This window comes from Sphingomonas pituitosa NBRC 102491 (genome assembly GCF_001598435.1).
Classification (GTDB): domain Bacteria; phylum Pseudomonadota; class Alphaproteobacteria; order Sphingomonadales; family Sphingomonadaceae; genus Sphingomonas; species Sphingomonas pituitosa.
On record NZ_BCYY01000018.1, the window covers coordinates 56,842 to 109,900 of the forward strand.

At 67.8% G+C, this 53,059-nt stretch carries 54 protein-coding genes and 1 tRNA gene (1 of these 55 cut by a window edge); 23 read left to right on the forward strand and 32 right to left on the reverse strand.

The annotated features are described in order from the left end of the window. From SPI01S_RS14880 to SPI01S_RS14920, 9 genes are all read right to left on the reverse strand, one after another. Window positions 1-360: the beginning of an Rne/Rng family ribonuclease gene (locus SPI01S_RS14880; RefSeq protein WP_066724094.1), read on the reverse strand. It extends 591 nt beyond the left edge of the window; only the first 360 of its 951 coding nucleotides appear in the window; its start codon is at window positions 358-360; the stop codon falls past the left edge of the window. Next, on the reverse strand, window positions 353-922 hold the full coding sequence (locus SPI01S_RS14885) for a Maf family protein (protein ID WP_066724097.1): 570 nt from the start codon (window positions 920-922) through the stop codon (window positions 353-355). The genes SPI01S_RS14880 and SPI01S_RS14885 overlap by 8 nt, the downstream gene beginning before the upstream one ends. Before the next feature lie 13 nt (window positions 923-935). After that, window positions 936-1,154 carry a translation initiation factor IF-1 gene (gene infA, locus SPI01S_RS14890; RefSeq protein ID WP_003049127.1) on the reverse strand — a complete coding sequence of 73 codons (219 nt, stop codon included), beginning with the start codon at window positions 1,152-1,154 and terminating at the stop codon, window positions 936-938. A gap of 322 nt (window positions 1,155-1,476) precedes the next feature. Continuing rightward, a complete protein-coding gene (locus tag SPI01S_RS14895; RefSeq protein WP_066724100.1) occupies window positions 1,477-3,666 on the reverse strand; it encodes a sodium-translocating pyrophosphatase in 2,190 nt (729 codons plus the stop codon). A 198-nt stretch (window positions 3,667-3,864) separates the two neighbouring features. Beyond that, window positions 3,865-4,350 (reverse strand): hypothetical protein, encoded by a 486-nt coding sequence (locus SPI01S_RS14900; RefSeq protein WP_066724103.1) that lies wholly within the window; start codon window positions 4,348-4,350, stop codon window positions 3,865-3,867. Window positions 4,351-4,418: 68 nt separating this feature from the next. Continuing rightward, entirely contained in the window at window positions 4,419-5,339 is a 921-nt protein-coding gene (locus tag SPI01S_RS14905; RefSeq protein WP_066724105.1) for a TraB/GumN family protein, read from the reverse strand. Between the two features lie 63 nt (window positions 5,340-5,402). Beyond that, a complete protein-coding gene (gene fghA / locus SPI01S_RS14910; RefSeq protein ID WP_066724114.1) occupies window positions 5,403-6,239 on the reverse strand; it encodes an S-formylglutathione hydrolase in 837 nt (278 codons plus the stop codon). Next, window positions 6,239-6,625, reverse strand: coding sequence for a VOC family protein (locus SPI01S_RS14915; protein ID WP_066724116.1), 387 nt, complete (start codon window positions 6,623-6,625; stop codon window positions 6,239-6,241). The genes fghA and SPI01S_RS14915 overlap by 1 nt, the downstream gene beginning before the upstream one ends. 12 nt (window positions 6,626-6,637) lie before the next feature. Continuing rightward, window positions 6,638-7,750 (reverse strand): S-(hydroxymethyl)glutathione dehydrogenase/class III alcohol dehydrogenase, encoded by a 1,113-nt coding sequence (locus SPI01S_RS14920; RefSeq protein WP_066724118.1) that lies wholly within the window; start codon window positions 7,748-7,750, stop codon window positions 6,638-6,640. A gap of 137 nt (window positions 7,751-7,887) precedes the next feature. On the opposite strand from SPI01S_RS14920, the gene SPI01S_RS14925 reads away from it, so the two are divergent. From SPI01S_RS14925 to SPI01S_RS14955, 7 genes are all read left to right on the forward strand, one after another. Continuing rightward, window positions 7,888-8,376 carry a DUF4126 domain-containing protein gene (locus tag SPI01S_RS14925; RefSeq protein WP_084253498.1) on the forward strand — a complete coding sequence of 163 codons (489 nt, stop codon included), beginning with the start codon at window positions 7,888-7,890 and terminating at the stop codon, window positions 8,374-8,376. Further along, a complete protein-coding gene (locus SPI01S_RS14930) occupies window positions 8,373-9,749 on the forward strand; it encodes an FAD-containing oxidoreductase (RefSeq protein ID WP_066724121.1) in 1,377 nt (458 codons plus the stop codon). The genes SPI01S_RS14925 and SPI01S_RS14930 overlap by 4 nt, the downstream gene beginning before the upstream one ends. Window positions 9,750-9,763: 14 nt before the next feature. Next, complete coding sequence (locus SPI01S_RS14935; protein ID WP_066724123.1) at window positions 9,764-10,408, forward strand: sulfite oxidase-like oxidoreductase; 645 nt, start codon at window positions 9,764-9,766, stop codon at window positions 10,406-10,408. A gap of 134 nt (window positions 10,409-10,542) precedes the next feature. Next, window positions 10,543-10,905 (forward strand): response regulator, encoded by a 363-nt coding sequence (locus SPI01S_RS14940; RefSeq protein WP_066724126.1) that lies wholly within the window; start codon window positions 10,543-10,545, stop codon window positions 10,903-10,905. Next, window positions 10,902-12,671: a PAS domain-containing sensor histidine kinase gene (locus SPI01S_RS14945; protein WP_066724128.1), complete on the forward strand. Its 1,770-nt coding sequence runs from the start codon at window positions 10,902-10,904 to the stop codon at window positions 12,669-12,671. The genes SPI01S_RS14940 and SPI01S_RS14945 overlap by 4 nt, the downstream gene beginning before the upstream one ends. After that, complete coding sequence (locus SPI01S_RS14950) at window positions 12,668-13,285, forward strand: response regulator transcription factor (protein WP_066724131.1); 618 nt, start codon at window positions 12,668-12,670, stop codon at window positions 13,283-13,285. Before SPI01S_RS14945 ends, SPI01S_RS14950 begins: the two co-directional genes overlap by 4 nt. Before the next feature lie 97 nt (window positions 13,286-13,382). Further along, complete coding sequence (locus SPI01S_RS14955; RefSeq protein ID WP_066724133.1) at window positions 13,383-13,598, forward strand: hypothetical protein; 216 nt, start codon at window positions 13,383-13,385, stop codon at window positions 13,596-13,598. Window positions 13,599-13,630: 32 nt separating this feature from the next. Here the strand turns inward: SPI01S_RS14955 and SPI01S_RS14960 are convergent, their stop codons facing one another. Genes SPI01S_RS14960 through SPI01S_RS14985 form a run of 6 tightly spaced genes read right to left on the reverse strand, consistent with a single transcriptional unit; the run spans window position 13,631 to window position 17,270 of the window. Continuing rightward, window positions 13,631-14,158: a P-loop NTPase family protein gene (locus SPI01S_RS14960; protein ID WP_066724258.1), complete on the reverse strand. Its 528-nt coding sequence runs from the start codon at window positions 14,156-14,158 to the stop codon at window positions 13,631-13,633. A 56-nt stretch (window positions 14,159-14,214) separates the two neighbouring features. After that, window positions 14,215-14,721 (reverse strand): hypothetical protein, encoded by a 507-nt coding sequence (locus SPI01S_RS14965; RefSeq protein ID WP_066724136.1) that lies wholly within the window; start codon window positions 14,719-14,721, stop codon window positions 14,215-14,217. A 23-nt stretch (window positions 14,722-14,744) separates the two neighbouring features. After that, window positions 14,745-15,029, reverse strand: a complete 285-nt coding sequence (locus SPI01S_RS14970) for a hypothetical protein (protein ID WP_157084729.1) — start codon at window positions 15,027-15,029, stop codon at window positions 14,745-14,747. A gap of 53 nt (window positions 15,030-15,082) precedes the next feature. Further along, complete coding sequence (locus tag SPI01S_RS14975; protein ID WP_066724144.1) at window positions 15,083-15,541, reverse strand: GNAT family N-acetyltransferase; 459 nt, start codon at window positions 15,539-15,541, stop codon at window positions 15,083-15,085. Further along, window positions 15,538-16,656 (reverse strand): M14 family metallopeptidase, encoded by a 1,119-nt coding sequence (locus tag SPI01S_RS14980; RefSeq protein WP_066724148.1) that lies wholly within the window; start codon window positions 16,654-16,656, stop codon window positions 15,538-15,540. The genes SPI01S_RS14975 and SPI01S_RS14980 overlap by 4 nt, the downstream gene beginning before the upstream one ends. Further along, window positions 16,653-17,270, reverse strand: a complete 618-nt coding sequence (locus tag SPI01S_RS14985) for a DUF4136 domain-containing protein (RefSeq protein ID WP_066724157.1) — start codon at window positions 17,268-17,270, stop codon at window positions 16,653-16,655. Before SPI01S_RS14985 ends, SPI01S_RS14980 begins: the two co-directional genes overlap by 4 nt. A gap of 214 nt (window positions 17,271-17,484) precedes the next feature. On the opposite strand from SPI01S_RS14985, the gene ykgO reads away from it, so the two are divergent. The 3 genes from ykgO to SPI01S_RS15000 all read left to right on the forward strand — a co-directional run bounded on the left by ykgO (window position 17,485) and on the right by SPI01S_RS15000 (window position 18,785). Continuing rightward, window positions 17,485-17,610 (forward strand): type B 50S ribosomal protein L36, encoded by a 126-nt coding sequence (gene ykgO, locus SPI01S_RS14990; RefSeq protein ID WP_010543750.1) that lies wholly within the window; start codon window positions 17,485-17,487, stop codon window positions 17,608-17,610. Window positions 17,611-17,618: 8 nt separating this feature from the next. Next, window positions 17,619-18,239 carry an HAD family hydrolase gene (locus SPI01S_RS14995; RefSeq protein ID WP_066724159.1) on the forward strand — a complete coding sequence of 207 codons (621 nt, stop codon included), beginning with the start codon at window positions 17,619-17,621 and terminating at the stop codon, window positions 18,237-18,239. A 234-nt stretch (window positions 18,240-18,473) separates the two neighbouring features. After that, the gene (locus SPI01S_RS15000; protein WP_066724161.1) at window positions 18,474-18,785 is read left to right on the forward strand and encodes a hypothetical protein; all 312 of its coding nucleotides are present in this window, start codon (window positions 18,474-18,476) and stop codon (window positions 18,783-18,785) included. A 347-nt stretch (window positions 18,786-19,132) separates the two neighbouring features. Here SPI01S_RS15000 and SPI01S_RS15010 read toward each other — a convergent pair whose 3' ends face one another. After that, window positions 19,133-20,002, reverse strand: coding sequence for a class I SAM-dependent methyltransferase (locus SPI01S_RS15010; protein ID WP_066724166.1), 870 nt, complete (start codon window positions 20,000-20,002; stop codon window positions 19,133-19,135). After that, on the reverse strand, window positions 19,999-21,390 hold the full coding sequence (gene thrC, locus SPI01S_RS15015; protein WP_066724168.1) for a threonine synthase: 1,392 nt from the start codon (window positions 21,388-21,390) through the stop codon (window positions 19,999-20,001). Before thrC ends, SPI01S_RS15010 begins: the two co-directional genes overlap by 4 nt. 149 nt (window positions 21,391-21,539) lie before the next feature. Between thrC and mgrA the strand changes: the two genes are divergently transcribed. Together mgrA and SPI01S_RS15025 are read left to right on the forward strand one after the other, a co-directional pair. Then, the gene (gene mgrA / locus SPI01S_RS15020; protein WP_066724170.1) at window positions 21,540-22,601 is read left to right on the forward strand and encodes an L-glyceraldehyde 3-phosphate reductase; all 1,062 of its coding nucleotides are present in this window, start codon (window positions 21,540-21,542) and stop codon (window positions 22,599-22,601) included. After that, window positions 22,598-23,059, forward strand: a complete 462-nt coding sequence (locus tag SPI01S_RS15025) for a GreA/GreB family elongation factor (RefSeq protein ID WP_066724172.1) — start codon at window positions 22,598-22,600, stop codon at window positions 23,057-23,059. Before mgrA ends, SPI01S_RS15025 begins: the two co-directional genes overlap by 4 nt. 159 nt (window positions 23,060-23,218) lie before the next feature. On the opposite strand, the gene SPI01S_RS15030 is transcribed toward SPI01S_RS15025, so the two are convergent. The 5 genes from SPI01S_RS15030 to SPI01S_RS15050 all read right to left on the reverse strand — a co-directional run bounded on the left by SPI01S_RS15030 (window position 23,219) and on the right by SPI01S_RS15050 (window position 30,350). Next, the gene (locus SPI01S_RS15030) at window positions 23,219-24,070 is read right to left on the reverse strand and encodes a 2,4-didehydro-3-deoxy-L-rhamnonate hydrolase (RefSeq protein WP_066724182.1); all 852 of its coding nucleotides are present in this window, start codon (window positions 24,068-24,070) and stop codon (window positions 23,219-23,221) included. Window positions 24,071-24,167: 97 nt separating this feature from the next. Beyond that, on the reverse strand, window positions 24,168-24,470 hold the full coding sequence (locus SPI01S_RS15035) for a hypothetical protein (protein WP_245653614.1): 303 nt from the start codon (window positions 24,468-24,470) through the stop codon (window positions 24,168-24,170). 61 nt (window positions 24,471-24,531) lie between these two features. Then, window positions 24,532-25,962: an efflux transporter outer membrane subunit gene (locus SPI01S_RS15040; protein WP_066724187.1), complete on the reverse strand. Its 1,431-nt coding sequence runs from the start codon at window positions 25,960-25,962 to the stop codon at window positions 24,532-24,534. Window positions 25,963-25,967: 5 nt separating this feature from the next. Beyond that, window positions 25,968-29,144 (reverse strand): efflux RND transporter permease subunit, encoded by a 3,177-nt coding sequence (locus tag SPI01S_RS15045; RefSeq protein WP_066724190.1) that lies wholly within the window; start codon window positions 29,142-29,144, stop codon window positions 25,968-25,970. Window positions 29,145-29,150: 6 nt separating this feature from the next. Then, window positions 29,151-30,350 carry an efflux RND transporter periplasmic adaptor subunit gene (locus tag SPI01S_RS15050; protein WP_066724193.1) on the reverse strand — a complete coding sequence of 400 codons (1,200 nt, stop codon included), beginning with the start codon at window positions 30,348-30,350 and terminating at the stop codon, window positions 29,151-29,153. 102 nt (window positions 30,351-30,452) lie between these two features. On the opposite strand from SPI01S_RS15050, the gene SPI01S_RS15055 reads away from it, so the two are divergent. Genes SPI01S_RS15055 through SPI01S_RS15070 form a run of 4 tightly spaced genes read left to right on the forward strand, consistent with a single transcriptional unit; the run spans window position 30,453 to window position 33,909 of the window. Further along, a complete protein-coding gene (locus tag SPI01S_RS15055) occupies window positions 30,453-31,085 on the forward strand; it encodes a TetR/AcrR family transcriptional regulator (RefSeq protein WP_245653615.1) in 633 nt (210 codons plus the stop codon). A 48-nt stretch (window positions 31,086-31,133) separates the two neighbouring features. Continuing rightward, window positions 31,134-31,898, forward strand: coding sequence for a (Fe-S)-binding protein (locus SPI01S_RS15060; protein ID WP_066724198.1), 765 nt, complete (start codon window positions 31,134-31,136; stop codon window positions 31,896-31,898). Next, window positions 31,895-33,286, forward strand: coding sequence for a lactate utilization protein B (locus SPI01S_RS15065; protein ID WP_066724200.1), 1,392 nt, complete (start codon window positions 31,895-31,897; stop codon window positions 33,284-33,286). The genes SPI01S_RS15060 and SPI01S_RS15065 overlap by 4 nt, the downstream gene beginning before the upstream one ends. Further along, window positions 33,283-33,909: a LutC/YkgG family protein gene (locus tag SPI01S_RS15070; RefSeq protein WP_066724202.1), complete on the forward strand. Its 627-nt coding sequence runs from the start codon at window positions 33,283-33,285 to the stop codon at window positions 33,907-33,909. The genes SPI01S_RS15065 and SPI01S_RS15070 overlap by 4 nt, the downstream gene beginning before the upstream one ends. 169 nt (window positions 33,910-34,078) lie before the next feature. Here SPI01S_RS15070 and SPI01S_RS22375 read toward each other — a convergent pair whose 3' ends face one another. The 5 genes from SPI01S_RS22375 to SPI01S_RS15090 form a co-directional block, all read right to left on the reverse strand. Next, on the reverse strand, window positions 34,079-34,813 hold the full coding sequence (locus SPI01S_RS22375; RefSeq protein ID WP_157084730.1) for a hypothetical protein: 735 nt from the start codon (window positions 34,811-34,813) through the stop codon (window positions 34,079-34,081). A gap of 97 nt (window positions 34,814-34,910) precedes the next feature. Further along, window positions 34,911-36,191: an L-fucose:H+ symporter permease gene (gene fucP / locus SPI01S_RS15075; RefSeq protein WP_066724204.1), complete on the reverse strand. Its 1,281-nt coding sequence runs from the start codon at window positions 36,189-36,191 to the stop codon at window positions 34,911-34,913. 34 nt (window positions 36,192-36,225) lie between these two features. Beyond that, window positions 36,226-36,993, reverse strand: coding sequence for an L-fucose dehydrogenase (locus tag SPI01S_RS15080; protein ID WP_066724207.1), 768 nt, complete (start codon window positions 36,991-36,993; stop codon window positions 36,226-36,228). After that, window positions 36,990-38,276, reverse strand: coding sequence for an L-fuconate dehydratase (locus SPI01S_RS15085; RefSeq protein ID WP_066724261.1), 1,287 nt, complete (start codon window positions 38,274-38,276; stop codon window positions 36,990-36,992). The genes SPI01S_RS15080 and SPI01S_RS15085 overlap by 4 nt, the downstream gene beginning before the upstream one ends. Further along, window positions 38,276-39,016 (reverse strand): SDR family oxidoreductase, encoded by a 741-nt coding sequence (locus SPI01S_RS15090; RefSeq protein ID WP_066724210.1) that lies wholly within the window; start codon window positions 39,014-39,016, stop codon window positions 38,276-38,278. Before SPI01S_RS15090 ends, SPI01S_RS15085 begins: the two co-directional genes overlap by 1 nt. 119 nt (window positions 39,017-39,135) lie before the next feature. On the opposite strand from SPI01S_RS15090, the gene SPI01S_RS15095 reads away from it, so the two are divergent. Beyond that, window positions 39,136-39,987: an IclR family transcriptional regulator gene (locus SPI01S_RS15095; protein ID WP_066724215.1), complete on the forward strand. Its 852-nt coding sequence runs from the start codon at window positions 39,136-39,138 to the stop codon at window positions 39,985-39,987. Between the two features lie 21 nt (window positions 39,988-40,008). Here the strand turns inward: SPI01S_RS15095 and SPI01S_RS23260 are convergent, their stop codons facing one another. Continuing rightward, on the reverse strand, window positions 40,009-40,140 hold the full coding sequence (locus tag SPI01S_RS23260) for a hypothetical protein (RefSeq protein ID WP_281179444.1): 132 nt from the start codon (window positions 40,138-40,140) through the stop codon (window positions 40,009-40,011). 60 nt (window positions 40,141-40,200) lie between these two features. Further along, window positions 40,201-41,178 (reverse strand): alpha/beta hydrolase, encoded by a 978-nt coding sequence (locus SPI01S_RS15100; RefSeq protein WP_245653616.1) that lies wholly within the window; start codon window positions 41,176-41,178, stop codon window positions 40,201-40,203. Window positions 41,179-41,349: 171 nt separating this feature from the next. Between SPI01S_RS15100 and SPI01S_RS15105 the strand changes: the two genes are divergently transcribed. Genes SPI01S_RS15105 through SPI01S_RS15120 form a run of 4 tightly spaced genes read left to right on the forward strand, consistent with a single transcriptional unit; the run spans window position 41,350 to window position 49,695 of the window. After that, a complete protein-coding gene (locus SPI01S_RS15105; RefSeq protein WP_245653617.1) occupies window positions 41,350-43,557 on the forward strand; it encodes a WD40/YVTN/BNR-like repeat-containing protein in 2,208 nt (735 codons plus the stop codon). Further along, window positions 43,554-45,176 (forward strand): DUF5597 domain-containing protein, encoded by a 1,623-nt coding sequence (locus SPI01S_RS15110; protein ID WP_066724221.1) that lies wholly within the window; start codon window positions 43,554-43,556, stop codon window positions 45,174-45,176. The genes SPI01S_RS15105 and SPI01S_RS15110 overlap by 4 nt, the downstream gene beginning before the upstream one ends. 35 nt (window positions 45,177-45,211) lie before the next feature. Next, the gene (locus SPI01S_RS15115; RefSeq protein ID WP_066724222.1) at window positions 45,212-48,082 is read left to right on the forward strand and encodes a TIM-barrel domain-containing protein; all 2,871 of its coding nucleotides are present in this window, start codon (window positions 45,212-45,214) and stop codon (window positions 48,080-48,082) included. 2 nt (window positions 48,083-48,084) lie between these two features. Next, complete coding sequence (locus SPI01S_RS15120) at window positions 48,085-49,695, forward strand: alpha-L-fucosidase (protein WP_066724224.1); 1,611 nt, start codon at window positions 48,085-48,087, stop codon at window positions 49,693-49,695. Window positions 49,696-49,900: 205 nt separating this feature from the next. Here the strand turns inward: SPI01S_RS15120 and SPI01S_RS15125 are convergent. Continuing rightward, window positions 49,901-49,975, reverse strand: a tRNA-Thr gene (locus tag SPI01S_RS15125). Window positions 49,976-50,076: 101 nt separating this feature from the next. Between SPI01S_RS15125 and SPI01S_RS22710 the strand changes: the two genes are divergently transcribed. After that, entirely contained in the window at window positions 50,077-50,214 is a 138-nt protein-coding gene (locus SPI01S_RS22710) for a hypothetical protein (protein ID WP_169804527.1), read from the forward strand. A gap of 38 nt (window positions 50,215-50,252) precedes the next feature. Here the strand turns inward: SPI01S_RS22710 and SPI01S_RS15130 are convergent, their stop codons facing one another. Continuing rightward, the gene (locus tag SPI01S_RS15130; protein ID WP_066724226.1) at window positions 50,253-52,049 is read right to left on the reverse strand and encodes an aminopeptidase P family protein; all 1,797 of its coding nucleotides are present in this window, start codon (window positions 52,047-52,049) and stop codon (window positions 50,253-50,255) included. Window positions 52,050-52,162: 113 nt separating this feature from the next. Next, window positions 52,163-52,489, reverse strand: coding sequence for a hypothetical protein (locus SPI01S_RS15135; protein ID WP_066724230.1), 327 nt, complete (start codon window positions 52,487-52,489; stop codon window positions 52,163-52,165). A 93-nt stretch (window positions 52,490-52,582) separates the two neighbouring features. Between SPI01S_RS15135 and SPI01S_RS15140 the strand changes: the two genes are divergently transcribed. Next, on the forward strand, window positions 52,583-53,059 hold a 477-nt coding region (locus SPI01S_RS15140; protein ID WP_066724265.1), incomplete at its 3' end, for an energy transducer TonB.

The window sequence follows — 53,059 nt, forward strand, 5'->3', positions numbered from 1 at the left end:
ATGATCGCTGGCAGTGATGCGGGCAAGCAGGTCCGGGCCGTCGCCCAAGGGGGCTTCGGCGGGCGCGGGGACGGCCTTGGGGAGCTTGGCGCGGCCGGGTTCGGGGATCGCCTCGCGGACGATCTTCACCTTCAGCGGCGCGCCTTGCGTGATGCTCTTGGGCAGCGGATCGCACAGCGCCTCGCCGCCCCGGTCGAGCGTCACCTTGCCGCTGGATTTATCGGCGAGTCGTGCCCCGCAGATCGCGCCGACCTGCGGGCCGGTGCCGGCGAGCTCGATCCGTGCCTTCCAGATCACCCCGCGCGCGACGAGGGCGGCGCGGTTCTCGCCGATCCCCGCCTCGTACAGCCACTCAGCCAAGGGGGTAGCCGGCGGCGGCGAGCAGCGCGCGCGCCTCGAACACCGGCAGGCCGACGACGCCCGAATGGCTGCCGGAGAGGAAGCGCACGAACGCCTCGGCCTTGCCCTGGATAGCATAGCCGCCCGCCTTGCCCATGCCTTCGCCGCTGGCGACGTACCAGTCGATATCGGCATCGCTGAGGCGCTTGAAGGCGACGACGGTGTCGGACACGCGGGTGCGGGCCTTGCCATCGGCGCCGATCACGCAGAGCGCGGAGAGGCAGTGGTGGCGACGGCCGGAGAGCAGCGCCAGCATGCGGCGCAGATCGGCCTCGTCCGCGGGCTTGCCGAGGATGCGGCGGCCGACGGCGATGGTGGTGTCGCCGGCAAGGACGATCTCGTCGGGGGCACGCGTCACCGCATGCGCCTTGGCGGTGGCGACGCGCAGCACATAGGGGCGCGGCAGTTCGCCGGGGCGGACATCCTCGTCCACATCGGGCGCAGCGACGCGATCGGGCGCGGCGCCGATCCGGGTGAGCAGATCAAGCCGTCGCGGCGAAGTGGAAGCGAGCACGAGCCGCATGGGCGGCACCCGCTTACTTGAAGCGGTAGGTGATGCGGCCCTTGGTCAGGTCGTACGGGGTCAGCTCGACGAGCACCTCGTCGCCGACCAGCACGCGGATGCGGTTCTTGCGCATCTTGCCGGCGGTGTGGCCGAGAATCTCATGATCGTTCTCAAGCCGGACGCGGAACATGGCGTTGGGGAGAAGCTCCACAACCTGTCCACGCATTTCAAGCAGTTCTTCTTTGGCCAAAAAATGCCTCTCAGGGATTAGCGCGCGTAAAAGTGCGTCGCCCTTACAGCGCTGGAAGGAAAAAGGGAAGGCGGCGCGGAACACGCGCGTCTTCCTTCGGGATGTGGGGAGTTGGCGGTAGGAGGGCAAGGTTGATAAATCCTCCCCTGCGCAGCAGGGGAGGGGGACCGCCGCCAAAGGCGGTGGTGGAGGGGCCGCCGCGATCTGCGGCGGTTGTTCCTGCACCATCGGCGCTTTCTGCGCCTTCCGGCGCAGCCCCTCCACCATTCGCTAGCGCGAACGGTTCCCCTCCCCCAGCAAGCTGGAGGAGGATTTGACGTCCTCAGTGCGTGCCGCCGCCCGCCAGCGCCGCGAGCAGCAGCAGGGCGACGATGTTGGTGATCTTGATCATCGGGTTCACCGCCGGGCCGGCGGTATCCTTGTACGGATCGCCCACCGTGTCGCCGGTGACCGCCGCCTTGTGGGCATCGCTGCCCTTGCCGCCGTAATTGCCGTCCTCGATATATTTCTTCGCATTGTCCCAGGCGCCGCCGCCGCTGGTCATCGAGATGGCGACGAACAGGCCGGAGACGATCACACCGAGCAGCATCGCGCCCACCGTGGCGAAGCCCTGTTCCTTGCCCGCCACCGCGGCGATCAGGAAATAGACCGCGATCGGACTGAGCACCGGCAGCAGCGAGGGGATGATCATCTCGCGGATCGCCGCCTTGGTGACGATGTCGACGGTGCGGGCATAATTGGGCCGGCTGGTGCCCGCCATGATGCCCGGATTGTCGCGGAACTGGGCGCGGACGTCCTCCACCACCGATCCCGCCGCGCGGCCGACCGCGGTCATGCCGAACGCGCCGAACAGATAGGGAAGCAGCGCGCCGAGCAGCAGCCCGACGATGATGTACGGGTTGGAGAGCGAGAAGTTGACCGGCCCGGTCAGCCCCAGCGCGTCGTGATAATGGTCGAGGTCGGTGGTGTAGGCGCCGAACAGCACCAGGGCCGCCAGCGCCGCCGAGCCGATCGCATAGCCCTTGGTCACCGCCTTGGTGGTGTTGCCCACCGCGTCGAGCGCGTCGGTCTTGTGGCGGACATCGTCGGGCAGGCCCGCCATTTCGGCGATGCCGCCGGCATTGTCGGTCACCGGGCCATAGGCGTCGAGCGCGACCACCATGCCGGCCAGCGCCAGCAGCGAGGTGGCGGCGAACGCCACGCCGAGGATGCCGGCGATCTGATAGGTGGCGATCACCGCGACGACGATCACCAGCGTCGGCAGCGCGGTCGATTCGAGGCTGATCGCGAGGCCCTGGATGACATTGGTGCCGTGGCCGGTGACCGAAGCCTTGGCGATGGATTTCACCGGGCGGAAGTTGGTGCCGGTGTAATATTCGGTGATCCACACCAGCAGGCCGGTGACGACCAGGCCGATCATCATGCACCAGAACAGGCCCATGCCGGTGACGTTCGGCATCGCGGTAGCCGCGGCCACCGCATCGGCCGAAAGCGAGCTGCCGTCGAGCAGCGCGGAAGGCTCGCCCAGGGAGGCGAGCGAATCCTGCATCCGTCCGCCCAGCACATAATAGGTGGCGCCGTAGATCGCCGGGACCGACAGGATCACGGTGGTCCAGAAACCCTTGTAGAGCGCGCCCATGATCGACTGGTTGGCGCCTAGCCGCACCATATAGGTGCCGAGGATCGAGGTGATGATGCACACGCCCCCGACCAGCAGCGGCAGGGCCATCAGCCGGGTGAGCAGCACGGTATCGATGCCGCGCAACAGCAGCGCGATCGTCACCATGGTCAGGCCCAGCGTGACGACATAGGTTTCGAACAGATCGGCGGCCATGCCGGCGCAGTCGCCGACATTGTCGCCGACATTGTCGGCGATCACGGCAGGGTTGCGGGGGTCGTCCTCCGGAATGCCGGCTTCTACCTTGCCGACCAGATCGGCGCCGACATCGGCCGCCTTGGTGAAGATGCCGCCGCCCAGCCGCGCGAAGATCGAGATCAGCGAGGCGCCGAAGGCGAGCGTCGACAAAGTGAGCACGACGATACGGTCGTTCGGGGCATGGTGCGCCACTTCGACGAGATACCAGAACAGCACCGCGATCGAGAGCAGGCCGAGACCCGCCACCAGCATGCCGGTGATCGCGCCGGAGCGGAAGGCGAGGGTGAGCCCGCCCTGCAGGCTGCCGCGCGCCGCTTCGGCCGTGCGCACGTTCGCGCGGACCGAGATGTTCATGCCGACGAAGCCGGCCACGCCGGACAGGATCGCGCCGATCAGGAAGCCGATGGTGGGGATGGGCCCCAGCGTGAGGAACAGCACGACGCCGACAACGGCACCGACCACGGCGATGGCGGTATATTGCCGCGTCAGATAGGCCTTGGCGCCTTCCTGGATGGCGGCGGCGATATCCTGCATCTTGGCATTGCCGGCCGGTGCGCGCAGCACCTGCTGACTCGTGAAAAATCCATAGGCCACGGCGATCAGGCCGCAGACGATGGCGAAATAGACGATCGTCATAGAGTGGCATCCTCCCCTGCACTTGCGGGTCGCGGCGCGCGCCGGATCAGTCCAGTCTCGTCCGCAAGGGCAAAGGGTATAGCAATAGGGGGATGGCGCAAGGCGATTGGGATGGGAGATGCAAGGACTGCGCCCTCCTTCCACCCCGTCGCCATTCCCGCGGAGGCGGGGATGACGGCTTGTGGCGGGGGAGGGGTCTTACCGCGCGCCCGCGATGATCCGCCGCACGCCCTCCAGCACCCAGCCATAGACGAGGTGCGAGGCTGCGCCATATGCATGGACCGAGGCCGGCGTGTTGGTCGGCCCGCTGCCCAGGCCGAGCGCCGGCACCGCGCCTTCGTCGAGCAGCGCGGAGGTGACGACGCCGTAGGCGCCGCCGAAGCCGGAGGCCGCTTCCGGCCGGTATTCGGTAATCAGGCCGTAGATGCCGCCCAGCACGCCGCCGACGATGTAATGCACCGCCTGTCCGGAAGCCTCGCGGTACGGCTCCGGCACCTTGTCGCCCGTGGTCGCCTCGACCACCACGTCTGCGGCCTTGACCGTCGCGGGGTCGCCGTCGCTCTGGTCTTCCTTGGGGATCAGCTTGCCCGCCTGGTTCTGGAACGCGGCCATCGCGGCCGAGGCGACCAGGCCGGCGGTGACGCCCGCGAGAAGGCCGATCAGGGGACGGGGGTTCGATGCCATGCGTGCTGCTCCAAACGGGGATGCGGCGGGGCGCCGCACCGAAGAAAAGCGTGCCCCGCCGAACGCGATCAGTAGCGGATGCGCTCCGCCTTCACCTGATCCCTGGCGAGGAACGCCTGGACACTGTCGGCACCTGCCAGATGGCCGGCGCCCACTGCCAAGAACACCGTTCCCGGCTTTTGGAGCCGTGCCTCGATCCATTTCGCCCAGCGCGCATTGCGATCGGTCAGGAGGATCTTCGCGAGTTCGGGGGTGTCGCGCATGCCTTCGTTCATCGTTGCGCCCAGCGCTTCGGGATCGCCCGCGGCCCATTGGTCGATCATCCGCCCGAGCTCGGTGCCGAGCTTGGGATAATCCTCCACTGCCGAGCCGAGAAAGGCGAGCTGGAGCTCCGGCGACATGCTCGAGAAATAGCCGAGCTGCTGTTCCGCGGTCTCCAGCCCGATCACCGGCTTGCCGGCATCCTTCGCAGCGCTGGTCAGCACCTTCTCCGCGCCGCTGGCGGGGTCATAGCCGAGCTTGGGCAGCCCGGCGACGCTGAGCGTGATGCCTGCCACCCAGGGCTGCAGCGCATCGAACGCCGCGGGCGGCGCGCCGATATCTGCCATCGCCTTCAGATAGGCGTCGCGCTTGTCGGCGGGCAGCTGTTCGGCGATCGGCTTGGAGCCCGGCGGTGCCAGCGCCGTCTTCACCAGCAGCCCCTGCATCGCGGCGGGGTCCGGCTCGATCAATTCGAGCACCAGCGTGTCGCTCTTGTCGAAGGCCGTCTTCACCGCCGAATCGAACCAGCTGAGGCCGGGCTTCAGCACATGCACGGTGCCGAACAGATAGATGGTGGTGTCGGCATCCTTGACGACCCACAGTGCCGGATCGGCCGGGCGGCTCTGCACGGCGGGCGCAGCGGCCGGGGCGGCCTGGCCCCAGGCCAGCGGGCTGAACAGCAGCGCCAGCGGCGCGGCGGCGACGGCGAACAGCGACTTCAACTTCACGCCGGAAAACTCCCCCAAATGGGCCGGCGAAGCCCCGCGCTCCGCCGGTGTACTGGTCCTATATCACGCTTTCAGCCGCGCGGCATGCCAGGCAACATGTTCCGCAAGGAAGGTCGAGACGAAATAATAGCTGTGGTCATAGCCCGGCTGCAGCCGCAGCGTCAGCGGGATGTCCGCGGCCGCGCAGGCATCCGCCAGCAGCTGCGGGCGCAGCTGTTCGGCGAGGAAGGCGTCGGCATCGCCCTGATCGACCAGCAGGTCGGGCAGGCGGGCGCCGTCCTCGATCAGGGCGACCGCATCGTGTGTGCGCCATGCCGCCGGGTTGTCGCCGAGATAGCCGCCCAGCGCCTTCTGCCCCCAGGGAACCTGCGACGGCGCGACGATCGGCGCGAAGGCGGAGACGCTGCGGAACCGCTCGGGGTTGCGCAGGGCGATGGTCAGGGCACCGTGCCCGCCCATCGAGTGGCCGGTGATCCCCTGCCGGGCCATGTCGGCCATCGGGAAGTGCTCGGCGAGCAACGCGGGCAATTCGTCCTCGACATAGCTCCGCATGTGGAAATGCTGCGACCAGGGTTCCTGGGTCGCATCGACATAGAAGCCGGCGCCCTGGCCGAAGTCGTACGCCGGCACGTCGATCACGCCCTCGCCGCGCGGGGAGGTGTCCGGCGCCACGAAGATCACGCCAGCCTCGGCACAGGCGCGGCGATACTCGCCCTTCTCGGTGACGTTGGCGTGGGTGCAGGTGAGCCCGGAGAGATACCAGAGCACCGGCAGCTTCGCGCCCTCGTCATGCGGCGGGACATAGACCGAGAAGGTCATCGGCGTGCCCGTCGCGGCGGAGGCGTGGCGGTATACGCCCTGCACCCCGCCGAACGCCTTGTTGGTCGACAGCGTTTCCATCAGGCGCGGACCGGGTGGACGGCGCAGAGCTTGTTCCCGGAGGGATCGCGCAGATAGGCGAGGTAGAGCCTGCGACCGCCGGTCGCCTCGCGGACGCCGGGCGGATCCTCGATCGCGGTGCCGCCATGCGCGAGGCCCGCGGCATGCCAGGCATCGGCCATCTCCGGGCTCTTGGCGTGGAAGCCGATCGTGCCGCCATTGGCGCAGCTTGCCGGCTCGCCGTTGATCGGTCGGGTGATCAGCAGGCGGCCGCCGTCGTGCGCGTAGATCAGGCGGCCGCGCTCGTCGACCACGCCTTCGGGAATGCCGAGGGCGCCCAGAGCGGCGTCGTAGAAGGTCTTGGCGGCGTCCATATCGTCCGCGCCGAGCATCACATGGGTGAACATGGCCTGCGCTCCTTAGTAGACGACGACGCTGCGGATGCTCTCGCCCGCATGCATCAGCTCGAAGCCCTTGTTGATCTCTTCCAGCGTCAGGATGTGGGTGATCATCGGGTCGATCGCGATCTTGCCGTTCATGTACCAGTCGACGATCTTCGGCACGTCGGTCCGGCCCTTGGCGCCGCCGAACGCGGTGCCCTTCCAGACGCGGCCGGTGACCAGCTGGAACGGGCGCGTGGCGATCTCCTTGCCCGCTTCGGCCACGCCGATGATGATCGATTCGCCCCAGCCGCGATGGCAGCATTCGAGCGCGGTGCGCATCACTTCGGTATTGCCGGTGGCGTCGAAGCTGTAGTCGGCGCCGCCATCGGTCAGCTCGACGACCTTGGCGACGACCTGTTCGCGCGACATGCCCTTGGTGTTGAGAAAGTGGGTCATGCCGAACTTGCGGCCCCATTCCTCGCGGTCCGGGTTGACGTCGATGCCGATGATCTGGCCCGCACCGGCCAGCCGTGCGCCCTGGATAACGTTGAGGCCGATGCCGCCCAGGCCGAACACCACGACGGTCTCGCCCACCTGGACCTTGGCGGTGTTGACCACCGCGCCGACGCCGGTGGTGACGCCGCAGCCGATATAGCAGCTGGTCTGGAAGGGCGCGTCCTCGCGGATCTTCGCCACCGCGATCTCGGGCAGCACGGTGAAGTTCGAGAAGGTCGAGCAGCCCATGTAATGGAAGATCGGCTGGCCCTTGTAGCTGAAGCGCGTGGTGCCGTCGGGCATCAGCCCTTTGCCCTGGGTGGCGCGGATCGCGGTGCACAGGTTGGTCTTGCCCGATAGGCACGACTTACACTGGCGGCATTCGGGCGTGTAGAGCGGGATCACATGGTCGCCGGGCTTCACGCTGGTGACGCCGGCGCCCACCTCGCGGACGATGCCGGCGCCTTCATGGCCGAGCACCGACGGGAACAGGCCCTCCGAATCGAGTCCGTCCAGCGTGTAGGCATCGGTGTGGCAAAGGCCGGTGGCCATGATCTCGACCAGCACTTCGCCGGGCTTGGGACCTTCCAGATCGAGTTCGACGATCTCCAGCGGCTTCTTCGCTTCGAAGGCGACGGCGGCGCGGGTCTTCATGGCCGGTTCTCCTGATGGGCTTGGTTGGTCCGCCTGATCGGTCAATCGGTGGCGGGTTGCAACCCGTTGGCGTTCGTTTCGTTGGCGGCGGGACCATACCCAAGTCCAGTTGCGCATCGTGTCGAAAAGGCGCTGGTATGGCAGTCCTTATGGGAGACCTGTCGATGCCGCCCCTCGTCCTCGCGCTGCTGATCGGCATCGTCGCCGGCATGCGCACCATGACCGCGCCCATGGCGATATCCTGGGCCGCCACTGCCGGCTGGCTGCCGCTGGAAGGCACCTGGCTCGGCTGGATGGGCTGGTGGGGCACGCCGTGGATCTTCACGCTGCTCGCGATCGGGGAATATGTCGCGGACAAGCTGCCGACCACGCCCAGCCGCAAGTCGCCGCCGGGCTTCATCGGAAGGCTGCTCTCGGGCGCGCTGTGCGGCGCGGCGATCGGGCTGGCGGCGAGTTCGCTGCCGTTGTGCATCGCGGCCGGCGTGCTCGGCGCGGTGATCGGCACCTTCGGCGGCTATGCGGCGCGGATGGGGCTCTGCCGCGCCTTCGGCACCGATCTTCCTGCCGCGCTGGTCGAGGATCTCGCGGCGATCGGCGTGGCGGCGTTTGCGGCGGCATCGCTGTGAGCCGGAAGTTCGACGCGATCGTCATCGGTGCCGGCCAGGCGGGCACCCCGCTTGCCGGGCGGCTGAGCGACGCCGGCATGTCGGTGGCGCTGGTCGAGCGGCACCTGCTCGGCGGCACCTGCGTCAACACCGGCTGCAAGCCGACCAAGACCTGGGTCGCCAGCGCGTACGCCGCGCACATGGCCCGCCGTGCCGCCGATTTCGGTGTGACGATCGGCGGCGACGTAAGCATCGATTTCGCAAGGGTGCGGGCGCGGGCCGACAAGATCTCCGCCGATTCGCGCGCGTCGCTGCGCCAGTGGATCGACGGCATGGCGCACTGCAGCTTGTTCTTTGGCCAGGCACGGTTCGAATCGCCGCGCCGGATCCGTGTCGGCGACGAAGTGCTGGAAGCCGACCGCATCTTCCTCAATGTCGGCGGCCGGGCGCTGGTGCCGGACATGCCCGGCGTGAATGACGTACCCTTCCTCACCAACAGCACGATCCTGAAGCTGGATGCCGTGCCGCGCCACCTGGTGGTGGTGGGCGGCAGCTATATCGGCCTTGAGTTCGGCCAGATGTTCCGCCGCTTCGGCGCCGAAGTGACGATCGTCGAGAAGGGGCCCACGCTGATCGGCCGCGAGGATCCCGAAATCTCGGACGCGGTGCGCGACATCCTCGAAGCGGAAGGCATCGCGATCCGCACCGGCGCCGAGTGCATCCGCTTCGCGCGCCAAGGCGAGGACGTGCTGGTCGGCGTCGACTGCCACGAGGGCAGCCCCGAAGTGCTCGGCAGCCATGCGCTGCTCGCGGTGGGGCGCACGCCCAATACCGACGATCTCGGGCTCGAGGCCGCGGGGGTGGCGACCGATGCGCGCGGCTATGTCCAGGTCGACGATGCGCTGCGTACCAATGTCGAGGGCATCTGGGCGATGGGCGACTGCAACGGGCGCGGCGCCTTTACCCACACGGCCTATAACGACTTCGAGATCGTTGCGGGCAATTTGCTCGACGGCGCCGACCGCAAGGTGACCGACCGCATCCCCGCCTATGCGCTCTACATCGATCCGCCGCTCGGCCGTGTCGGCATGGGCGAGGCGGAGGCGAAGAAGGCCGGTCACCGCATCGAGGTCGGCCGGCGCCCGATGACGCGGGTCGGCCGCGCGGTGGAGAAGGACGAGACGCTCGGTTTCATGAAGCTGGTGAGCGACGCCGATAGCGGACGCATCCTGGGCGGCGCGATCCTCGGCACCAGCGGCGACGAGGCGATCCACGGCGTGCTCGACCTGATGGTCAAGCAGGGGACGGCTACGGACCTGTCCCACGCCGTGCATATCCACCCGACCGTCTCCGAGCTATTGCCGACCATCGCTGGCGAGCGGACGCCGGCCTGACGAGGGAGCAGCCGATGGACGAGGACAGCAAGCTCACCCGCTCCAAGCGCGCCTGGGCCGAGTCGGGCAAGTTTCTCACCGGGCGGACCTCCCGCCCCGAGGCGGAGCGGCTGCCGCCGGGGCAGCATCTGGTGACCAACTGGCCGGTGCTCGATCTCGGCCGCCAGCCCGAGGTGCGGCCCGAGCGATGGCGGCTGACCATCGACGGCATGGTCGCCCGGCCGCTGACGCTCGACTGGGCAGGCTTCGAGGCGCTGGCCACCGACGAGCGGACGAGCGACATCCACTGCGTCACCAGCTGGTCGCGCTACGACAATCGCTGGGCGGGGGTGGCGACGGCACGGCTGCTCGAGATGGTCGAGCCGCGCGAGGAAGCGGCGGCGGTGATGCTGCACGGCCATGACGGCTATACCACCAACCTGCTCCTCGCCGATTTCGCCGCGCCCGACGCGCTGATCGCGCATCGCTGGGAAGGCAAGCCGCTCCACCGCGACCATGGCGGCCCGGCGCGGCTGGTGGTGCCGCACCTCTATTTCTGGAAGAGCGCGAAGTGGATCTCGCGCATCGAGGTGATCGGCCGCGACCGGCCCGGCTTCTGGGAAGTGAACGGCTATCACCTGCGCGGCGATCCCTGGGCCGAGGAGCGCTACTCGCGCTGAGCCGCGCGCCAATACGTACCAATCCGCATGCCGCCGGGGCGCAGGGCTCCATATTCTGGCTGCATGCGTTTTAGCGTCTGCCTTGTCTGCCCTCATGCGCCATTCCTGGTGCGCGCGTGAAGGAGGGCGTTCCCATGCCGGCCCGGGCGGTGCGCGAACGCGTGCTGCTGGTCGATTCGCAGGACGATTCGCGGCGCGCGCTCCAATTGCTGCTGCAGGGCTGCGGCATGGACGTGCGCGCCTTTGCCTCCGCGGCGGCCGCGATGGCGGAGGCGACGCTCGATCAGATCCGCACCCTGCTGATCGCGCGCGACCTGTCGGACGGCGATGCGATCCACCTGCTGCGGCAGCTTGCCCGGCGCGGCTGGCAGGGGCGGGCGATCCTGATCGGCCGCAGCCATGCCGAACTCGACGACGAAGCCCGCGCCGCCGGCTTCGTCGGCGTGGTGAAGAAGCCCGTCGGCCGGCTCGAGTTGCTCGGCGCACTGGCGCGATGAACTTTCCGTTGCCGCAGTTCGACAGCCCCGTGCGCCCGACGCTCGGCGATCGGCTGCGGCTGCGCCTTCCGGAGGCGCTGGCGACGCTGCTGCTGCTCGGCTCCGGCCTGGCGCTCGCGCCCCTGGTCTCGCGCGGCGAGCGCTATGTGCTGGTCGGTGTGCTGCTCGCCTGGGCGGCGGCGATCCTGCTGCTCGCCGCGTACAGCCGTGCACTGCGCCGCCGGCTGCGCGCCGAGCGAGCCGATGCCTGCAGGCGGGCCGATCGTGCCGACGAACTCGCCGCCGAGCTCAACCTGCTGATCGACGGCGCGGTCGGCTATGCGATTTACACCGTCGACCCGAAGGGCCGGGTATCCTTCTGGAACGAAGGCGCACGCCGGCTGAAGGGTTGGCATGAGGAAGAGGTACTCGGGCGCGACATGGCGCTGTTCTATCCGGCCTCGGCCATTGCCGCCGGCAAGCCGTGCGCCGATCTCGCGGCGGCCTTGCGCGACGGCAAGTTCGAGGAGGAGGATTGGCGTCTCCGCAAGGATGGCAGCGAGTTCCTCGCCCAGGTGCTGATCACGCCGCTGCGCGACCCTGATGGTCGGCTGCGCGGCTATGGCAAGGTGATCCGCGACATCACCGAACAGCGCGCGAGCGAGCGCCAGGCGACCGCCGCCGCCAACCATCTCCGCTCGATCCTGGCGACGGTGCTCGACGCGATGGTGATCATCGACGAGCGCGGCAACATCCTCTCGTTCAGCGCCGCCGCCGAGCGGATGTTCGGCTATGCCGAGGACGAGGTAGTCGGCGCCAACATCAGCCTGCTCATGCCGACGGGCGACGGCCAGCAGCATGACGGCTATCTCCGCCGCTATCTGGAAACCGGCGAGCGCCGGATCATCGGCACCGGCCGCACCGTAACCGCCAGGCGGCGCGACGGCTCGACCTTCCCGATCGAGCTGTCGGTGGGTGAGGCGATCACCGAGGGCGAGCGCGTGTTCACCGGCTTCATCCGCGACCTGAGCGACAAGCAGCGTGCCGAGCAGCGGATCGAGGAGCTGCGTTCCGGCCTGATCCATGCCGCGCGGGTGAGCGCAATGGGCACCATGGCCTCGACCCTCGCGCACGAACTCAACCAGCCGATCACGGCGGTGGTGAACTATGTGCAGGGCGTCTCCAACCTGATCGATTCCGACGATCCGGCAGATCGGCCGATCATCCGCGAGGCGCTGGCGGATACCGCGCAGGAGGCCCTGCGCGCGGGCACCATCGTGCGCCGCCTGCGCGAATTCGTCGCGCGCGGCGAGGTCGAGAAGAGCGTCGAGCACATTCCCGACCTGGTCGACGAGGCGTGCAAGCTCGCGCTGATCGGCGCACGGGAAAAGGGCGTGGTCGCCGAGTTCCTGTTCGATCCGATCGCGGGCCCCGTGCTGGTCGATCGCATCCAGATCCAGCAGGTGCTGATCAACCTGATGCGCAACGCCATCGAGGCGATGGCGGCATCGCCGGAGCGCCGGCTTACCGTGTTGAGCCGCGTCGAGTCGCCCGGCTTCGTGCGGGTGACGGTTGCGGATAGCGGGCCCGGTGTCGCGCCGGAGGTGGCGGAGGATCTGTTCCGCGCATTTCACAGCACCAAGGCGGACGGGATGGGCCTCGGCCTTTCGATCTGCCGCACCATCGTGGAGGCGAATGGCGGTCGCATCTGGCTGGAGCCGCGCGTCGGCGGCGGCAGCTGCTTCCACTTTACCCTCGTCCATGTAGAAGAAGGGAATACCCCGTGAACGACAAGCGCCTCGTCCATATCGTCGACGACGAGGACGGCGTCCGCCGCTCCGCCAGCTTCATGCTCAAGACCTCCGGCTTCGCGGTGCAGACCTGGCCGTCGGGCGTCGCGTTCCTCAAGGAAGCGCGGCATGTCGAGCCGGGCTGCGTGCTGCTCGACGTGCGCATGCCGGAGATGGACGGGCTGGAGGTGCAGCAGGAACTGCACGCGCGCGGCATTGCGCTGCCGGTGATCGTGCTGACCGGGCACGGCGACGTCTCGCTGGCGGTGAAGGCGATGAAGGCCGGCGCGGTCGACTTTCTCGAAAAGCCGATGGAGAGCCGCGCCTTGATCGACGCGATCAACCGCGGCTTCGAGCGGCTGGAGGCGGCCGAGGACGTGAAGGCGCGGGCGGCGGATGCAGAAACGCTGCTCGGCGCGCTGACCGTGCGCGAGCGCGAGGTGCTGGACGGACTGGCGCAGGGCTATCCGAACAAGACCATCGCCTATGACCTTGGCATCTCGGCGCGAACGGTGGAGGTGCACCGCGCGAACGTGATGGCGAAGCTGGGCGCGAAGAGCCTGTCCGAGGCGCTGCGAATCGCGTTCGCAGCGGGAATGGGCGCAGGCTAAACGATTGCAGTAGCGTGCATTCCCGTCGTTTTTGGGGTATGAAGAACGGGACTCGGGAGAGGGCCGGATCGACAACGCTGGACAGGGAGCGGGTGCGATGACGATGCAACACGAACCGACTGCGATGGGCATGCTGCCGGAAGCGGAAGAGAGCCTGCGGGCCTGGTCTTCGGGCCTGTTCACCGCCTGGTGCGACGCGGTGGTGACGCCGTGGAATCTCGTGCCGGACCCCACCACCCATGCGCACGAAGCCGGCGAGCGGCTGTCGATCCCGGAAGCGCTGGAGAGCGGGGCGCTGTCGCTGTTCGCGTGAAGGGCGGCACGGGCGGCGGCGCGATACTAGGCTTATCGGCTAAGGCCGTTCTGGCGGTAGAAGTCCGAGATGGCTTCCGGCGAGGCGAGCAGGGCCTTGGGGAGCTGGCTGTCCCCGAATATCCGCCGATAGCGCACCCGATTGGCGGGGGTGGCGAACAGGATGTGGTGAAGCATCGCCCATTTCACGCTGTCCCGCCCCCCGGCCAGCGCACCATGTCGTTGGCGTTCGAACCAGCAGCGTCGGACATAGCGATAGAGGCTGACCGACGTCGGCACGTCCAGCAGCAGCAATCCGGTCGCCCGCGCCAGGCGTTGCGGCAGCAGGCGGGTATAATTGCCCTCGATTACCCAGCTTTCTCCCAGGATCGTCGCGTCGTGGAGTGCTGCGAAATCGACGGCCGGGCGAGGGACCCAATCACTATCGGGCAGGTGGTGGAGTTGATCGAGGTGGATTGCCTCCAGCCCGCGCGCATTGGCGATGGCCACGGCGAGCGTTGACTTGCCGCTGTTGGACGGCCCGAGAATACAAAGGCGAGGACCGAGTTCATCGAGCGTCATGGCACGCTTGTCCTTGCTGAAGATGGCGCTGTGCGTCCGGAGGTGCGCGTCGTCGATCACAGCGCCTCGCGTTTCACTAGTTTTTTGACGAAGGGGCGACGACTCGGCGCGGAGACCTGGCTGGGGCAGGCCTTGGTTAGGGCGGTGGCGTGGAGGCGGCCGTGTTCCGCGCGTAGCCGCACGGTGGTCTCTTCGGCAGCGCCGTGATCGTCGCAGGGCCAGTCCATCACCTCGCCGGGCGGGGGGTTCCGTGCCAGTGCCTCCCACTGCCAGCTGTAGAGCTTCAGCGGTCGCTCGGAATGTTCGGCACTGGTGAGAGCATGCAGCCGAGGATGATCGCGCGTGGTGCCGATCGCGACCATCAAGTGCTTGCCGCACGGAAGCGTGTCGATCTGCAACAGGAATTCGCCGGCGATGCCATCATGATTATAGTCTTGCAGGCGCAGGACCGGCGCCGGGGCGCGGCCGCGGATCGTGGCCGCCGGGGTCTCGTCGCCCATGTCGTCTAACCGGGTGGGCCAGCGCTGCAGCATCGCGACCGCTCCCTTCTCGTTGAACAGCATGTCCGAACCTGCAAAAAGCGGCGTCAATGGCAAGCGCTCCCGCGGCGTGCCCGGGCGCTGCCGTTCCAGGACGAGATCGCCGACTGGGCATAGGCAGCGCCGCTGCATGGGCAGGTCATCGCCATGCTCGGGACTTTCGGCCCGCAGCTTGTGGCGTCGCGCGGCGGGCCGCGCCAGACCAGGCGCCAGACTTCCTCGGTCCCGCCGATCCTGACGCTGCGCTGCTCGCGGACAACCTCCTTCTCGAGAGCGGCGAGCAGCGGCGCGGCGGCGAGCGCCAGCAGGGCGGACAGCGGGCGGAGCAACACGGTGCCAGCTTGCCATGCCGGCGCGCTGCCAGGAAGATCGGTGTTCGCCTTTCCTACAGCGCCAGCGTCAAAAACCGGCTGTGCGGGTCCTCGCGATAGTCGCCGAAGGGTGGGCAGGGGACGAAGCCGTAGCGCGTGTAGAGCCGGATCGCAGGTTCGAACGCTGGCGCGGCGCCGGTTTCCAGGCTCAGCCGCGTCAGCTCCCGCGTTCGGGCGACGGACAGGATATGCTCCAGCATCGCTGCGCCCACGCCCTTGCCGAGATGGGCGGGCGCAGTGCGCATCGACTTTATCTCGCCGTGCCCCGCATCGAGCTGCTTGAGCGCGCCCATGCCGAGCAGTTCCACACCGGCCCAGGCGCTCCAGAAGGTGACGTCCGCCGCCTGGAGGCCCGAAAGGTCGAGGAAATGGCAGCTTTCCTCGGGCGAGTTGGCGAGCATACCCGCGGCGTGCAGGCGCAACAGCGCCTGCACCCGCCCATCGTCCAGCCCGCCTTCCCGGATCGCGATCACAGCGTGTCGATCATGCCGGCCAGCGTTTCGAGGCAGGCATGGGCGAGCAGCTTGCTGCGGATCGGCGACCAGCCGAATTCCGGGTCGGCGTTCGCGTCATGGTCCTTGAACGGCATCTCCAGCGTCATCGACACCGCGCCGAACCGCTCGGCGAGCTGGTTGGTCGACATGGCGAGGTTGGCCCGGCCCGGGGGCGCCTTGTCATAGCCGAGTTCGGTCTGGAAATCCGGCGTGTGCGCGGCGAGCCGGCGACCGAATTCGTAGAACTTCTCGCCCAGTTCATCGGTCCAGCTCGGGATGCCTTCGAAGCCGGCGAGGAAGTTGGCCGGGATCGCCTCGTCGCCGTGGACGTCCATCGCGAAGGTGACGCCGGTTTCATCCATCGCATTGCGAACGGCGAGCACTTCCGGGCTGCGCTCGGGCGTCGGCGTGTGCCATTCGCGGTTGAGGTTCACCCCCGCCGCGTTGGTACGCAGATGGCCGCGGCGCGAGCCGTCCGGGTTCATGTTCGGCACGCAGTGGAAGGTTGCTTTCTCCCGCAGCGTGCTCGCCACCGCATTGTCCTCGTCGGTGAGGAACTCGAGCGCGCCTTCCATCCACCATTCGGCCATGCTCTCGCCGGGATGCTGGCGGGCGTAGAGCCATACCTGCTTCGGCCCCTCGCCCACGGTGAGGCAATCGATCGGCTGGCCGTCCAGCGTCTCACCCAGCTGGCGGTGCGTCACGCCCTCGGCAAGCGCGATGCGGCTGACGAGATCGTGGTGCCGCTCCATCGAATAGGGCGCGAAATAGGCGAACCAGGTGAGGTCCGTCTGGAAATGGTGGGTGAAGCTGAGGACGCCGCCGGCATAGTCGGTGTCGGTCATCCGCCACGATTCGCGGTCCGCCGACCAGCGCGCCTTGTAGCCCGGCCAGCCGAACGGATAGGCCGAACTGCCCGCATTGAGGATGCGGAAGGTCAGCGTCCGGCCCTTCGCGCCGGCGACGCGGAAGTGGAACCACTGGAAGAATTCCGACTCGTGATCGAGGACGATCTCGCAGTCGACTCGGTCGCCTTCGATGGCGACGACGCGAATGTTGCCGCTGTCGAACGCGGCGCTGATCTGGATGCTCATTTGACCGTCGTAGTGATCCCGGACTCGCCGGGAAAGTCCTTGAACAGCGCGGCGGCGAGTCGCTGCGCGGTGGCGGCGGGCTGATTGTCCTTGATGCCGACGCCGGTGGTCTCGGCGCGGCCTTCCCAGATCACGCTCTCGCCGGCGCGGCGGCGGAGCTGCACCCAGAGCTGCGAGACGAGAATCTCGTTCTGCTTGCGCTTGCCGAGGCCGAAGGAAAAGCCGCCGCCCAGGCCGACCCCGCCGCCCCGGCCGCCGCCGAAGCTGCCGCCGCCCAGGCCGATCGACACCGGCGACGGTTCGCGGATGACGCCGCGCGAGGCGCGGGTGAACGAGACCGAGGCGATATAGCCTGCCGGCCGGTCGCTGGTGGCGGGAACATAGCCCTGCTTGCCCAGCTCCGCCTGCACCGCATCGGCATAGGCGCGGAACTCGGGGGTCACGTCCATCGCGCCGGACATCGGCATGATGGTCACGGTGGTCCGCTCGAACGGCTCGTTCAGGTGATAGCGGGTGACGTCGATCGGCGGACGGCCGCCGGTGGAGGTGCAGCCGGCGGCGAGCGCGGGCAGGGTGGCGAGCAGGGCAAGACGCAGATACGGATTCACGAACACGCACTCCTGTTTCGTGGGTGCAATGGATGTATCCTGCCGGCACGGGCCGGGTCGAGCGGATTTGCGTTGCCCATCGGCGGTGGAACGTTCGGGGACGGCGTTCGGCTGCATATCGGCTGCATGGGGGGCACGCCCGGCCTTGACTTCCCGCCCCCGCGCTTATAGGCGAGCCGCTCTTTCCGGCATTCCAGATAATTTGAGAAGCGAATCGGTCATGAAGATCGTCAATTCATTGAAGTCGCTCAAGGGGCGGCACCGCGACAACCGCGTGATCCGCCGCCGTGGCCGGATCTACGTGATCAACAAGACGCAGAAGCGTTTCAAGGCACGTCAGGGCTGAGCCCACAGGTGGGGACTGCGCCGCACGCCGTCATCTTCGACGTCGGCAACGTTCTTTTCCCTTGGGAACCGCGGCGTTTGTACGAGCGCCTGTTCGACACCGAGCAGGCGCTCGACGCGTTTCTGTCGCAGGTCGTCACCAAGGAATGGCATTTCCAGCATGACGCTGGCCGCCCCTTCGCCGAGACCTCGGCGGAGCTGAGCGCGCTGTACCCGGAGCATGCCGACAAGATCGCGCTCTGGGGGCCGCGCTTTGCCGAGCAGCTGGGGCCCGCCTTTCCGGACATGGTCGCGCTGATCGAGGAACTCGATTCGGCAGGCGTGCCGCTGTTCGGCATCACCAACTTCTCCGGCGAGTTCTGGCGGGCCTGGATGCCGCAGGTCGAGTGGCTGTTCGGCCGCTTCCAGGACATCGTCGTCTCGGGCGACGAGAAGCTCACCAAGCCCGATCCCGCCATCTACGCGCTGGCGCTGGAGCGATTCGGGTTGGCCGGGCCGGACGCGGTGTTCGTCGACGATCTGGCGGTGAATGTGGAAGCGGCGCGGGCGCAGGGCATCCACGGCGTGGTGTTCACCGGCGCCGAGCCGTTCCGCGCCGAGCTGGTGCGGCTGGGCGTGCTCGCCGGCTGAGGGCTGGCGGCTTTTCTTTACCTCGCTACCGTTCGACCTTCCCGCAAAGGCGAGAATCCATTCGCCTGTGCTCCGGGGCAGAGACCGCGCCGCTGACCACAATGGATCCCGGCTTGTGCCGGGAGGCCGGCGGCGGCTGCGGCGTTCGACGGTGCGGGCGATGATTGCCGCGAATGCCCGGAGTTGGTGGGAAGCGGTCGTTGCGAATGGTTAGGGTGCCGCTACAACGCTTTCATGCTCTGGAACGTGATAGACAAGCGCACGCGCCCTTATCGTTGGCGCGAGGTCAATGCGATCGTGGAAGCGGTCGAGCACGATAACAGCTGTCCTGACGCCGACCAGGCTCCGGAAAGTGATCCCCTGCTAGTGGTGGACTACGATGCGCTGGAAGCTGTTTCAGTTCAGGAAGCGATTGCGTGGGCAAACGGGCAGCGGTGCCCCGTCACGTTGTATCTCTACGATCTAGGTCGTGGCTTCGCCAGCGAACAGCACTTCGACGAAATGGGGATACGCTTCCGCGCCGCCGACGAGAACCCGCTGGATTGAATGGACACCATTGGGGCATTTCCGGAACGACAGCGTTAGCCTTCAGCGAGCAGAGCTCTGCCGGTGTCTGTCCACGTGCCGCCGCGTCCGGACGGAAAGACCAAGCCGTATTCGACGAGCAACTCGACGGCATCTTCGCCCGCGCCCATACACTCGTGGTCGAGCCCAGCTTGCTCTCCGCTGCCGATATATTGTTCGCACATCCAAGCAAGGGCCAGGAGCAAGCGCTTTTCGTTCGCCGTCATATTCGCATTATGGTCTTCGTGCTGACGGACGACAATGTCCGCAACTGGGCGAAAGCGGAAAGGCGGCTTGTTCTCGGTACGCGGCTTATTCGCTTCGAAGTGCTACCTACTCCACCGCGCAAAAATCGCCGTAGGCAGCTCCAGCCCGCGTGCTTCCTCGCGCACCGTCAACTCGCCCGCTTCGACCGTGCCGCCCTTGTCCGCCATCGCCTGGCGGACCAGCTCGCCGATCGCCAGCGCCGACATCCGCACCGCATAGACCGTCAGGAACAGGAAGCGCGACTCGGCATCGAGGAGCCTGGCCACGTCATCGATCAGGCCGGGCAGGCCTTCTTCCAGCTTCCATACCTCGCCGTTCGGCCCGCGGCCCCATTTCGGCGGATCGAGGATGATGCCGTCATAGCGCCGACCGCGCCGCACCTCGCGCGCGGTGAATTTCATCGCGTCGTCGATCATCCAGCGGATCGGTTTGTCGGCCATGCCCGAAAGCTCGGCATTGGCCTTGCCTTCCATGACCGACTTTTTCGAGGCGTCGACATGCGTTACCTTCGCGCCCGCCGCCGCCAGCGCCAGCGAGCCGACGCCGGTATAGCCGAACAGGTTCATGCACTCGGGCGCGTCCATCCCGGCGATGCGGCCGCGCATCCAGTCCCATACCGGCGCCATGTCCGGGAAGAAGCCGAGATGGCGGAACGGCGTGGTCTGGGCGGTGAAGCGCACCTCGCGCCACGCCAGCGGCCAGCCCTCGCGCGGGGTGGGCTTGAGATACTCCCAGCGGCCGCCGCCATCCTCGTCGGAGCCGGGGACGAATTCGGCATGCGCGTCCCACTCGGCCGAGGCCGGCGCCCACATCGCCTGCGGCTCGGGGCGGATGAAGCGATAGGCGCCGTAGCGCTCCAGCTTGCGGCCGTGGCCGGAATCGATCAGCCCATAGTCGCCCCAGGGTTCGCCGGTGAGGGTGACGAGCTTCACGGCCGGGGCTGCGCGCGCTCGGCGATATAGCCGGTGATCGCGTTGAAGTCGGCGGGGAGGGTATCGTAGCGCTCCTGGCGCTCGAACAGGTCGCCGATGCGGCTCGGCACCAGCGGGCGCATGCCGGTGGCGCGCTCGACCGCGTCGCGGAACTTGGCGGGATGGGCGGTGGCGAGGGTGACCACTGGCACGTCCGGGGCCAGGCCGGCGCGCTGGGCGGCGGCGAGGCCGATCGCGGTGTGCGGGTCGATCACCTGCGCCGCTTCGGCACAGGCCCAGCGCATCGCTTCGTTCATCCCGTCGGCGTCGATCGCGTCGCTGGTGAACAGCTTGGATGCGCCTTCGCGCTGGGTATTGGTGAGCTGCATCGCGCGGGTCGATTCGAAGCCGCGCATCTGATCGGCGATCGGTGCGCCGGCGAGGTCGGCGAGCAGCCGCTCGAAGTTCGAGCTGACCTGGATGTCCATCGAGGGCGCGGCGGTGGGCGTGACGGTGCCTGCCGAATAGTCGCCGGCCGAAAGCGCGCGATGCAGGATGTCGTTGACGTTGGTCGCCACCACCAGCTTGGCCACCGGCAGCCCCATCCGTGCGGCGACATAGCCGGCGAACACGTCGCCGAAATTGCCGGTGGGGACCGAGAAGGCGACCGGCCGCTCGGGCGCGCCGAGGCGGACGGCGGCGTAGAAATAATAGACCACCTGCGCCATCAGCCGGGCCCAGTTGATCGAATTGACGGCGCTCAACTGGAAGCGGCCGGAGAAATCGCGATCGTTGAACATCGCCTTCACCAGCGCCTGGGCATCGTCGAAGCTGCCGTCAATCGCGATGTTGTGGACGTTGGGGGCGAGCACCGTGGTCATCTGCCGGCGCTGGACGTCGGAGACGCGGCCCTGCGGGTGCAGCATGAAGATGTCGACGCCGATGCGGCCGGCCACTGCGTCGATCGCGGCGCTGCCGGTATCGCCCGAGGTGGCGCCGACGATCGTCAGGTGCTGGTTGGTACCTGCCAGGAACTTCTCGAAGAACAGGCCGAGCAGCTGGAGCGCCACATCCTTGAAGGCGAGGGTGGGGCCGTGGAACAGCTCGAGCAGCCAGTGCTGCTGGTCGATCTGGACCAGCGGCACCACCGCCGCGTGCGAGAAGCGGCCATAGGCCTGGGTGCAGAGCTGGCGGAGCTCGTCCTCGCTCAGATCCGGCGTCACGAAGGGCAGCATCACGCGGACGGCGGTCTCGACATAGGAGAGCCCGCGCATCGCGGCGATGTCCTCGGCCGAGAAGCGCGGCCATTCGGTCGGAATATAAAGGCCGCCGTCGCTGGCGAGACCGGTGAGGGTGACGTCGCGAAAGCCCAGCGTGGGCGCGGCGCCGCGGGTGCTGTGATACTGCATGGCCGCCCGCGTTACCCGGCAGGCGCGGGGACGACAAGATAGCTGTCCTTGGGGGCGGCTTGCCATTGTTCGGGACGAGGGGGTGTTTCGTGGCGGACCCGGCCTGCGTATAGGCGCGTTCGACCAAGCATTCCCGATGGAGAGACACGATGGCCTATCCCCAGCCCTGGCATGCCGATGCCGATCGTTATGACGGCCGCATGCCCTATCGCCGCTGTGGGCGGAGCGGGCTCGACCTGCCGGCGATCAGCCTGGGGCTGTGGCAGAATTTCGGCGGCACCGACGTGTTCGAAAATGCCCGCGCGATGCTGCGCCGGGCGTTCGACCGCGGCGTGACGCATTTCGATCTCGCGAACAATTACGGGCCGCCGTACGGCTCGGCCGAGGAAAATTTCGGCCGCGTGCTGGCGACCGACTTCGCCGGCCACCGCGACGAGCTGATCATCTCGTCCAAGGCTGGCTGGGACATGTGGCCTGGACCCTATGGCGACGTCGGCGGCAGCAAGAAGTATCTGATCGCCTCGTGCGACCAGAGCCTCAAGCGGATGGGGCTCGACTATGTCGACATCTTCTACTCGCACCGCGTCGACCCGAAGACGCCGCTGGAGGAGACGATGGGCGCGCTCGCCCAGATCCACCGCCAGGGCAAGGCGCTGTACGTGGGCATCTCCAGCTATTCGCCCGAGCTGACCCGCAAGGCGGCGGCGATCCTGGCCGAATACAAGGTGCCGCTGCTGATCCACCAGCCGAGCTATTCGATGCTCAACCGCTGGATCGAGGAGAGCCTGCTCGACACGCTGGAAGATCTCGGCACCGGCTGCATCGCCTTCTCGCCGCTCGCGCAGGGGATGCTGACGCGCAAATATCTGAACGGCGTGCCGGAGGATGCGCGCGCGGCCAAGGGCGGTTCGCTCAACACCGCGCTGCTTTCCGACGAGAACATCGCCCGCATCCGCGCGCTCAACGGGATCGCCGAGAAGCGCGGGCAGACGCTGGCGCAGATGGCGATCGCCTGGGTGCTGCGCGATCCCCGCGTCACCTCGGCGCTGGTCGGCGCGCGGACGGTGCAGCAGCTCGACGATTCGCTGGATGCCGTGAAGAATCTCGATTTCTCGGCCGAGGAGCTGGCCGAAATCGATGCGCATGCAACCGAAGGCGCGATCGATCTTTGGAAGGTATCATCCACGCTCGAGGATCTGCCCCAACGATGAGTGTCGCCTTCCGCCGCGAGAGCGACGAGGAACATAAGGAACCGAAGTTCGAGCTGCCGCTGCCGGCGGGGCCGAACCTCGTCACCGCGGCGGGGCCAGCGCTGATCGCGGCCAAGGTCGCGGCGCTGGAAGCCGCGATCGAGGCCGAGGGCGATGCCGAGGCCAGGGAGGTGCTGAAGCGCGAACTCCGCTACTGGAACACCCGCGCCGCCACCGCGCAGGTCGCACCGCCGATCGAGGACGGTGTGGCGGGGATCGGCGCGCGGGTGCGGATCCGGCTGAACGGGCGCGAGCGGGTGATCGAAATCGTCGGCCATGACGAGGCCGATCCGAGCGCCGACCGGCTCGCGTTCCAGGCACCGCTCGCCCACGCGCTGCTGGGCGCGGAGGAAGGCGAGCGGGTCGATTTCGGCGGCAAGGCCGAGGCGATCGAAGTGCTGGGGGTGGAGGCGATCTAGGGCTTTGGGGGAAGCGTCCCCCTCACCCTTCCGCGCCTTCGGCGCTCCCTCCCTCTCCCACAAAAGGAGAGGGAGCAGTGCCTCTCCCCTTGCGGGAGGGGGAAGGGGCCCGCTGCCGAAGGCAGTGGGGAGGGTGAGGGGGACTTTTCCTCCTTCAGGTCACCCCGCCAGCGCCGCCAGATCGAAGGCGATCACGTCCTGGCGCTGGGTGCCGAGGCCGGTGATCCCCAACTCCATCACGTCGCCGGGCTTGAGGAAGATCTTGTCGGGCTTCTGGCCCTCGCCGACGCCCGGGGGCGTGCCGGTGATCAGCAGGTCACCCGGATGCAGGGTGATGAAGCGGCTCATGTACGCGATGCATTCCGCGACCGGGAAGATCATCGTCGACGTGTTGCCGGTCTGCATCCGCTTGCCGTTGAGATCGAGATACATGTCGAGCGCCTGGCAATCGGCCACCTCGTCCGGCGTCACCAGCCACGGGCCGACGGGGCCGAAGGTGTCGCAGCCCTTGCCCTTGTCCCACTGGCTGCCGAGCTCCTTCTGGAAGGCGCGTTCGGACACGTCGTTGGCGAGGACATAGCCTGCCACGTGATCCAGCGCATCGGCCTGGTCGACATGGCGGCAGGTCTTGCCGATGATCACGCCCAGCTCGACTTCCCAGTCGCTCTTCTGCGATCCCTTGGGGATCATCACCGGATCATTGGGGCCGGCGAGGCACGAGATCGCCTTGGTGAAGAAGATCGGCTCGGGCGGCGGCTCGAGGCCGGCTTCGCGGGCGTGGTCGGCATAGTTGAGGCCGATCGCGAGGAACTTGCCGATGTTCGCCACCGGCACCCCCAGGCGAACGTCGCCCTCGACCAGCGGCAGCGTGGTGGGATCGACCGCGCGGATCCGTTCGATCACGTCCACGGTAAGATCGGGCACCAGGCCGGTCAGGTCGCGGATCCGGCCGTCGGCGTCCAGCAGGCCGGGCTTTTCGGCACCGCGCGGGCCGTAGCGAAGCAACTTCATGCAAGCGTCCTCATTCAGGAAAGACAGACGATTGCGCAGTAGCGCGGCACGCCCGCCTGCCAAAGGAGGAAATCGCTCCGGCCGTAGCGTCCTGCGCTCAGCTCACTCGGCGGAGGTGCTTGCCGCCATAGCGGTGGCCCAGATAGTCGGCGAGGCGCTGGACATAGTTGCGCGCGTTCGCCGCCTTGTCCGGGCAGCAGGGCAGGGGGTTCTTGCTGATGCCGGCAGCGCGGCGCTCCACCTTCTGGCAGAGCAGCTCGATATCCTGGCGCGAGAGCATGTTCTTCTCCCGCATCACGCAGAGCAGACCTTCGAGGATGATCATGCTCTCATCCGAGGCCTGCACCGGCAGTGCGGGCAGTCCCGGATCTTGGTTCGGCTGGGTTTCGTTCAGCGACACGACACCTCTCCTTCTCCTATTGGATCCAGAGAGTATGCCGATTTTCGCTGCTGGCAAGCGGCTAGTCGAGCCCGCCGCCTAAGGTTCTATACAGGGTCACCAAATTGCTCGCACGGGTCAGCCTGGTGGTGACCAGTTGCTGCTCCGCGGCATAGGCGCTGCGCTGCGAATCGAGCGCGGTGAGGAAGGAGTCCACCCCCGCCCGGTAGCGCGCGTCGGACAGGCGGGCGGCGACCTCCGCCGCATTGGCGCGGGCGCTCTGCGCGCGCAGCTGCTCGTCGATCGTGCCGCGCTGGGCCAGCGCGTCGGCGACCTCACGGAAGGCGGTCTGGATCGTCTTCTGATAGGTGGCGACCGCCGCATCGCGCGAGGCCTTGGAATAGGCGAGGTTCGCCTGGTTCTTGCCGAAGTTGAAGATGTTGAGCGATGCCGTGGGTGAGACCGTATAGGTATCGGTGCCCGAACCGAACAGCTTGCCGATGGTCGACGCGATCGAACCCGCCGTTGCGGTGAGCGAGAGGCTGGGGAAGAACGCCGCGCGGGCGGCACCGATATTGGCGTTCTGCGCGATCAGCTGGTGCTCGGCCTGCAGCACGTCAGGGCGGCGCAGCAGCACTTCCGACGGCACGTTGCCGGGCAGGGCGTCGATCGTCGCCCGGGCATCGCCCAGCGAATCGGGCAGCAGCTCCGTCCCGACGGGTGCGCCGGTCAGCAACTGCAGTGCGTTGATGTCCTGCGCGATCCGCGTCTGCGCGGTCGCCACGTCGTTGCGGGCGGACTCGTAGTTCGTCTCGGCCTGGCGCGATTCGAGTTCGGAGGCGGTGCCGATGCGGAACTGGGCGCGGGTGAGCTCCAGCGATTGCTGGAAGGCCTGGAGCGTGTTCTGCGCGATGGCGAGCTGCTCGCGGTCCGACGCAAGGGTCAGCCAGGCGCTGGCGATCTCGCCGATCAGCGAGACGCGTGTGGCACGCTGCGCCTCGGTGCTGGCGAAATATTGCTCCTGCGCCGCACGGCTCAGGTTGCGCACGCGGCCGAACAGGTCGAGCTCGAACGAGGTGATGCCGCCCGACACGCTGAAGTTCTGCACGTCCTGGACGCCGCCGCCGCCCAGCGCACCGCCCGCGCTCGCCGCGAACTGCGCGGTGTTGGTGTAGGTGCCGGTGCCGCTGACGCCGATCGCGGGGAACAGGTCCGCGCGCTGCGCCCGGTACTGGGCCCGCGCCTGCAGCACGTTGGCGGCGGCGAGGCGCAGGTCCTGGTTGTTGTCCAGACCCAGCTGGATCACCTTGCGCAGGCGATCGTCGACGAAGAAATCGCGCCAGCCGATCTTGCTGATGTCCGGCGCGTCGGTTGCCGCCGCCGGGTAGACGCCGCCCTGGGGAAGCGCGGCCGGCACGGCCGGCTCCGGCCGGCCATATTTCGGGGCGAGGTTGCAGGCCGAGAGCGCGGTGCTCGCGGCCAGGGCGAGGAGCAGGGGGAAGCGGTTGGTCACGGCCGTCAGGCTCCCTGGGGCGCCGAGGCGCCGCCGTCATGGGTGGTTGCGGGGGGCGTCTCGCCCTTGTTGCGGCGGCGATCGAACAGACCGCGCACCACCACGAAGAACATCGGCACGAAGAAGATCGCGAGCACGGTGGCGGAGAGCATGCCGCCCACGACCGAGCGACCGATGGCGTTCTGGCCGCCGGCACCCGCGCCGGTGGTGATCGCCAGCGGCAGCACGCCGAAGATGAAGGCGAGGCTGGTCATCAGGATCGGGCGGAGACGGAGCTTGGCGGCTTCGATCGCCGCGTCGAAGGCGCTCATGCCCTCGCGCATCCGCTCCTCGGCGAACTCGACGATCAGGATCGCGTTCTTCGCCGACACGCCGATCGTGGTGATCAGGCCGACCTGCAGGTAGATGTCGTTGTTGAGGCCGGTCAGCTTCGCCGCGAGCAGCGCGCCGACCACGCCGAGCGGCACGACCAGGATGACCGAGATCGGCACCGACCAGCTCTCGTAGAGCGCGGCGAGGCAGAGGAACACGATCAGCAGCGACAGCGTGTAGAGTGCCGGCGCCTGGCCGCCCGACAGCCGTTCCTCGTACGACAGGCCGGTCCATTCGAGCTGGGTGCCCGGCGGCAGCTTGGCGTGGATCGCCTCCATCGCCGCCATGGCGTCGCCGGTCGACACGCCCGGGGCGGGGGTGCCGAGGATTTCCATCGCCGGCAGGCCGTTATAGCGGGTCAGCTGCACCGGCGCCTGTTCCCAGCTGAGCGTGGAGAAGGCGGTGAACGGCGTCATCGTGCCGGTCGCGCCGCGGACGTAGAGGTTCGCGATGTCCTCCGGCGCCAGGCGATAGGGGGCATCGGCCTGGACATAGACGCGCTTGACGCGGCCGCGATCGACGAAGTCGTTCACATAGGCGCCGCCCCAGGCGGTGGCGATGGTGCTGTTGACCGAGGCCAGGTCCAGGCCGAGCGCCTTGGCCTTGTCCTGGTCGATATCGACCTTGAGCTGGGGCGCGTCCTCCAGCGAGTTCGGGCGCACGCCGACCAGGCGGTGATCCTGCATCGCCATGCCCAGCATCATGTTGCGCGCCTGGAGCAGGCGTTCATGGCCGATGCCGCCGGTGTCGACGAGCTGCAGGTCGAAGCCGGTCGCGTTGCCGAGTTCCTGGACCGCGGGCGGGGTGATCGCGAAGATCAGGCCGTCGCGATATTGCGAGAAGCTGCCCATCGCGCGGCCGACCATGGACTGCGCCGAATTGGCGCTGCCCTTTCGGTCCGCCCAGTCCTTCAGTGGAATGAACACCAGGCCGCTGTTCTGTCCGGCGCCCGCGAAGCTGAAGCCGTTGATGGTGAACACGCCCTGCACATTGCCCGCTTCCTGCTTGAGGAAGTGGTCGCGGACGAGTTCGAGGCCCTTGTCGGTGCGCGCCGAAGTGGCGCCCGCCGGACCCTGCACCAGCGCGATCGCGATGCCCTGGTCTTCTTCAGGCAGGAAGCCCGAGGGGAGGCGCAGGAACAGGAAGGCCATGCCGCCGATGATCAGCAGATAGACCAGGCCCGAGCGCTTCCAGCTGCGCGCGGTGCTGCGCACACCCTTCTCGTAGCGGCGCTGGCCGTTATCGAACTTCTCGTTGAACCAGCGGAAGAAGCGCGCGAGCGGGCCCTTGCCTTCCAGCTTGTCCGGATCGTGCGGCTTGAGGATGGTGGCGCACAGCGCCGGGGTGAGCACGAGCGCCACGAACACCGAGAGCACCATCGCCGAGACGATCGTGATCGAGAACTGGCGGTAGATCACGCCGGTCGAGCCGCCGAAGAACGCCATCGGCAGGAACACCGCCGACAGGACGAGGGCGACGCCGACCAGCGCGCTGGTGATCTCGTCCATCGACTTGCGCGCGGCGTCGATCGGGCTGAGATGCTCGGTGACGATCAGGCGCTCGACATTCTCCACGACGACGATCGCGTCGTCGACGAGCAGGCCGATCGCCAGCACCATGCCGAACAGGGTGAGCGTGTTGATCGAGTAGCCGGCAATCGCCATCACCGCGAAGGTGCCCAGCAGCACCACCGGCACCGCGATCGTCGGGATCAGGGTGGCGCGGAAGTTCTGCAGGAACAGGAACATCACCAGGAAGACGAGCACCACCGCTTCGATCAGCGTGTGCACCACCTGCTCGACCGACAGGCGGACGAACGGCGTGGTGTCGTACGGGTAGATGACCTTGATGTCGCCGGGGAAGGTCTTGGCGATCTCGTTGACGCGGGCCTTGACCAGGTCGACCGTGGCCAGCGCGTTGGCGCCGGGGGCGAGCTTGATGCCGATGGCGGCGCCGGGCTTGCCGTTCCACTTGGAGTCGAAGCCATAGCTTTCGGCGCCGATCTCGACGCGGGCGACGTCGCCCAGGCGCACCACCGAGCCGTCGGTACCGCTCTTCAGGCGGATCTGGGCGAACTGGTCCGGCGTGGTCAGGCGCGACTGGACCGAGACGGTGGCGTTGAGCATCTGCTCCTTCGGCGCCGGGCGAGCGCCCAGCTGGCCGGCGGAGACCTGCGCGTTCTGCGCGCGGACCGCGGCGCTCACGTCATCGACGGTGAGCGCGTACTTGTTGAGCTTCACCGGATCGACCCAGATGCGCATCGCATATTGCGAGCCGAAGATCTGGGTGTCGCCGACGCCGTTCACGCGCGACAGCGGATCCTGCAGCTTGGACACGGCATAGTCGGCAAGATCGGTGCCGCTGTGCGACCCGTCTTCCGAATAGAGGCCGATCACCACCAGGAAGTTCTGGGTTGCCTTGGCGACCTGGATGCCCTGCTGCTGCACTTCCTGCGGCAGGAGCGGGGTGGCCGCCTGCAGCTTGTTCTGCACCTGCACCTGGGCGATGTCCGGATCGGTGCCCTGCTCGAAGGTGAGCGTGATCGTAACCGTGCCGGCCGAGGAGGACGAGGACGAGAAGTAGCGAAGGTGATCAATCCCCTTCATCTGCTGCTCGATGATCTGCGTCGTCGTGTTTTCCAGCGTCTTGGCATCCGCGCCCGGATAGGTGGCGGTGATCGAGACGGCCGGCGGGGCGATCGTGGGGAACTGCGCGATCGGCAGCGAGCGGATGGCGAGGACGCCCGCCAGCATGATGATGATCGCGATGACCCATGCGAAGATGGGGCGATCGATGAAATAGCGCGACATGGGAGCTTACTTCCCCTGAGCGGGAGCTGCGCCCGGCTGGCCCTGGGCCGGCTTGGCGTTGGGGTTCCAGGGCTGCGGCGTGACCGGCATGCCCGGACGCAGCATCATCGCACCCTCGACGATCACCTTGTCGCCCGGCTTCACGCCGCCGGTGACGATCCAGGCATCCCCCGCGGTGCGGCTGGTCTGGATCGGGCGCGGCTCGATCTTGTTCTCGGCGCCGACCACCAGCACGATCGGATTGCCGCGCTCGTCGCGGCTCACCGCGCGCTGCGGCACCAGCATCGCGTTCTGCTGCGTACCCTCGACCAGGCGCGCCCGGACGAACATGCCCGGGAGGAGCAGGCCGTTGGGGTTGGGGAACAGCGCGCGGATGATCTGGCTGCCGGTCGCCTGGTCGACGGTCACGTCGGCGAAGCGCATCGTGCCCTGCGGACCATAGTCGGTGCCGTCTTCCAGCTTCACCGCAACCTTGGCGTTGCCGTCGCGGGCGACCTGGCCGGCGATGATCGACTGGCGCAGCTTGAGGATGTCGGCGCTCGACTGCTGGATGTCGACATAGATCGGGTCGAGCCGCTGGATGGTGGTCAGCGCGTTCGCCTGTGAGGCGGACACCAGCGCGCCGGTGGTGAACACCGAACGGCCGATCTTGCCGCTGATCGGCGCGCGAATGGTGGTGCGGGCGAGGTCGATCTCGGCCGTGGTCAGCGCGGCGCGCTGCGCCGCCACGTCGGCCCGCGCCTGCGCGGCGCTGGCGAGGGCGTTCTCGGCTTCCTGCTTCGAGATCGCGTTGATCTTCACCAGTTCGCCATAGCGGCGGGCAAGTGCCTCGCTGGTGGCGATCGTCGCCTGGGCGCGGGTCAGCGCGGCGCGGGCGCTGGCGACGGCGGCGCGGTACGGCGCGGGATCGATCCGGTACAGCGGCTGGCCCTGGCGGACCATGTCGCCTTCGGTGAACAGCCGTTCGAGGATCAGGCCGTTGACCTGCGGGCGAACGTCCGAGCTCTCATAGGGGCTCAGGCGGCCGGGCAGTTCGCTGGTCAGCGGCACGGCCTGCTGCTGGACGACGATATAGGAGACCGGGGGCGGCGCGGCCTGCTGGCCACCGGCGCCGCCGGGGCCACCGGCACCCTGCTGCTGGGACTGGCCACCACAGGCGGCGAGGACAAGCGCGAGAGCCGGCGCGGTGTGACGGAAAAAAGTCATGCTTCAGCCTGCCGTTGTGATATATGTGAGTGAACGTTCGCTCACATTCGCCGCTACTGCGAAGCGAGTGACTCGGTCAAGTCGATTTTATAGACGGGTTGGATGACAGAAACTACGGGAGACAGCGGGGTTCCGCACCGCGAAAAGGCCTTGCTGCGACGCGAAAAAATCGTCGCGGCCGCGCGCAGGCTGTTCATTGCAAACGGTTTTCACGCGACAGGCGTGGCCCAGATCGCCAAGGAATCGGGCATTGCCGTAGGTCAAATATATCGCGATTTCTCGTGCAAGGAGGCGATCGTCGCGGAGATCGTGCAGGCGGATTGCATGGACTTCCTGGCACCCGAGTCGCTTTCCGCCGGTATTCGCAGCGGGGACCCGGAGTTTGTCTGGACCTGGCTCGCCGATTTCATTCGCCCCGAACCGGGCGAGTCCGATCCGCTATTTGCAGAGATCGTCGCGGAAACCGCCCGAAACGAGCGCATCGCGGCGGTTTTCGAAGCCACGCGCGGCGATGTCCGCAGCACGATGCTGGTCGCCTTGTCGGCGCTGATTCCCGGCGAGGCGTTCGGCGAGCGCCGCTGTGCGCTGGCCGACATGATCACCGCGACGGCGCTGGGCCTGATGCAGCACCGCTTCCTGAGCCCGGCCGAGGATACCGACCGGGCGGCGGCGCTGTTGCTGAAAATGCTGCGGCGGGAAGTCGCGGAGATGCAGGCGGAAGCCATCAACAGCTGACGGCGCCATTTCTGGAAAGCGCTCCCAGAATGTGCAAATGGGGAGGGCATGAGCCAGGATACTCCGTCGCGCGTCGCGTTGTTCGTCACCTGTCTGGTCGATGCGATGCGGCCGCGCGTGGGCTTTGCGGCGCTGCGGGCGCTGGCCGATGCCGGCTGCGCGGTGGTGGTGCCGGCGGCGCAGACCTGTTGCGGGCAGCCCGCGCTCAACTCCGGCGACCGCGCGACGGCGACCGACTTCGCCCGGCGCAACGTCGCGATGCTGGAGGGCTATGACGCGATCGTCGTGCCCTCGGGCAGCTGTGCCGGAACGATCCGCTGCCATTATCCCGAACTGCTCGCCGACGATCCCGAATGGGCCGCGCGCGCCGAGGCGGTGGCGGGGAAGACCTGGGAGATCCTCGCCTATCTCGATGCGCGCGGCTGGCGTCCGCAAGGCGTGACGCTGCCGGCGACCGCGACCTATCACGACAGTTGCTCGGGCCTGCGCGAACTCGGCATCAAGGCGCAGCCGCGGCGGTTGCTCGGCGCGGTCGACGGGCTGGACCTGGTGCCGCTCGCCGGCGAGGAGACGTGCTGCGGCTTCGGCGGCACCTTCTGCGTGAAATACCCCGCCATCTCCAACGCGATCGCCGACGAGAAGGCGGCGGCGGTGGAGGCGAGCGGCGCGGGGCTGCTGCTCGCCGGCGATCTCGGCTGCCTGATGAACATGGCGGGCAAGCTGCACCGGCGCGGAGCCGAGGTGCGCGCCTTTCACACCATCGAGGTGCTGGCCGGCATGGCCGACGGCCCGGCGATCGGGGAAGACCAGTGAGCCGGGCGTTCGACGCGCGGGTCGATGCCGCGCTCGCCGACCGCCAGCTCAAGATCGCGGTCGAGCGCACCGCCGGCACCGCCGAGGCCAAGCGCGGGGCGGCGATCGGCGCCTGGCCCAGCTTTGGCGCGGCGCGGGAACGGGCGGCGGCGATCAAGGACCATGTGATCGCGAACCTTGGCAGCTATCTCGTGCAGTTCGAAGCATCGGCGACGGCTTCGGGGGCGACGGTCCATTGGGCCGAAACCGCCGACGAGGCGTGCGCGATTGTGGTCGACATCTGCCGCAAGGCGGGCGCCAGGAGCGTAGCGCGTTCCAAGTCGATGCTCGGCGAGGAGATCGGCCTGCCGCACGCGCTGGAGGCCGCAGGCATCGGCCGGGTCGAGACCGATCTGGCCGAACACATCATCCAGCTGGCGGGCGAGCGGCCTTCGCACATCATCTGGCCGGCGATGCACAAGACGCGCGAGCAGGTCTCGGCGCTGTTCCACGCCCGCCACCGCGAGCCGCATGTCGAGGAAAGCATCGTCGCGATGGCGGCGAGCGCCCGGCGGCAGTTGCGGGGCGAGATGCTGGGCGCCGATGTCGGCATTTCGGGCGCCAATTTCCTGATTGCCGATTCGGGGCAGGTCTGCACCGTCACCAACGAGGGCAATGCCGAACTCTCGCTGGTGCCGCCGCGCGTCCATATCGTGACGGCGGGGATCGAGAAGCTGGTCCCGTCGATGGACCATGCGGTGCATCTGCTGCGGCTGCTCGCCCGATCGGCGACCGGGGCGGCGCTGACGCAATATACCACCTTCTATGCCGGGCCGAAGCGGGCGGGCGACCGCGACGGGCCGGAGGAGATGCACATCGTGCTGGTCGACAATGGCCGCAGCGCGATGCGCGACGAGGGGCTGGCGGAGATGCTCCGCTGCATCCGCTGCGGCGCGTGCATGAACCACTGCGTGGTGTTCCGGCAGATCGGCGGCCATGCCTATGGCGGCACCTATCCGGGGCCGATGGGATCGGTGCTGACGCCCGCGCTCGACGGGCTGGCGGCGAACCGCGACCTGCCGAACGCCTGCACGATGAACGGCAAGTGCCAGGAGGTGTGCCCGGTCGCGATCCCCTTGCCGACGCTGCTGCGCGGCTGGCGCGAGAAGAGCTGGCGCGAGGGGCTGGAGCCGGTGACGCTGCGCAAGGGGCTGGGGCTCTGGGCGTGGGCGGCGCGGCGGCCGTGGGTCTACCGGACGGGAGTGCGCTGGGCGATCCGGACGATGCGGCTGGCCGGGCGCGGCTGGATCGCGAAACTGCCGCTAGCCGGCGGCTGGACCGGCGGGCGCGACTTCCCCGCACCGGCGGCAGAGAGTTTCATGGACCGCTATCGAAAGGGAGAACGATGAGCGCGCGCGACGCGATCCTGGCGCGGCTGGGGCCGGTGGGCGATCCGGCGGTGTTGGCGGCGGAGGCAGCGGGGCTGCTGACGGGCGAGGAGCGCGAGCGGCCGGTGGGGGGCGAGGATCTGGTAGCGCGCTTCCTGGCGCAACTTGGCCAGCCGAGCGTGGCGGCGACGCATGCGCGGATCGGCTCGCTGGCGGAACTGCCGGGGGCGGTGGCTGGGTATCTTGCGGTCGAGGGCGCGGAACCGGCGCTATGGCTGCCGCCCGATGCGCGGGTGGATGGGCTCGACTGGGCCGGGCTCACGCGGCTGGCGGACTGCCCGATCGACGACGGCGCGGTGCTGGCGTTTGCGCGGGCCGGGGTGGCGGAGACGGGGTCGCTGGTGTTCGAGACCTCGCCGGAAGCGCCGATGCTGCCCAACTTCCTGGCGCTGCGGCACATCGTCGTGCTGGAGGTCGCCGCGCTGGTCCGCTGGCTGGAGGATGCTGCTCCCGGCGGGGCAGTGCCGCGCGCGCATTATTGGGTGACGGGGGTCAGCGGTACGACCGATATCGAGGGCACCTATGTCCGCGGCGCGCATGGGCCGCGGTTTCTGCATGTGGTGCTGGTGGGTTCCCCTTCTTAAGCCCCTCCTCCTCGGAGGAGGGGTTGGGGGTGGAGGGATTCCAGAACGTTCGTTGGTCTCGGTGAGACACAGCCCCACCCCAACCCCTCCCCTAAAGGAGAGAGGCTTAAAGTGGTCACTCGCTGCTGTTTGTAGGCGCGGCTTGAACGTTAGCTTGTATCTTAACGGCTTAGAACGGAACGTCGTCGAGATCGTCGGGGAAACCGCCGGAGGTCGCAAGCGGCTGATTGCGTAAATCTGGGATTGCCTTGGGAGGAGGTGACAGCCGAAGCCGGTTCGCTTCCTCGGCTTCCTTATCTTCGCCGATGTAAGCAATTATATTTGTAATAGCTTCGATTGCTTTGGGTGAATTGGCCAAAGCTGCCGTGCCTCCCCCGATGATGGTCATGATCGATGCTGCAATTGCCATCGTTCTAGCAAAGCCTAGGCGTTGCCTATGTAGCTCTTCATCAAGTTCATCGAGTTTAGCGATAAGCTTAGATTTCTTTTTATTGTCGAGATCAGAATCTTCAACAAAGCGGCGAAGGTGATCGATTTCTTGCGCTATTCGAGCGCGATTTATGCGGCCTAGTTCGACCGTGTACGGTCGGGATAGAGTCGGGCTTTTAAGTCGAGCTTTCGCAATGATGCCCGCTAAATGGTGACGGTAAACGGTATAGGTGCGATAGGTCGTGTTCTCGGGATCGAGAAGGGGCAAGCCTTCAATATCGCAAGCCTCAGCGATATGAGAGATCATGCTAACAAACTGCGAACGAACTTCGTCTGAGAACTCATTAGATTGGGAATCGTCCAGCATCCGCGCGATGTTTTTTTGCGCAACAGTCGCTAGTCGAACGAAGCGATCGTATGGATCCGAAGGAAGGTCTTCGAATTCGCTTTCAGGGATGAGATCGTAGTCAGACATAAGCCCCCAGCGTCTAATACTGGAATGATAGGGGCTTACGCTTCAATGCGCCATCCTTTCAATCCGGGTCTTAATCGAGAACTCGCATCGCCACCCCTCAATGCCCCGCCGTCACCAGCTCCACATCCCCGGCCGTCCCCCGCGCGCTCGCACCGAAGGCGAGCACGACCAGGAACGCCACGGCCGGCACCAGCAGCGCGAGGTTGATCCCCGCGAGGTCGGACAGATGCCCCATCGCCGCGGTCAGCACTGCGCCGCCGATGATCGCCATCACGATCAGCGAGGCGCCGATCTGCTTGAGCGCGCCCAGCCCGCCGATGCCGATCGCGAAGATCGTCGGGAACTGGATCGACATGAAGAAGCTCGCCGCCACCAGCGCATACAGCCCGGTGGTGCCGCCGACGAACACCGCCACCGCCGCCAGCGCCGCCGACAGGCCGGAGAACGCCATCAGCAGTACCGGCGCGGACACCTTGCCCATCAGCGCCGCGCCGACGAAGCGGCCGATGCCGAACAGCACCAGGCTGGCGAACAGATAGTCGGCCGCGCCCTGCTCGGTGAGGCCGGGCAGGTTCACCTGGGCGTAGCGGATCGTGTAGCTCCACAGCCCGACCTGCGCGCCGACATAGAAGAACTGCGCCACCACCGCGAACACCAGCGTCTTGTCGCGGAGCACGGTGCCGAGCGCCTTGCCAGTCGGCACCGCCGGCGCATCGCCCTGCTTGCGGTTGTCCGGGAAGGCGATCAGCGCGGCGGCGATCGCGAAGGCGAGCACGACCAGCCCGATCACCAGATACGGCGTCTGCACCGAGGCGAGTTCGCCGCGCAGCGTCGCGGTCCGCTCGGCGGCGGACATGGCGGCGAGCGCGTGATCGTCCTGCGCGAAGCTGGAGAGGATGAAATACTTGCCGACCAGCACGCCGAAGATCGTGCCCAGCGGGTTGGCCGCCTGGGCGAAGTTCAGCCGGCGCGCGGCGCCTTCGGGGCTGCCGAGTTCGGCGATCAGCGGGCTCGCCGAGGTCTCGAGAAAGGCCAGGCCGCAGGCGATCACGAACAAGGCCGCGAGGAACCAGCGATATTCACCGAAATGCGTCGCTGGATAGAAGAGCAGCGCGCCGATCGCGTAGAGGACCAGCCCGGTGACGATCGCCGCCTTGTAGCCCCGCCGCCGCGCGAGCATCGCCGCCGGCGTCGCGAGCAGGAAATAGCCCATGTAGAAGGCCTGCTGGACGAAGCTCGTCTCGAAATCGCTCAGCGTGAAGGCGCGGCGGAAATGCGCGATCAGGATGTCGTTCAGGTTGTTCGCCATTCCCCACAGGAAGAACAGCGAAACCGTCAGGATGATGGCGGGGGTGTAGCGTCCGGCCTTGCTGGCCATGTGTCCTCTCCTTGGTGCGACGCCCCTGTTGGGGTCATTCGATGGCGCGGTCCAGATGCGTGTAGCCGCCGTCGACGAACAGCCACTGGCCGGTGGTGTGGCTGGCCCGCTGCGAGAGCAGGAACAGCGCAGTGTCGGCGATTTCCTCCGGCGTGGTGAAGCGGTGCCCCAACGGCACGCGGCGCTCGATCTCCTGCCGGCGTGCGGCGGGATCGTCGAAGCTCTTCAGCCATTCGGCATACGCAGGCGTCTCGACCTCGGCCGGCACGATCGCGTTGACCCGGATGCCGTCGCCGCGCAGCGCCACCGCCCATTCGCGGGTCAGCGCCAGCACCGCGCCCTTGGCCGCGGCATAGGCGCTGGTATGGCCCTGGCCGGTGATCGCGGTCTTGGAGCCGATATTGACGATCGCCCCGCGCGCCGCCCGCAGGTGCGGAAGTGCTGCACGCGCCATCCCGAAATAATGGACGAGGTTGATGTCGAGCGAGGCGCGGAACTGCGCCGGGGTCGCCTCGAAGCCGAGATTGTCGTTCAGCCCGGCATTGTTGACCAGCCCGTCGATCCGCCCCCAGCGTGCCGCCACCGCGTCGACCGCGGCGACCACCGCGTCGTCGTCGGCCAGCTCGCAGGGGTGGAACAGCCAGTCCGGCCCCAGCTCCGCCGCCAGTTCCGGCCGGGGCGGTTCACGCGAAATGATGGCGGGCAGCGCACCTTCGCGCGCAAGGCCCGCCGCGATCGCCGCGCCGATCCCCGACGCGCCGCCGGTGACGATCACGACCTTGCCGGCAAGGCCCAGATTCATGCGCCGAACCGATACTGGACGAGCGTCTCCGGCTTCATCTGGATCGAATAGCCCGGCTGCTGCGGCGGCATGTATGCCGCGTCCTTGATCACGCAGGGCTCCAGGAAATGTTCATGGAGATGATCCACATATTCGATGACCCTGCCGTCCATGGTGCCGGCAAAGCACAGATAGTCGATCATCGACAAGTGCTGGACGTATTCGCAAAGCCCCACGCCGCCGGCATGCGGGCACACCGGCAGGGCGTAGCGGGCGGCGAGCAGCAGCACCGCCAGCGCCTCGTTCACCCCGCCGATGCGGCAGGCGTCGAGCTGGATCACGTCGACCGCGCCCACCGCCATGAACTGCTTGAACAGGATGCGGTTCTGGCACATCTCGCCGGTCGCGACCTGGACCTGGCCTATCCGATCGCGGATCGCCTTGTGGCCGAGCACGTCGTCGGGGCTGGTCGGCTCCTCGATGAACCACGGCTTGGCGAAGGCGAGCGCGTTGACCCACTCGATCGCCTGGCCGACTTCCCACACCTGGTTGGCGTCGATCATCAGCTTGCGATCGGGTCCCAGCACCTCGCGGGCGATGCGGACGCGGCGGATATCGTCCTCCAGGTCGCGGCCGACCTTGAGCTTGATATGGTGGAAGCCGGCATCGACCGCTTCCTGCGCCAGCCGCCGCAGCTTCTCGTCGGGATAGCCCAACCAACCGGCCGACGTGGTGTAGCAGGGATAGCCGTTCGCCTCGAGCGTGGCGACGCGGTCCGCTTTACCGGCGGCGCGCTCGGTGAGCAGGGCGAGCGCCTGCTCGGGCGTAATCGCGTCGGTGAGGTAGCGGAAGTCGATCGCGCGGACGAGCTGTTCGGGCGTCATGTCCGCGACGAGGCGCCACACCGGCTTGCCCTCGGCCTTGGCCCACAGGTCCCAGATCGCGTTGACCACCGCGCCGGTGGCGAGGTGCATCGCGCCCTTGTCCGGGCCGATCCAGCGCAGCTGGCTGTCGCCGGTGAGGTGTCGCCACATCCGCGCGGGCTCCTCGGCGATCCAGGCGAGGTCGAGCCCGAGGACGAGGTGGCGCATCGCCTCGATCGCCGCGACGCAGATGTCGTTGCCGCGGCCGATGGTGAAGGTGAGGCCATGGCCTTCGAGGCCGGGGACGTCGGTCTCCAGGATGACATAGGCCGCCGAATAATCGGGGTCCGGGTTCATCGCGTCGGAGCCGTCGAGCGAGGCGCTGGTCGGGAAGCGCAGGTCGACCGTGCGCAGGCCGGTGATGCGGGCGTGCATGGTCATCAGTTCACCCACCCGCCGTCGATCACGTGCACCGCACCGGTGGTGAAGGCCGCCTCGTCGCTGGCGAGATAGCAGACCAGCGCGGCGATCTCGTCCTCCTGGCCCAGCCGGCCCATCGGCTGGCGGGCGACGAAGGCGGCATGCGCGTCCTCGACGCTGATGCCCTGCTGCGCGGCCTGCTCGGCGACGCGCTGGCGGAGACTGGGCGTGTCGACCGTGCCGGGGCAGACCGCGTTGCAGCGAATGCCCTTCGCGACGAAATCGGCAGCGACAGATTTGGTCAGGCCAATAACGGCAGCCTTGGAGGCGCCATAGGCATAGCGATTGGGGATGCCCTTCACGCTGGAAGCGATCGACGACATGTTGACGATCGCGCCACCGCCCCGCTCCAGCATCGCCGGCAGGAAGGCGCGGATCATGCGGTGCATGGCGTGGACGTTGAGGTCGAAGGAGAGGTTCCAGTCGTCTTCGCTGCCATCGAGAATGGAGCCTGCGGCGACGAAGCCCGCGATGTTGGCGAGTGCGTCGATCGCGCCGATTTTTGCAGGCAAAGCCGCGATTTCCGCGGCGTCCAGCAGGTCGAGCACCACCGGCTCGACGCCGTCCATCGTCGCAAGTGCGTCGCCGTCGCGATCCAGCGCGAACACGCGGGCGCCCTCATCGCGAAGTCGCAGCGCGGTTGCGCGCCCGATGCCGTGGCCAGCCGCGGTTACGAGCGCGGTCTTGTTCCGGAAACGCATCGCCTCCCCATCTCCTTCGTAGTTTTCATATGTCAAAATGACTTTCATCTTCTTAGCCAAAATCGGGGCGCGTTCGCAAGTGGCATGACACCGCCTGCCAGATTGGTTAGCGTGGCGGCATGACCGATACCGCACCACCCGCTTCGGCCGACAAATCGCCCGCCTACGCCGCGCCTGCGCTGGAAAAGGCGATCGACGTGATCGAGTTGCTCGGCACCGAGCCGCAGGGGCTGACGATCAGCGAGATCGCGCAGCGGCTAGGCCGCTCGATCAGCGAGCTGTTCCGCATCATCGTGGTGCTGGATCGGCGAGGCTGGCTGTACAAGGACAGCGTGAGCGACCGGTACCGCGTCACCTATCGCGTGCTCGAGATCGCGCACCGCGCGACTCCGGCGCAGGAGCTCACCCACGTCGCGACGCCGCTGATGCACAGCCTGGCGGCGGCGACGGTGCAGTCCTGCCATCTGGTGGTGGTGAACGGCACGCGCGGGCTGATCGTCGCGCGGCAGGAAAGCCCGGGGCAGACCGGATTTGCCGTGCGGCTGGGAACCGAGATCGACCTGCTGACCAGCTGCTCGGGCCATGTGCTGCTTGCCGCAATGGAGGAGGAGCGGCGCGCCGTGCTCTATCCCAAGGGGTTGTCCAAGGGGCTGGCCGAGCGGCTGCACGCCGTGCGCGCCAAGGGGTATGAATCGATCCCCAGCGCGCGGATGGCAGGCGTGTCCGACATGAGCTGCCCGATCTTCGGCTTCGACGGCCATGTCGTCGCGGCGCTCACCATCCCGTTCCTCGCCGCGATCGACGATGCGCCACATGTTTCGCACGACGAGGCGCTGGCGCTGCTTCGCGAAACGGCGATGGCGATTTCCTCCGCGCTGGGCTGGTTCGATCGCGGCGACGCGCCGGTGGTGCCCAGCCTGTCGGTCGCCAGCCCGGGACGCCGTCGCCGCGTGCGGGCGTCCGAGGCCTAGAGGCGGCCGGCGGCGGCGCCGTCAGCCCGGCGTGACCACGTAATAGATATTGTAGCCGACGAACACCGTCACGATGATCGCCAGGACGATCAGCGCGACGGTGCCGAAGCCCTTGCGGGCGCGCTTTTCCACGGGTTCGCTTCTCGGGTCCATGCTGCACGCCTTGTCGTTGAGTCCTCGACGAAAGACGCGCAGCAGCCCGGATCGTTGCGATCAGCCGGCGAGCAGCCCGGATCGGCGTGCATAGGCGGCGAACAGCGTAGGCCAGGCCGAGGCCGGCACGGTCTTGGGCAGGCGCACGCCGAAGCCGTGGCCGCCCTGGTCGAAGGCATGGAGTTCCGCCGGGCGCTTGGCGGCGAGCATCGCCTGGTAGAGCGCGAGGCTGTTCGCGATCGGCACCAGCCCGTCGTCGCTGGCATGGGCCAGGAAGATCGGCGAGGTTTCGGCGGTGACGCGGTTCTCGACCGAGGCGGCGGAGAGGGCTGCGGCATCGGCGCCGGTGCCGAACAGATTGTCGCGCGAGCCGCCATGGGTGAAGGGCGCGGCAAGGCTCACCACCGGATAGATCAGGCCGGCAAGGTCGGGCCGGGCGGAAAGCTGGTCGGCGGCGTCGACCGGCGCGTAGACGCGCTCGGCATGGCGCGTCGCCAGGCTGCCGGCGAGATGGCCGCCGGCCGAGAAGCCGATCGCCAGCACCTTCGCCGGATCGACGCCGTAGCGCTTGGCCGAGGCGCGGATCAGGCGCAGGCCGCGCTGCGCATCGGCAAGCGGTACCGTTGCGCGGTTCGCCCAGCCTTCGGTAGGCAGGCGATAGCGCAGGATGAAGGCGGTGATGCCGATGGCGTTCAGCCAGCGCGCCTGTTCCTCGCCCTCATTGTCGATCGCCAGGAAGCCATAGCCGCCGCCGGGGACGAGCATCACCGCGGTGCCGTTCGGCTGGGCCGGGCGGCGCACGGTAAGCGACGGCTGGCCCACGCCGGTCAGCCAGCGATCATTGAAGGCGGGGTCCTTGGAGCGCTGGTCGTATTTCGGCGTCGGCAGGGATGCTGGCGATCCCGGTGGCGATCCCGGCCATAGCGGGAGCATCTCGTCCTGCGTTGCGCCCTGTGCCTGCGCGGGCAGCGCCGACAGGCCGGCGGCAAGTGCCATGCCGCCCAGCAGGTGGCGACGGTTAAGTTCTTGCGAGATCATGCATTCCTCCCCAGCGCGTGGCGCGACATCGTGCACGAAGCTATCGCAGGCCGCATCCACCTGTAAAAGTAAATTTCAAAACAGCGGTTTCCTTCCGCATCTGGTAGCGCTAACCTGTTGCGGCACGATCGTAAACGGGCTGTCATTGGTCCGCGGCGGGAGGGGAGAATAATGGCGCGTTCCATGTCGCTCGGCATGTTCGCGGCGCTGGCCATCGCGGCCGCGCCGGTGCCGGCCGTGGCGCAGACGCATATTCCCTATCGCTGGACCAATGTGACGGTGGGCGCCGGCGGCTATGCGCCAGGCATCGTGTTCAGCCCGGCCGAGCGCGGCCTCGCCTATCTGCGTACCGATATGGGTGGCGCCTATCGCTGGGATGCGGCCGCGGCGCGCTGGGTGCCGCTGCAGGATGGCAACGTTGTCTCAAGCTATATGGGCATCGAGAGCATCGCCCCCGATCCGCGCGATCCGGCGCTGGTCTATATGGCCGCGGGCATGGGTGCCAATGCGCCGGCGGCGATCCTGCGATCGGCCGATCGGGGCACCACCTGGGCGGTGACGCCGGTGCCGTTCGCGATGGGCGGCAACGAGGCGGGCCGCGGTCTCGGCGAGCGGCTGGCGGTGGACCCCAACCGTACCAGCACGCTGTTCTTCGGCACGCGGCATGACGGTCTCTGGCGCAGCGACGATTCGGGCGCACACTGGACGAAGCTCGCCGCCTTCCCGGTGGCGGGGCTGGGCAAGCCGCCGCCGCGCCAGACGCATGGCGGCGTGGCGTTCGTGCTGTTCGATCCGGCCAGCGGCACGCCCGGCACCGGATCGCGGCGGATCTGGGCGGGTGTCGCCGATCCGGGCGCCGTGCATCTCTATCGTTCGGCGGATGGCGGCGCGACCTGGCTTCCGGTCGCGGGTCCCGGCCCGGAGATGCTGGCCGTCAAGGCGGCGATCGCGGCGGACGGCACGCTCTATGTCGGCTATGCCACCGGCATCGGCCAGAGCGACGCGCGGGACGGCGCGGTGTGGCGCTTCACGCCGGACGGCAGGGGGCAGGCGATCACGCCGCCGGACCATCGCGAGGGCGGCATCCTCGGCGTGGCGGTGGCGGCATCGGCGCCCGGCACGGTCGCGATCAGCACGCTGGACCGCTATACGCTCGGCGACACGCTGTGGCTGTCGCGCGACGGCGGCGCGCATTGGGACGATCTCGGCCCGCGCAGCCGGCGCGACATCAGCGCGACGCCCTTCCTGCTGCACGAGGGCAAGGGCGCGGATTTCGGCCACTGGATCACCGGCCTCGCCATCGATCCGTTCGACGCCGGGCACATCGCCTATACGACCGGGGCGACCGTCTATGCGACGGGCTCGGCCGGGATGGGCCGCGTCGACTGGGCGCCTTGGGTGCGGGGCATCGAGCAGACGGCGATTATCACGCTCATCTCGCCGACCGGTGGGGCGCATCTGGTCTCCGGCTTCGGCGATCTTGCCGGGTTCGTGCACGACGATTTCGCCGTCTCGCCGCAGCCGAGCTTCACCAACCCGTATCTCTCGAACACCAACACGCTGGACTATGCGGGGCGCAAGCCCAGCGTGATCGTGCGCAGCGGCAGTCTCTACGCCAATCGGGCGCGTGACGCTTCGCTGGGGCGGTCCGAGGATGGCGGGCGCAGCTGGGTGCCGGTGAAGGTACCGGCGATGGGGAACCCGCCCGCCCGCGCCGACCTGAACGGCGAGGCGGCGATCAGCGTCTCGGCCGATGGCGGCACGATGCTGGTGGGAACGCCCGAGCCACTGCGCACGCGCGACGGCGGCAAGACCTGGCTGCGCGTGGAGGGGCTGCCGGGCAGCATCCGCACCACCGCCGACAAGGTCGACCCCAGCCGCTTCTATGCGGTGAGCGACACCCGGTTGCTCGGCTCGCGCGACGGCGGGGCGCATTTTGCGCCGCTCGCCGGGCGCGGGCTGCCGGCGGATCTTTCGGCGGCGCGGATCCGCAACCGCGAGCAGCAATCGACGCTGGTCGCCTCGCCCTTCGCGGCGGGCGAGCTGTGGCTGAAGCTGGCCGGGCAGCTTTGGCGCAGCACCGATGGCGGCGCGTCGTTCCAGCCGGCCAGCGGCGCGCTGCAGGTAGAGCTGTTCGGTCTGGGCAAGTGGCAGGGGCGTAGCCCCGCGGTCTACGCCGTGGGCACGATGGACGGGCTGCGCGCCGTTTGGCGCTCGGACGATCTGGGGAAACATTGGCAGCGGATCAACGATGACGGGCACCAGTGGGGCCTGCGTTTCCGCGTGATTTCGGGCGACCCGCGCATCGCGGGCCGGGTATATCTCGGCACGGACGGGCGCGGGCTGTTCTATGGCGATCCGGCAGGGGAGAAGAAATGAGGAAGCATTCGCTAGGGAGCGCAGCGCTCGCGCTGCTGCTCGCCGGCACGGCGACGGCGCAGACCGCGACGCCGGTGCCGCATATCGAAACGAAGAACGGCCGCCATGCGCTCATCGTGGACGGTGCGCCGTTCCTGATGCTGGGCGCGCAGGTCAACAATTCGAGCAACTATGCCGAGCCGCTGGCGACCGCCTGGCCCGTGCTGGAGCGGATGCACGCCAACACCGTGGAAGTGCCGATCGCCTGGCAGCAGGTGGAGCCGCGCGAGGGCCAGTTCGACCTCAGCTTCCTCCGGACATTGCTCGACCAGGCCCGTGCGCACGACAAGCGCGTGGTGCTGCTGTGGTTCGGCACCTGGAAGAACACCAGCTACAGCTACACGCCCGATTGGGTGAAGCTCGATTCGAAGCGCTTTCCGCGCATGAAAACGCGCGACGGCAAGGATCACGGCGTGCTGAGCGCCCACGGCGCCGAGACGCTGAAGGCGGACATGCGCGCCTTCGTGAAGGTCATGGAATACTTACGCGACCATGATCCGCAGAACACCGTGATCCTGGTCCAGCCGGAGAACGAGACCGGCAGCTACCGCAATCCGCGCGACTATTCGGCCGAGGGCAACCGGCTGTTCGCCCAAGACATCCCGGCCGAACTGGCGAAGAAGACGGGCAAGCGCGGCACCTGGGCGCAGGCATTCGGCGCGCAGGCCGATCGCGCGTTCAACAGCTGGTATGTCGCGCGCTACGTGAACGCCATCGCGGCGGCGGGCAAGGCGGTGAAGCCGCTGCCGATGTACGTCAACGCGGCGCTGGCCGGCGCCTCCAACGTGCCCGATCCGGACGGCGTGGCGAGCGGCGGTCCGCAGCAGGACGTGCTCGACATCTGGAAAGCCGCTGCCCCCGCGCTCGATTTCGCGGCACCCGACCTCTATGATCGCAGCAGCGAGAATGTTGCGCTCTACCTCGAGAAATATGCGCGGGCGGACAATGCGCTGATGGTGCCGGAGATCGGCAATGCGCGCGACTTCGCCCGCTTCTTCTACGAGGCACTGGGCCGCGGCGCGATCGGCTTTGCGCCGTTCGGGATGGACGCCACCGGCTATTTCAACTTCCCGCTCGGCGCCCGCGACCTCGATGCGGCGACGATGGATGCCTTCGCGCTGCCCTATCGCACGCTGGGCGGCATCGCGCGCGACTGGGCGCGGATTGCCTTTACGCGCCCGACCTGGGGCGTCGCCAAGCCGGACGACAACAAGCCGCGCAGCACCACGCTCGGCGGCTGGCAGATCACCGCCAGCTGGGGCGAGTGGCAGTTCGGCATGAAGGAATGGACCTTCCTCAAGACCGATCCGGCGCCCTGGGGTGCGGAGAAGATCGGCGGCGTTGCGGTCGCGCAGCTTTCCGAGAACGAGTTCCTGGTGGTGGGCGACCATGTCCGCGTTACCTTTGCGCCCGCGGCAGGCAGCGCGCCCAACGGCATCATGCTCCGCACCGAGGAAGGGACCTTCGTCGACGGCCAGTGGAAGACGACGCGCACCTGGAATGGCGACCAGACCGATTACGGGCTCAACCTGATCGATCGTCCGCAGGTTCTGAAGATCACCATGGGCCGCTATCGTTGAGCGGCAGAAATAGAAGAATGGCAGGAGACTTGGGCATGAAGAGGGTTTGGATCGCGGCGCTGCTGGCAGGCAGCGCGATGGCGCCGGCGCAGGCGGCGCAGGAAAACGGTTATAGCCGCACCGATGGCGGCGTGGTCGTCACGCCGACCGGCGGCGCCGCCGCCAAGGTCGAAGTGACCGTGCACGGCGACGGAATCTTCCACGTCGTCGCAATGCCCAAGGGCGTCGACACCGGCACGCTCGCCCCCAGCCTGATGGCGCCCAATCCGCCGGCAGCCGGCGCGTTCGACGTTTCGCAGGCGAACGGCCATGTGCTGGTCAAGGCCAAGCGCGCCACCGCCGATATCGAGATCGCCACCGGCCGCGTCCGCTTCACCGACGCCAAGGGCCGCGAGCTGCTCGCCGAATCCGGCCAGGCGGCGTTCAAGCCGGTCACCGTCGAGGGCAAGCCGTTCGTCTCCGTCAGCCAGCAGTTCAACCGCGGCACCGATGAAGGGCTGTATGGCCTGGGCCAGCACCAGAACGCGCAGATGAACTATAACGGCGAGGACGTCGAACTCGCCCAGCACAATATGGACATCGCCGTGCCGTTCGTCGTCTCGACGCGCAGCTACGGCCTGCTCTGGGACAATGCCAGCATCAGCCGTTTCGGCAACCCGAAGCCGTACAGCCTGGTCGGCGAGGGGCTGAAGGTCTCCAGCGACGGCAAGCCCGGCTGGAAGGCCGAGTATTTCCTCGACGGCAAGCTGGCGGTCGCGCGCCAGGAAGCGACGATCAACTACCAGTATATCAAGGACCAGAAGAACTGGCCGGAGGCGGCCAAGGCGCAGACCGTGGCGGCAACGGGCGGCCAGAACACCGCCGGCAACGCGGTGCAGAAGCAGACCGTGGTGTGGACCGGCGACGTCCAGCCGGAGGTGACCGGCACCCACAAGTTCCAGCTCTATGGCTCGAGCTATTACAAGGTCTATGCCGACGGGAAGCTGGTACTCGACCGCTGGCGGCAGAACTGGAACCCCTGGTACGCGAACTTCGACCTGCCGATGGTCAAGGGCAAGCCGGTGCAGATCCGCATCGAGTGGGACCCCAACGCCGGCTATATGGCGCTGCTCCACAATGATCCGCTGCCCGCGCAGGACCGGCATTCGGTGTGGTTCACCAGCGAAGTGGGCCAGGCCAAGAACTATTGGTTCGTGCCTGCCGACAATCTGGACGGCGTGATCGCCGGCTATCGCCAGATCACCGGCAAGGCCGAGATGATGCCCAAATGGGTCTATGGCTTCTGGCAGTCGCGCCAGCGCTACGACACCGCCGCCGAGGTGACCGGCGTGGTCGACAAATACCGTTCGCTGAACATCCCGCTCGACAACATCGTGCTCGACTGGCGCTACTGGCGTGACGACGACTGGGGCAGCCACAAGTTCGATCCCACCCGTTTCGCCGATCCCAAGGCGATGATCGACAAGGTGCACGAGAGCCACGCCAACTTCATGATCTCGGTCTGGCCGAAATTCTATCCGACGACCGATACCTACAAGGAGCTGAACGCGGCGGGCGCGGCCTATCAGGGCAATCTGCGGCAGGGGAACAAGGACTGGGTCGGTCCGGGCTACGCCAACACCTTCTACGATCCCTATTCGGCCGAGGGTCGCCGCATCTTCTGGAAGCAGATCCAGGAGCGGCTCGGCGTGCTCGGTACCGATGCCTGGTGGGCCGATGCCAGCGAGCCGGACATGCACTCGAACCTCTCGATCCCGGAGCGGATCGACACCATGGGGCCGACCGCGATCGGGCCGGCCGAGCAGTATTTCAACAGCTATCCGCTGATGAACGCACGCGCCTTCTTCGAGGGCTGGCGGAGCTTCAAGCCCGACGTGCGGCCTTTCCTGCTGACCCGCTCCGGTTTCGGTGGGCTGCAGCGCTACGGCGCGGCGATCTGGTCGGGCGACGTGGCGACCCGCTGGTATGATCTGCGCGCGCAGATCTCGGCGGGCGTGAATGCGTCGATGTCGGGCATTCCGAACTGGACGCACGACATTGGCGGCTTTGCGGTGGAGCCGCGCTTCGAGACGAAGACCCCCAAGCCGGAGGACCTCGCCGAGTGGCGCGAGCTCAACCTGCGCTGGTTCCAGTTCGGCGCGTTCAGCCCGCTGTTCCGCAGCCATGGCGAGGCGCCGTATCGCGAAATCTACGAGATTTCGCCCGAAGGCTCGCCGATGCGCAGCTCGATGGTGTGGTACGATCAGCTCCGCTACCGGCTGATGCCCTATATCTACACGGTCGGCGCCGACACCTATATGAAGGACGGCAGCATCATGCGGGGCATGGCAATGGACTTCCCGTCCGATGCCAAGGCGCGCACGATCAACGACCAGTATCTGTTCGGCGACGCGTTCCTCGTCGCGCCGGTGACCGAGTACAAGGCGCGCAGTCGCACCGTGTATTTCCCCGGCACCGGCACCTGGTACGACTTCGGTACGGCGAAGACCTATCGCGGCGGCACCATCGCCGGCGTGACGGCACCCGCCGAGCGGATGCCGCTGTTCGTCAAGGCAGGCGCGATCGTGCCGATGGGCCCCGTGACGCAATATGTGGACCAGCAGCGCGACGCGCCGCTGACGATCACCGTCTATACCGGCGCCAACGGCGCGTTCTCGCTCTACGAGGACGATGGCCGCAGCGAGCAGTACAAGAGCGGCGCGTTCAGCCGCATTCCGCTGACGTGGGACGACAAGGCCGGCACGCTGACCATCGGCGCGCGCGAGGGCAAGGGCTGGACGGGCATGCCCGCTGCCCGCAGCTTCCGCGTGAAGTGGGTGAGCGCCGGCAAGCCGGTCACCGACGACAATGGCTTTGATACGGAAGTTCGGTATCAAGGTGGTACTGTCGTGGTTCAGCGGAGGTAATAATGATCGGATCAGGGTGGCAGCGTCGCAGCGTCTTGGCGGGGCTCGCCGCCCTGCCGGCGGTGGCACGGGCGCAGGTGACGGCGCGAGGGCCGGTGCAGGCGACCTGGCCGTCGCTGGTGGCGAATTATCGCTATCCAGACTGGTTCCGCGACGCGAAGTTCGGGATCTGGTCGCACTGGGGCCCGCAGGCGGTGCCCGAGCAGGGCGACTGGTACGGGCGCTTCATGTACATGCAGGGGCACCCGGTCTCGGACTTCCACCGCAAGACCTATGGCCACCCTGCCGATGTCGGCTTCATGGAGGTCCAGAACCGCTGGACCGCCGAGCGCTGGGACCCGGAAGGGTTGATGCAGCGCTATGTGAAGGCAGGCGCGAAGTATTTCGTGTCGCTCGCCTGCCATCACGACAATCTGGACTGCTACGACAGCGCGCATCACAGTTGGAACAGCCTGCGCGTGGGGCCGAAGCGCGATGTGGTCGGCACCTGGGAGAAGGCGGCGCGCGCGGCCGGGCTGCGCTTCGGCGTCTCCAACCACGCCTCGCACAGCTGGCACTGGTATCAACCCGCTTATGGCTATGACCCCGAGGGGCCGCGCAAGGGCGAGCGCTACGACGCCTTCCGGCTGACCAAGGCCGATGGCGCCGGCACATGGTGGGAGGGGCTCGATCCCCAGCTGCTCTACACCGGCAAGCACATGGTCGCGCCCGACGGCATCGACACGATGCAGGCGATGGGCAAGTGGCACGATGCGAACGACGGCCAGTGGCTGGAAACCGTGCCCCCCGGCGACATCGACTATGCCAGGCGCTGGCTGCTGCGCCAGGTGGACCTGGTGACCAAGTACAAGCCCGATTTCTGCTATTTCGACAATTACGAGCTGCCGTTCGGGCCCATCGGGCTCGCGGCGGTGGCGGATTACTACAACCGCTCGATCGACTGGCACGGCAAGATCGACGTGGTCGCCACCGCCAAGCAGCTGCATCCCTATGCCCGGTTCGGGCTGGTGCAGGATGTGGAGCGCGGCTTCTCCGACCGTCTGTGGGAGGAACCCTGGCAGACCGACACGTGCCTGGGCGACTGGTTCTACAAGCGCAGCCTCTACACCGACAAGGCGTACAAGTCGGCCAGCGACGTGTTGCAGCGGCTGGCAGATGTAGTGTCGAAGAACGGCAACCTGCTGCTCTCGGTGCCGCAGCGCGGCGACGGCACGATCGATGCGGAGGAGGAGAAGATCCTCGACGATCTCGGTGCCTGGATGGCGGTGAACGGCGAGGCGATCTTCGGCAGCCGGCCGTGGCGCGTCTATGGCGAGGGGCCGACCCAGCTTGCCTCGGGGATGCAGAACGAAGGTGCGTTCAAGGGCTTCACCGAGCAGGACGTACGCTTCACGTGCCGGGGCGATGCGCTGTACCTGTTCTTCCTCAAGGCGCCGCGCGCACCGGTGACTGTGAAGGCGCTGGGCCTGGCGGCGGGCCGGGTGGCGCGGGCGCGGCTGCTGGGCGGCGGCGACGTGGCGTTCCGGCAGACCCCGGCGGGCCTGACGGTCACGCTGCCCCAGGGGCTGGGAACGGTGCCGGTGGTGCGGATCGACGGCCTGCGGCGGGCGTGAGGGGGGGGCGGGGCCGCTCCCTCCACCGGTCGTCATCCCGGCGAAAGCCGGGATCCATTGGGGTCGCCGCTTTGGCTCCCGCTTCACCCTAGAGGCGAATGGATCCCGGCTTTCGCCGGGATGACGTTGCGTGCGATATCGGGGAAAGCCAGCCTCGGGCGGCGCGGTGCCCTTGCGGGCAAATTCTTCTGTCAGAAGGGGAAAATGGTGCTGCCGGCGAGGATTGAACTCGCGACCTCAGCCTTACCAAGGATGCGCTCTACCACTGAGCTACGGCAGCACTGTTTTCCAACCGCGGCGACCAGCGCCGTGCGGGAGGGGCCTATTTGCTTGGGGACCGGTGATTGTCAACCCGCATCGCGAAGGTTTATCGCTTTTCGCATGAAGGATGTGGATAAGCAGGCTCGATTGGCCGAAAAACTGCGCGAAAACCTGCGGCGGCGGAAAGCGCAGGCGCGAGAGGCCAAGGCGGTGGACGCCGCGCCGTTGGCGGAAGCGCCCCCCGAATCGGCGGACTGACCGGGTCCTCCCCTTCGCAGGGGAGGGCCCTGGTACCCTCACGCGATCGGCGCGCACTTTGCTTCCAGCCAGGCGCGGTCCGCGCCGTTCAACTGCGGGCCGACGATCGCCAGCACCTCGGCATGGTACGCATCGAGCCAGGCGCGCTCTTCCGGCGCCAGCAGGTCGGGCAGGATCAGGCTGCGCTCGATCGGCGCGAAGGTGAGCGTCTCGAACGCCAGCATCGGCTTGTCGCCGCCGGGGATCTCGCGCTCGACAATGTGGACCAGGTTCTCGATGCGGATGCCGTACTCGCCGGCCTTGTAGTAGCCGGGCTCGTTCGAGAGGAACATGCCGGCGCGCAACGGCTCCAGCGCCTGGCCGCCCGGATAGGAGGGAGGCGCGATGCGCTGCGGCCCCTCGTGGACCGACAGATAGGCGCCGACGCCGTGGCCGGTGCCATGGGCGAAATCGAGCCCGGCTTCCCAGAGCGGCCGCCGCGCGAAGCCATCGATCTGCGCACCGGTGGTGCCATCGGGGAAGATCGCGGTGGCGATGGCGATATGGCCCTTCAGCACGCGGGTGAAGCGGTCCCGCATCTCGTGGCTCGCCTCGCCTACCGGCATCACGCGGGTCACGTCGGTGGTGCCGTCGCCATACTGGCCGCCCGAATCGATCAGGAACAGCTGGCCGCGTTCGATCGGCAGGCTCGATTCGTCGGTGACCTTGTAGTGCGGGATAGCGCCGTTCGGCCCGGTGGCGGAGATGGTGTCGAAGGACAGGTCCTTCAGCTTGCCGGTCGCCTCGCGGAATTCCCGCAGCTTGTCGGCTGCGGACATCTCCGTCAGCCCGCCCTGCGGCGCAGTTTCCTCGAACCACTTCAGGAACCGGCTGAGCGCGGCGCCGTCGCGCGCCTGCGCGGCCTTGTGGCCGGCGACTTCGGCCGGGTTCTTGATCGCCTTGGCGAGGATCACCGGATCGCGCAGCGCGACGACGGTGGCGCCGCCCGCCTCCAGAGAATCGAAAATCGCCGAAACTGCCGTGCCCGGATCGGCAACGACGCGCTTGCCGGCAAACCCACCCAGGGCAGGCGCGAATGCCGCGCGATCCTGAATGCGCACCGCGTTGCCGAGATGCTGGCGCACCGCATCGGTCACCTTCTCGGGCGCGACGAACAGGTCGGCGGTGCCGTCGGCATGGACTACGGTGTAGGCGAGCGCGACCGGGGTGTGGGTGACGTCGCCGCCGCGGACGTTGAACGTCCAGGCGATCGAATCGAGTGCTGCGATCACCACGGCATCGGCATGCCGGGCTTGGAGCCAGTCGGCGATCTCGGCGCGCTTGGCGGCCGAGGACTTGCCGGCCAGCGCCTCGTCCAGCACCGCCAGCGGGGCGTCGGAGGGGCTGGGCTGCTCGGCCCAGACGGCGTCGATCGGGTTGCGGGTCACGGGTAGGAGCGTCGCGCCCTTCTCGGCCAGCGCCTTGCGCGCTTCCTCCACCCAGGCGCGGGTGTGCAGCCAGGGATCATAGCCGATGCGGCCGCCGTTCGGGGCATGGTCGCCCAGCCAGTCGGCGATGCTGGTGGCGGGGACGCCGACATATTCCCAGTGATCGGCAGAAACCTGCTGGCGGACCTGGAGGGTGTAGCGCCCGTCGGTGAAGATCGCCGCTTGGCTGCCCAGCACGACGGCAGTGCCGGCCGATCCCTGGAAGCCGGTGAGCCAGGCGAGGCGCTGGGCATATTCGCCGACATATTCGGACATGTGCTCGTCGGTGAGCGGCACGACGAAACCGTCGAGCGCGTCCTGCGCGAGTTGCGCGCGCAGCGCGTTCAGACGATCGGCATAGCTGGACATACGCATACTTCCTGCATCTTGGGGGCGGCGCTAGGGGCCGCACTATAGGCCGGTTTCTGGCCGATGCAGGGGCATTTGGAAAGGGGCGGGACCGGGCCCGCCCCTTTGGTCACTCAGCGGCGGACGCGCACATAGGTGCAGCGGTTCTTCGCGGTCATCGAGCGATCGATCGCCCGGCCGCCCAGCGCACCGGCGACACCGCCCGCCGCCGCACCGAGCAGCCCACCGCCGATGATCGCCGGACCGGCCACCGCGCCGGCGACGCCGCCTGCGATCAGGCCGGCCTCGCCCTTCGACTTGCGGCACTTTTTCACATAGCGATAGTTGCGGCTGGACTTGGACTTGCCTTCGTAGCGCGACTGGGCGCTGGCGGCGGTGATCGGCATCGCGACCGGCATCACCAGGGCAAAGGCGGCAAGTGCTGCGATTGTCTTACGCATATTCGGACCCCATCTTTGGTTCGTGTTCGATGCGTATCAATGTGTCATGCCACATTTCGGTTGCATGAACCCGCAACGATCGGGGCGAAACCGGTGATTTCCGGCAGCTCCCGCGCGCGCGGTGCAGTCGCGGCAATCGCGGTCGAGGCGCTGCTGGCCGCGCTGCTGTTCGCCGGGTTGCGGACGCACGTGCTCTCCCGCGACGACCCGGCGGCGGACCTGCTGAGCTTCGACGTGCCGCCGCCCCCGCCGCCGCCCGAGCCCGAGCCGGCCAAGCGGCGCGCGGCACCCAAGGCCGAAGGCGCCTCGTCGCCGCCCAACCGTGTTTCCAGGGCCACGGAGGTCGTCGCACCGCCGCCGCCGGTCGTGCTCCAGCCGCCGCCCATGGTCACCGCGCCCAAGCCGGCAATCGCAAGCGATACGTCGTCCGGCGCGGCGCCGGTGGCCGGGCCGGGGACCGGCGCGGGCGGCGCGGGTGAGGGGACCGGCAGCGGCGGGCGCGGCAACGGCCCGGGCGGCGGGGGCGGGGTGCCGCTCCGCTGGATCGGCGGGCGGATCACCGATGCCGAT

What these genes read in the sequence shown, in the direction of transcription:
- SPI01S_RS14885 (WP_066724097.1), bottom strand. Translation starts at nt 922, where the DNA reads ATGCGGCTCGTGCTCGCTTCCACTTCGCCGCGACGGCTTGATCTGCTC.
- SPI01S_RS14895 (WP_066724100.1), bottom strand. Translation starts at nt 3,666, where the DNA reads ATGACGATCGTCTATTTCGCCATCGTCTGCGGCCTGATCGCCGTGGCC.
- SPI01S_RS14900 (WP_066724103.1), bottom strand. Translation starts at nt 4,350, where the DNA reads ATGGCATCGAACCCCCGTCCCCTGATCGGCCTTCTCGCGGGCGTCACC.
- fghA (WP_066724114.1), bottom strand. Translation starts at nt 6,239, where the DNA reads ATGGAAACGCTGTCGACCAACAAGGCGTTCGGCGGGGTGCAGGGCGTA.
- SPI01S_RS14915 (WP_066724116.1), bottom strand. Translation starts at nt 6,625, where the DNA reads ATGTTCACCCATGTGATGCTCGGCGCGGACGATATGGACGCCGCCAAG.
- SPI01S_RS14920 (WP_066724118.1), bottom strand. Translation starts at nt 7,750, where the DNA reads ATGAAGACCCGCGCCGCCGTCGCCTTCGAAGCGAAGAAGCCGCTGGAG.
- SPI01S_RS14925 (WP_084253498.1), top strand. Translation starts at nt 7,888, where the DNA reads ATGGCAGTCCTTATGGGAGACCTGTCGATGCCGCCCCTCGTCCTCGCG.
- SPI01S_RS14935 (WP_066724123.1), top strand. Translation starts at nt 9,764, where the DNA reads ATGGACGAGGACAGCAAGCTCACCCGCTCCAAGCGCGCCTGGGCCGAG.
- SPI01S_RS14940 (WP_066724126.1), top strand. Translation starts at nt 10,543, where the DNA reads ATGCCGGCCCGGGCGGTGCGCGAACGCGTGCTGCTGGTCGATTCGCAG.
- SPI01S_RS14945 (WP_066724128.1), top strand. Translation starts at nt 10,902, where the DNA reads ATGAACTTTCCGTTGCCGCAGTTCGACAGCCCCGTGCGCCCGACGCTC.
- SPI01S_RS14955 (WP_066724133.1), top strand. Translation starts at nt 13,383, where the DNA reads ATGACGATGCAACACGAACCGACTGCGATGGGCATGCTGCCGGAAGCG.
- SPI01S_RS14960 (WP_066724258.1), bottom strand. Translation starts at nt 14,158, where the DNA reads ATGACGCTCGATGAACTCGGTCCTCGCCTTTGTATTCTCGGGCCGTCC.
- SPI01S_RS14965 (WP_066724136.1), bottom strand. Translation starts at nt 14,721, where the DNA reads ATGCTGTTCAACGAGAAGGGAGCGGTCGCGATGCTGCAGCGCTGGCCC.
- SPI01S_RS14980 (WP_066724148.1), bottom strand. Translation starts at nt 16,656, where the DNA reads ATGAGCATCCAGATCAGCGCCGCGTTCGACAGCGGCAACATTCGCGTC.
- ykgO (WP_010543750.1), top strand. Translation starts at nt 17,485, where the DNA reads ATGAAGATCGTCAATTCATTGAAGTCGCTCAAGGGGCGGCACCGCGAC.
- SPI01S_RS15000 (WP_066724161.1), top strand. Translation starts at nt 18,474, where the DNA reads ATGCTCTGGAACGTGATAGACAAGCGCACGCGCCCTTATCGTTGGCGC.
- thrC (WP_066724168.1), bottom strand. Translation starts at nt 21,390, where the DNA reads ATGCAGTATCACAGCACCCGCGGCGCCGCGCCCACGCTGGGCTTTCGC.
- mgrA (WP_066724170.1), top strand. Translation starts at nt 21,540, where the DNA reads ATGGCCTATCCCCAGCCCTGGCATGCCGATGCCGATCGTTATGACGGC.
- SPI01S_RS15025 (WP_066724172.1), top strand. Translation starts at nt 22,598, where the DNA reads ATGAGTGTCGCCTTCCGCCGCGAGAGCGACGAGGAACATAAGGAACCG.
- SPI01S_RS15030 (WP_066724182.1), bottom strand. Translation starts at nt 24,070, where the DNA reads ATGAAGTTGCTTCGCTACGGCCCGCGCGGTGCCGAAAAGCCCGGCCTG.
- SPI01S_RS15045 (WP_066724190.1), bottom strand. Translation starts at nt 29,144, where the DNA reads ATGTCGCGCTATTTCATCGATCGCCCCATCTTCGCATGGGTCATCGCG.
- SPI01S_RS15050 (WP_066724193.1), bottom strand. Translation starts at nt 30,350, where the DNA reads ATGACTTTTTTCCGTCACACCGCGCCGGCTCTCGCGCTTGTCCTCGCC.
- SPI01S_RS15055 (WP_245653615.1), top strand. Translation starts at nt 30,453, where the DNA reads ATGACAGAAACTACGGGAGACAGCGGGGTTCCGCACCGCGAAAAGGCC.
- SPI01S_RS15060 (WP_066724198.1), top strand. Translation starts at nt 31,134, where the DNA reads ATGAGCCAGGATACTCCGTCGCGCGTCGCGTTGTTCGTCACCTGTCTG.
- SPI01S_RS15070 (WP_066724202.1), top strand. Translation starts at nt 33,283, where the DNA reads ATGAGCGCGCGCGACGCGATCCTGGCGCGGCTGGGGCCGGTGGGCGAT.
- SPI01S_RS22375 (WP_157084730.1), bottom strand. Translation starts at nt 34,813, where the DNA reads ATGTCTGACTACGATCTCATCCCTGAAAGCGAATTCGAAGACCTTCCT.
- fucP (WP_066724204.1), bottom strand. Translation starts at nt 36,191, where the DNA reads ATGGCCAGCAAGGCCGGACGCTACACCCCCGCCATCATCCTGACGGTT.
- SPI01S_RS15080 (WP_066724207.1), bottom strand. Translation starts at nt 36,993, where the DNA reads ATGAATCTGGGCCTTGCCGGCAAGGTCGTGATCGTCACCGGCGGCGCG.
- SPI01S_RS15085 (WP_066724261.1), bottom strand. Translation starts at nt 38,276, where the DNA reads ATGACCATGCACGCCCGCATCACCGGCCTGCGCACGGTCGACCTGCGC.
- SPI01S_RS15090 (WP_066724210.1), bottom strand. Translation starts at nt 39,016, where the DNA reads ATGCGTTTCCGGAACAAGACCGCGCTCGTAACCGCGGCTGGCCACGGC.
- SPI01S_RS15095 (WP_066724215.1), top strand. Translation starts at nt 39,136, where the DNA reads ATGACCGATACCGCACCACCCGCTTCGGCCGACAAATCGCCCGCCTAC.
- SPI01S_RS23260 (WP_281179444.1), bottom strand. Translation starts at nt 40,140, where the DNA reads ATGGACCCGAGAAGCGAACCCGTGGAAAAGCGCGCCCGCAAGGGCTTC.
- SPI01S_RS15100 (WP_245653616.1), bottom strand. Translation starts at nt 41,178, where the DNA reads ATGATCTCGCAAGAACTTAACCGTCGCCACCTGCTGGGCGGCATGGCA.
- SPI01S_RS15105 (WP_245653617.1), top strand. Translation starts at nt 41,350, where the DNA reads ATGGCGCGTTCCATGTCGCTCGGCATGTTCGCGGCGCTGGCCATCGCG.
- SPI01S_RS15110 (WP_066724221.1), top strand. Translation starts at nt 43,554, where the DNA reads ATGAGGAAGCATTCGCTAGGGAGCGCAGCGCTCGCGCTGCTGCTCGCC.
- SPI01S_RS15115 (WP_066724222.1), top strand. Translation starts at nt 45,212, where the DNA reads ATGAAGAGGGTTTGGATCGCGGCGCTGCTGGCAGGCAGCGCGATGGCG.
- SPI01S_RS15120 (WP_066724224.1), top strand. Translation starts at nt 48,085, where the DNA reads ATGATCGGATCAGGGTGGCAGCGTCGCAGCGTCTTGGCGGGGCTCGCC.
- SPI01S_RS22710 (WP_169804527.1), top strand. Translation starts at nt 50,077, where the DNA reads ATGAAGGATGTGGATAAGCAGGCTCGATTGGCCGAAAAACTGCGCGAA.
- SPI01S_RS15130 (WP_066724226.1), bottom strand. Translation starts at nt 52,049, where the DNA reads ATGTCCAGCTATGCCGATCGTCTGAACGCGCTGCGCGCGCAACTCGCG.
- SPI01S_RS15135 (WP_066724230.1), bottom strand. Translation starts at nt 52,489, where the DNA reads ATGCGTAAGACAATCGCAGCACTTGCCGCCTTTGCCCTGGTGATGCCG.